The organism is Nonomuraea sp. NPDC050451 (assembly GCF_044458585.1).
Genome location: NZ_JBITHZ010000017.1, coordinates 171,834 through 229,504 on the forward strand (window position 1 = coordinate 171,834; position 57,671 = coordinate 229,504).

Sequence of the window (57,671 nt, forward strand, 5' to 3'; positions counted from 1 at the left end):
AGCGCGGGTCGGTGCCGCGACAGACGCCGTAGTCGGGGTCGCCGAGGTTCTGTGCCCCCTCGCGTGAGGCGGCGGAGCTGGGGGCGGTGGCGGTGAGCAGGAGTGCCGCCGCGCCGGTGAGGGCGGCGATCGACAGTCTGGTACGCATGGGCACCTCGCGCCTCGATCCACTAGATGGATCGGATGGTCCACTGAGAGGTTCGAGCGTAACCACGGCCCGGCACGAGGACAAGCTCTTGCCTTCACGATCGGCCGAGGCTTATGGTGCGTCCGTCATATGGATCAATAGGTCCATTTAGCGGACCACTGAAGGTGTGTGGTGCCAGTGGAACGACGTAACTTCCTCATCGGCGCGGCCGCGGCGCTGACCACCGCCGCAGCCACCGCCGAACCCGCCCAGGCGAGCACGGAGCGACAGCCGGCCTCCCTCGGCGTCGCCGGCAAGGACTTCCCCAAGGTCTGCGGCAACCTGGGCAACCACAACCACTCCCCGCTCAGGCAGATCACCGCCCGGAACCTGAGCCGCCTGGGCGGCGCCTGGCACGTCAACCTCGAGGGCGGCAGCACCGCGGCCCACCAGCAGAGCACCTGCGTCGTCGAGAACGGCGTCCTGTACGTGCAGACCACGCAGCAGAACGTCTTCGCCGTGGACGGCCGGACCGGCGCGATCAAGTGGAAGACCAACCTCGGCACCAGGCAGACCAACATGCGCGGCGTCGCCCTCGGCGAGGGCCTGGTCTTCTCCACCTCGGGCGCCAACATCGTGTACGCGCTGGCCAAGGACACCGGCCAGGTCGTCTGGCAGCGCCGGCTCATCACCGACGACGAGGGCGGCGGCGACACCGGCGGCTGCGACCCGCAGAACGGGCAGTGCGGCGGGCTGACCGGCACCCTGGCCGGCGCCGTCGTCTACCACGACGGCCTGATCTACGTCGGCATGCAGGGCAGCACCGGCGGCGCGCGCGGCCGGGCGTACGCGATCGAGGCCGCCACCGGCGAGGTCGCCTGGACCTTCTGGGCGTGCCCCGGCGAGGGCCAGTTCGGCAACGACACCTGGGAGGGCGAGTCCTGGAAGACCGGCGGCGCGGTGCCGTGGATCCACCCGGCCGTCGACCCGGAGCTGGGCCTGGTCTACTGGACGTTCGGCGGTTCCTACCCGCGCCTGGACGGCTCCGGCCGGGGCGGCGACAACCTGTTCGCCAACTCGATCGTGGCCATCGAGGCCAAGACCGGCAAGCGCAGGTGGCACTTCCAGTCGGTGCACCACGACATCTGGGACCTGGACAACGTCATGGCGCCGGTGCTGGTGGACATCAAGGTCAAGGGCAGGATGCGCAGGGCCGTCGTCTACGGCAGCAAGGTCGGCATGTTCTACATCCTCGACCGGGAGAGCGGCGAGCCGCTGCACGGCATGGAGGAGCGCCCCGTGCCGCAGGACCTCCGGCAGAAGACCGCGCCGACGCAGCCCTTCCCCGGCGGCGAGCCGTTCCTCACGCAGGCGCCGGAGTTCGGCAAGGCGACCAGGCCGGTGCCGTTCTACGCCTGGGGCGGCCTCTACACGCCGCACTGGGACCGGGCCACGATCATCTTCCCCGGCGCGGGAGGCGGCGCGGACTGGGCGCACCTGTCGTACAACCCGCACACGGGCTGGATCTACGTCGGGTACGGGCTGATCAACTCCGGCTTCTCCAACACCCACGACGGCCGGGTCAACACCTCGCGCCCGCTGGGCGAGTACTTCGCGGGCGGCATCGCGGCCGTGGACCCGCGTACCAACAAGCCGGTGTGGACCCTCGACCGCGAGTGGTCGCTGGCGCACGGCAACGGCATCCTGACCACCGGCGGCCGGGTGATGTTCCAGGGCGGGCCCGACGGGCTGCTGCACGCCATGGACGACACCGACGGCCGGATCCTGTGGAGCTTCCAGTGCGGCGCCGGCGTGCACAGCAGCCCGATCAGCTACGAGATCGACGGCGAGCAGTACATCGCGGTCCTGGCCGGCGGCAACGGGCTGCCGTACCCGGACATCCCGCGCGGCGACCACCTGTGGGCGTTCAAGCTGGGCGGCAAGGTGGCCCCGGCGGCCACGCCCACGCCGCCCAGCAAGCGCAACGACATCAGGGCGGCGGCCGTGGCCGGCACCACCGTCACGCTCGGCCGGATCTGGGACGCCGCCAACCAGCGGCCCGGCGCGAGCGAGAACACCGTCGCCCAGAACGCCATGTCACCCCAGCACCTGCGGGTGCCGAAGGGCACGACGGTCACCTTCGTCAACCCGGCCGACAACAAGTTCGCGCACGCCGCCGTGTCGTTCTTCGAGTACGAGTTCGACAGCGGCGTGCTGATGCCCGGCCAGTCCTTCACCCACACGTTCGGCACCGCGGGCGAGTACTTCTACAACGACGCGATCTTCCCGCAGAACACCGGCAAGATCGTCGTCTACTGACGGCGGTCAGGCGAGGGGGTGGTCGAAGCCGCGTTCGGACATGCGCTTGGCCACCTCCCGCAGGTCCGCGGCGAACTCCGCGACGCGCTCGTCGCCGAAGCGCACCGTGGGGCCGCTGAGCGTCAGCGCCGCCACGGTCGCCCCCGAGCCGCTCGTCACGGGCACGGCGACCGCCGACAGGCCGGGCTCGCGTTCGCCGTGGCTGACCGCGTAGCCGTCGCGCGCCGCCTGGTCGATCCACTCCCGCAGGGTGGCCGTGTGGGACTCGCCGTACGGGGAGGAGCGGGCGATCCGGGACAGCAGCCGCTCGGGGGCGTCCTTGAGCAGGATCTTCGAGGAGGCCCCCGCCCACAGCGGCAGCTCGTCGCCGACCCGCACGACGTGGCGCAGCGGCTGCGGGCTCTCCTGCTGGGCGATGCAGACGCGGTGGACGTCGCGCAGCACGTACAGGTTGACGGTCTCCCGCTGCCGCGCGCCCAGCTCGCGCATGAGCTGGACGGTCTCCGGCGGCAGCTCCCACGCCGTGCGGGCCAGGTGCGCCCACCGCCACAGGGCGGGGCCGGCCGCGTAGCCCTTCGGCGTGCTCCACAGCAGGCCCATGTGCTCCAGGGTCTGCAGCAACCGCAGGGCCGTCGTCTTGGCCAGGCCGGTCTCCTCGACGACCTCGCGGATGGTCAGCGTCCGCCGCTCCTCGGTGAGCAGCGACAGGATGTCGAACGCCCGCTGGACGCTGCGCACGCCGCCGCTCTCACCGGACTCTGCGGGAAGGTTCGAAGGCACGGGTCCTCACTTGTGGGTAGAAGGTGAACCTGCTGCCCACCTTCTCATGCGGTCCGCAGGCTAACATCCGGTCCGCTTGATGGTCCATATGATCCGCTATGTGGATCAGGGTCTTGCCAGAACCTGGGCTGTCCTCATACCGTGAGGCCATCCACAGTGCGGTTCATAAGAACCGCTTAGCGGATCCATGGAGCCGCCATGAACGCAATCCACGAGACCGGCTGCTTGGTCGCCGGCCAGTGGCTCACCGAAGGACCGCGGGCCGAGCGCATCGGCCCGTACGTCCGCCAGGTCGTCAGCCGGGCCAGAACGGCGCAGGCCGACGACGTCACCACAGCTCTCGGCTACGCCCGGCGCTCGGCCAAGGCGATCGCGCGGCTGGCCCCGGCCACCCGCGCGGACATCCTGGAGCGCGCCGCCGCGGCGATCGGCGAGCGCGGCGAGGAGTTCGCCCGCCTCCTGGCGCTCGAACTGGGCAAACCACTCAAGGACGGGCGCGGCGAGGTGCTGCGGGTGGCCGACACCCTGTCCGTCGCGGCGGCCGAGGCCAGGCGGATCGGCGGCGAGGTGCTGCCGGTGGCGGGCTGGGCGCGCGGGGTCGGCAACACCGCCCTCACCCAGCGCGCCCCCGCGGGCCCGGTGCTGGCGATCACGCCGTTCAACGCGCCCGCGAACCTGCTGGCCCACAAGCTCGCCGCCTCCTTCGCCGCCGGCAACACCACCATCGTCAAGCCGCCGCCGCAGGCCCCGGCCGTCTCCACGGCGCTGGTCGAGCTGCTGCTGGACGCCGGCATGCCGGTCGAGGCCGTACAGGTCCTGCACGGCGGAGGCGAGGTGGGCGCGCGGCTGTGCGCGGCGCCGGAGATCGCCGTGGTGAGCTTCACCGGCGGCGTCGCGGCCGGGCACGCCGTCGCCCACGCCGCCGGGCCGAAGCGGGTGCTGCTCGAACTCGGCGGCAACGCCGCGACCATCGTCTGCGAGGACGCCGACCTCGCCGAGGCGGCCCGGGTCTGCGCGCGCACCGGCTACAGCAACTCCGGCCAGAGCTGCATCTCGGTGCAGCGCGTCTACGTCCAGCGCTCCCGCTTCGACGACTTCGCCGACGCCCTGACCGGCGAGGTGAAGGCCCTGGCCGTGGGCAACCCCCTCGACCCGGCGACCGACGTGGGCTCGATGGTGGACGACGCCGCGGCCGAGCGCGTGGTCCGCTGGAGCGCCGAGGCCGCCGAGGCGGGCGCCCGGATCACCGCGGGCGGCAGCCGCGACGGGGCTGTGATGGCGCCCACCGTCGTGGTCGCACCGCCCCGCGACGCGCGGGTCGTCAGGGAGGAGGTGTTCGGCGCGCTGGTGGCCGTGCTCCCGTACGACGGCTTCGACGAGGTGATCGAGGAGTGCAACCGCAGCACGTACGGCCTGCAGGCCGGGATCTTCACCCACGACGTGCGCCGCATCGTCACCGCCTGGCGGGAGCTGGAGGTCGGCGGCCTGATCGTCAACGGCTCCTCCAACTTCCGCCTCGACCACGTCCCGTTCGGCGGCGTGAAGGACTCCGGCATCGGCCGCGAGTCGCCCCGCTGGATGATCGAGGACTTCACCGTGACCAAGACGCTCATGCTCAAGGGGCTGACCATCTGGGGAGACCGATGACCACGGCAGCCCACGCGCTCGTCGCGCAGTTGGAGGAGCTCGGCGTCGAGTACGTCTTCGGCACCTGCGGGCACACCAACATCGCGGTGCTCGACGCGCTGGCCGACAGCCCCATCCGCTTCGTCATCGCCCGCCACGAGCAGGCCGCCGCGCACGCCGCCGACGGCTACGCCCGCGCCAGCGGGAAACCCGGCGTGCTGCTGGTCCACGTCGGACCCGGCCTGACCAACGCCGCCACCGGCGTCATGACCGCCGCGCTCGACTCGGTGCCCCTGGTCGTGATCTCCGGCGACATCCCCTCCTACTACCGGGGCCGCCACCCGCACCAGGAGATCAACCTGCACGCCGACGGCGACCAGGCGTCGGTCTTCCGGCCCTTCGTCAAGCGGGCCTGGAACGTGCACCGCGCCCAGGACCTGGGCCGGGCCGTGGAACGGGCCTTCTGGACGGCGCGGTCGGGACGCCCGGGTGCCACGCTCGTCAACGTGCCGATGGACGTCTTCTCCCGGCCCGCGGAGCCGTACCCGCCGATCAGCCACGCGGCGGCGCCCGACCTGCCCGAGGCCACGGCCGAGCTGATCGCCGCGACGCTGGCGGCGGCCGACCGGCCGCTCCTCTACATTGGCGGCGGCCTGCGCGAGGATGCCGACGTGCTGATCGCGCTGGCCGAGCACCTGGACATCCCCATCGCGCACTCGCTCATGGCCAAGGGCACCGTGCCCGACGCCCACCCGCTCGTGCTGGGCATGACCGGCTTCTGGGGGCTGGAGCTGACGAACGCCTACGCCCGCGAAGCCGACGTCGTGCTCGCCCTGGCCACCCGTTTCGCCGAGACCGACGCCAGCTCGTGGGACCCCAAGTTCACCTGGGACTTCTCCGCCGGCAGCACGCTCATCCAGATCGACATCGACCCGGCCGAGCTCGGCCGCAACTACCCGGTGGCGATCGGCGCGGTCGCCGACGTGGGGCTCGCGGTCAAGGCCCTGGCCGACGCCGCCAAGGCCCACCCGCGGGCCGAACGGCCGGAGCTGCGGGAGAAGATCCGCCAGGCCAGGTCCGGGCTGTTCACCGCGAGCAGGGAGCGCGGCCGGAGCGAGGACTTCCCGCTGCGGCCCGAGCGCATCCTGGCGGACCTGCGCGAGGCGATCCCCGCCGACGCGGTGCTGGTCACCGACGTGGGCTGGAACAAGAACGGCGTCGCCCAGTGCTACGAGCTGCCCGCGCAGGGGCGGTTCATCACCCCGGGCGGCGCCTCCACCATGGGGTTCGGCCCGGCCGCGGCTGTCGGCGTGCAGCTGGCCCGGCCGGAGCGGACGGTGGTCGCGCTCATCGGCGACGGCGGCATGAGCGCGCAGCTGCCCGCCGTGCCGCTCGCGGTCGAGCAGGGCGCGCCCGTGATCTTCGTGGTGATGAACAACAGGTCGCACGGGACCATCTCGGACCTGCAGGCGGCCCACTTCGGCCGCAGCCACGGCTGCGACTTCACCGACCCGGCCGGGCGACCCTACAGCCCGGACTTCGCCGCGCTCGCCGTCGCGTGCGGCGCCGACGGCCACACCGTCACCACGCCCGCCGAGTTCGGCGCGGCCCTGCGCGCGGCCGTCGCGAACCGGCGTCCCGCGCTCATCGACGTCCCGATGGTGAATGAACCGGTGCCGACACCCGGCCACTGGAACATCAAGGACATCTATCAGGGGATGTTCTCCGACTGAAACCGTTGTGCGTTCGATATTTCCTCCGCCTCCGTGCGGCGCTATAACGAACGTACTAGTCCGTGAATTAGCTCTCTCACCTACCCCCAGAGGTGAATCGTGAGATTTCCGATCGTCGCGGCCGCGTTCATCCTGCTCGCCGCCTGTGCCCCGCCCGGACAGTCGAACCAGTCAGGCGCCGGCGCCACCGGACCCATCAAGATCGCGAACGTCAACGCCCAGAGCGGGCAGCTCAGCTCGCTCGGCCAGTGGGAGCACAAGGGCGTGAAGCTGGCCGTCGACGAGGCCAACAAGGCCGGCGGCGTCAACGGGCGGCAGATCCAGCTCGACCTGTTCGACAGTCAGGGCGACCCGACCGTCGGCACCAACGTGGCCAGGAAGATCGCCGGCGAGGGCTACATCGCCATGCTCGGCACCGCCGAGAGCGCGGTCACCCTGGCCATGGCGCCCATCCTCAAGGACGCCAAGATCCCGAACATCACCTCGGGCCAGTCGCCCAAGCTCGCCGAGCTGAAGAGCCCGTTCCTCTTCCTCAACGCGCCGACCAGCGTCACCTTCGACGAGACGCTCGCCAAGTACCTGGTCGACGAGAAGGGGCAGAAGAAGATCGCCCTGATCAGCAACAACGGCGCCTACGGCAGCGGCGAGCACGACGCCTTCCTCAACGCCCTCAAGACCAGGAACCTCACCCCGCTGGCCGACGAGGTCGTCACCCCCGACCAGAAGGACTTCAACGCCAACCTCGCCAAGATCCGCGAGAAGGACCCGGAGGTGCTGTTCATCGGCGCCGAGGAGGTCCAGTCGGGCCTGATCGCCAAGCAGGCCCGCGAGCTGGGGCTCAAGGCCGTCTTCGCCGGCGGCGCCCCGATGGGCACCGACGTGTACGCCACGACGGCCGGGCTGAAGAACGCCGAGGGCTCGATCGTCAGCTCGCCCTACCTGAGCAACGACGCCTCCGACGCCATCAAGGAGTTCGCCGCCAAGTACAAGGCCGCCTACAACGAGGAGGCGCGCATGCACGTCGCCAAGGCGTACGACGGCGCGTCGATCCTCATCGAGGCCCTCAAGAAGACCAACGGCGAGGGCGGGCAGAAGCTGGCCGACGCCATCCGCGGCGTCAAGCGCGCCGGGCTGCTGGGCGACTACGACTACGACGCCAACGGCGTCGGCATCCACACCACCAAGATCGGCCTGGTCAAGGACGGCAAGGTCGTGCCCGAGGCCGCGAGCTGACGTGCAGGTCTTCCTCCAGACCCTGATCGGCGGGGTCACGTTCGGAGCGGTGTACGCGCTGGTGGCGATGGGGTTCTCGATCGTCTACCGCACCATGGGGCTGGTCAACTTCGCCCACGGCAGCGTCGTGATGATCGGCGCGTACGCCGCCTCCACCTTCTACCTGGCCAGCCGGCTCCCCTTCGCCGTCGCGATCGTCGTGGCCATCGCGGTCACCGGCCTGATCGGCCTGGTGATCGAGCGCTTCCTGCGCCCCCTGGAGAACAAGGACTTCACGCTGATGCTGATCGGCACGATCGGCTTCGGCGCCGTCCTGGAAGCGGGGGCGGTCCTCGTCTGGGGGGCCACCGGCCACGCCGTGCCCTCCCCCGTCGCCACCGAGCCGATCGACCTGGCCGGCGTCCGCATCCCGACGTACAACGTGCTCGTGATCGCGGTCGCGGCGGCGGCGACCGGGCTGCTGGCGCTGTTCCTGCAGCGCACCAAGCGCGGCGCGGCCATGCAGGCGGTCGCCATGGACCACCAGGCCGCCACCGCGGTCGGCATCCACGTCGGGCGCAGCAACGCCATGGCCTTCGCCATCGGCGCGGGCCTGGCCGCGCTGGCGGGCAGCCTGGTCGGGCCCATGCTGTACGTCAACCCGACCATGGGCGGCACCCTGGGCATCAAGGGCTTCGCGGCCGCCATGCTGGGCGGCTTCGGGAGCATGCCGGGCGCGATCGTCGGCGGGCTGGCCTTCGGGCTGCTCGACTCGTTCGCCGCGGGCAACTTCCAGGAGTACTCGGAGCTGGTGACGTTCCTGGTGTTCGCCGTCGTGGTCATGATCCGCCCGACCGGCATCTTCGGAGAGGCCACGGTGAACCGCGCATGAGACGTCTGGTCTGGCTCGTCCCCGTCGCCGTGGCCGCCTGGCTGCTCCCCTACGGCCTGGGCGGCTACTCGATGCACGTCGCCGACGTGGCGATCATCTTCGCGATCCTGGCCGTCGGCCTCGGCCTGACCATGGGCGTGGCCGGGCAGATCAACCTGGCCCAGGTCGCCTTCTTCGGCGTCGGCGCCTACACCGTGGCCATCCTCACCACGCAGGCCGGCTTCGGCTTCTGGACCGCCGCGGTCCTCGCGGTGGTGGCCGCCGTGGTCTTCGGCGCGCTCGTCGGGGTGCCCGCGCTGCGCATGCAGTCGCACTATCTGGGCATCGTGACGCTCGGCCTGGCCCTGGCCTTCACCAACTGGGTCACCAACGCCACCGTCGCGGGCCGCGCCGAGGGCATCAGCGACCTGCCGGTGCCACCGATGTTCGGCGTCGACCTGTCCAGCGGCTACCTCTTCTACTACGTCGAGCTGATCGTCTTCGCGCTCGTCCTGGCCTTCGCCCTGCTGGTCACCCACTCGCCGCTGGGCCGCAGGCTGCGCGCCATGCGCGACGACGACCTCGCGGCGGGCGCGCTGGGCGCGGAGATCCCGCTGCTGCGCATGACCGCCTTCGTGCTGTCCGGCCTGTACGGCGGCGTCGCGGGCGTCCTGTACGCCGGGCTCATCCGCTTCGTCGCGCCCGAGTCCTTCAACATCGCGAACATGTTCCTCCTGCTCGCCATGGTGATCATCGGCGGCCGGAGCAGCATCCTGGGCTGCGTCGTCGGCGCCGTCGCGCTCTCCCTGGTCAGGGAGGCGCTGCTGGACGCCTCCGCCTACGCCCAGCTCGGCTACGGCCTCGTGGTCGTGCTCGTGGTGGTGTTCGCGCCCAAGGGCCTGGCCGGACTGCCCCGCCAGCTCCTGCGGCGCCGCCGCGACGGCTCGCGGGCCCAGCTCGGCCCCTTCCAGCCGTACGAGGCCGCCGCGTCCGCCGCTCCGGACGGCGACGTGCTGGAGGTCCGGGAGGTGACCAAGCGGTTCAAGGGCCTGGTCGCGCTCGACGGGGTGTCGCTCACCGTGCCCGCCGGGCAGATCCGCGGCGTCGTGGGGCCCAACGGCTCGGGCAAGACCACGCTGTTCAACGTCATCAGCGGCTTCTACACGCCCACCCAGGGGTCGGTGCGGCTGCGCGGGCGCGACGTGACGGGGGCGGCGCCGTACCGGCTGTCGCACCGCGGCGTGGCCAGGACCTTCCAGAACCTGCGCCTGTTCGAGGACCTCAGCGTGCGCGAGAACCTGCTCGTCGGCCTGGACCGCACTCCCACCACGTGGATCTGGCGCTACCCGAGCCTGCCCTGGAAGGTGCTGGGCTACGAGCGGGAGCTGCGCGAGCGGGCCGGAGAGCTCATCGAGCGGTTCGGGCTGGCCGAGGTCGCCGACGCCGAGCCGCGTTCGCTGCCGTACGGGATCCAGCGGCGCATCGAACTGGCCCGCGCCATGGCCATGCGGCCGAGCCTGCTCCTGCTGGACGAGCCCGCCGCCGGAATGAACGGTGAGGAGGTGCGCCGGCTCGGCGAGATCGTCCGCTCCATCAGGGACTCCGGCGTGACCGTCGTGATCATCGAGCACAACATGGGCCTGGTCATGTCGCTGTGCGAGCAGGTCACCGTGCTGTCGGGCGGCCGCGTCATCGCCGACGGCCCGCCGGCCGAGGTCGCCGTCCACCCCGACGTCGTGGCCGCCTATCTCGGCGACTCGATGACCGCCCCCACCGCCGAGGAGGCCACCCGTTGAGCACGCTCACCGTCGAGAACCTCTCCGTCCACTACGGCGGCGTACGGGCCGCCCACGACGTCTCCTTCACCGTCGAACCCGGCCAGTCGCTGGGGATCATCGGCGCCAACGGCGCGGGCAAGACCTCCACCCTCAAGGCCGTCATGGGCCTCGCGCCCCGGCAGGCCGACGCGATCCGCTTCGGCGGCCACGACCTCCTGCGCGCGCCCGCCCACACCTTGGTGCGGCACGGCATCGGCTACGTGCCCGAGGGACGGCACGTCTTCCCCGGCCTCAGCGTCGAGAAGAACCTCCTGCTCGGGGCCTACACGCAGAGCTGGAAGCGGACACCCATCGACGAGGTGTACGAGGTCTTCCCGGTGCTGCGCGAGATGCGCCACCGGCTGGCGGGGGCCCTGTCCGGGGGCCAGCAGCAGATGCTGGCCGTCGGACGGGCGCTGATGTGCCGCCCCAAGGTGATGCTGCTGGACGAGCCCTCCATGGGGCTGTCGCCGATCCTCGTCGCCGAGATCGCCGCCGTGCTCAAGCGGCTCAACGCCGACGGCCTGGCCATCCTGCTCGTCGAGCAGAACGCCAAGCTCACCTTCGACGTCACCACGACCTGCCTGGTGATGGAGAACGGCGAGATCGCCGCCACCGGCACCTCGGCCGACCTCCGCGACGACCCCCAGGTCCGGCGCATCTACCTCGGCCTCTGAACCCCCGGCTGCGGCACCCTGCGGCCAGGGGCGCGTCAGCCGGCGATCTCCGCGATGTCCGGCTCCAGCAGGGGAAAGCGCTCGAGCACCTCCGGGTCGTGGCCGGCGACCACCAGGTGGGGCCCGTCGGCCAGCTCCTTGATCCGGTCGAAGGCGCCGTACATCCCGGTCATGCTGTGCAGGATCGGGAACGGCCGGTCGCCCTCGATGTTCTCGTAGAAGTGGCTCGCGTCGGAGGCCAGCACGACGTGCCCGCGGGCGGTGCGCACGCGTACCACCTGCATGCCCGCGGTGTGCCCGCCCACCAGGTGCGCGCTCAGGCCGGGCACAACGGTCGCGTCGCCGTCGAGCAGGGACACGCGGCCGTCCCGGCGGGCGGCCTGGAGGTGGGCGAGGTCGTCGTCGTTCAGCAGCCAGCGCTCCCCCGTGACGCGCTCGGCCCAGGGCCCCGTCCAGTAGTCCAGCTCGGCCTGCTGCAGGACGTAGCGGGCCGAGGTGAACTCCCTGGCGGTGCCGGTGTGGTCGTAGTGCAGGTGGGTCAGCACCACGTGATCGACGGCGTGCGCCGCCACGTCCAGCCTGGCCAGCGCCTCCACCGGCGAGGCCAGGTAGCGCAGCCCCGCGGCCCGTTCGGCGCGCGCCCGGCCGATGCCGGTGTCGATGACGACCGTGTGCTCGTCGTTGACGGCCAGCCAGACGTAGTAGGCGGTGGGGTGCGGCTCCGCTCCCCGGGTGTCGTAGCCGTGGAAGTGCTCGCCACGCCGGGCGTCGCGCTCGGCGTAGCGCAGGGCGTACACGCGGAACCCGGTCACACCCGCACCGGTTCCTTGAGCCCGAGCTGCTCGGTGGGGACGCGGTAGGTCTCCCGGGCGGTGGCCACGGCGGCCACGTTGACCAGGCACAGGACCGCGGTGATGATCGACACGCCCAGCCAGCTGTCCGGGCCGGTGCCCGCCAGCGCCGTGGCCACGGTCGGCGCGAAGCCGGCGATCGCGAAGCCGATCTGGGTGCCGATCGCCATGCCCGACAGGCGGACCCTGGTGGTGAACATCTCGCCGTAGAACGACGGCCAGACGCCGCTGGTGGCGCTGTGCACGACGCCGAACATCAGGATGCCCACGACGAAGATCAGGGCGTAGCCGCCGGTGGAGATCGACCACAGGTAGGCGAACATCAGCACCGCGCAGCCCAGCGAGCCGCCGATGAAGACGGGCTTGCGGCCGATCCGGTCCGACAGCCGCCCCCACAGCGGGATCGTGATCACCGCGGCGACGTTGGCCAGCACGCCCACCCACAGCATGAGGCCGCGTTCCAGATGCATGGTGTTGACGGCGTACGACAGGGCGTGGACGGTGAAGATCGTGCTGACCGAGGCGATGACCGCGGCCACGACCACGCGCAGCACGTCCCGCCACTGCTCGCGGAAGAGCACGGCCAGCGGCATCTTGGCCACGTTGTCGGTGGCGACTTCCTGCTCGAAGGCGGGCGTCTCCTCCAGGGTGCGGCGGATGACCAGCCCGACCGCGGCCACCACGATGCTCAGCCAGAACGGCACCCGCCAGCCCCAGCTCAGCAGCTGGTCCTCGGGCAGCGCGGCGATCGGCAGGAAGATCGCGGTGGCGATGATCTGCCCGGCCTGGGTGCCGTTGAGCGTGAAGCTGGTGTAGTAGGCCCGGCGGGTCTCGGGGGCGTGTTCGAGCGTCATCGAGTTGGCGCCGGCCTGCTCGCCGGAGACGGAGAAGCCCTGCAGCAGGCGCAGCACCACGAGCAGGACCGGGGCGAGCACGCCGACCTGGTCGTAGGTGGGCAGGCAGCCCACCAGGAACGTCGAGACACCCATCATGACCAGAGTGGTGACCAGCACCTTCTTGCGGCCGAACTTGTCGCCCACGTGCCCCAGCACGAACGCGCCGACCGGCCTGGCCAGGTAACCGACGCCGAAGGTGGCCAGGGCCAGGAGCGTACCCGTGGCGGGAGAGCTGGACGGAAAGAAGATCTTGCTGAAGACCAGCGCGGCCGCGGTGCCGTAGATGAAGAAGTCGTAGTACTCCAAGGCACTACCGATCCAGGCAGCTATAGCCGCTTTGCGAGGTTTGCCCTGCACCGTCACGATTATGCTCCTCACGGGGGGATTGGATAGCGCAGTGGCAGGAAACTAACTCACCGGTTCGTACATTACAAGGGTGTTGCCAATCGGTTACCTGGGAATCGATGGGTCAGGCCTGACCGCGGAGGTAGGCGACGACCATCTCGCCCACCATCCGGCGCAGCCGGTCGCGGTGCTCCGGCGCCGTCATGTCACGCCCGAACAGCGCTCCGAACGTGTGCTGGTTGGCCACCCGGAAGAAGCAGAACGAGCTGATCATCATGTGCACGTCGATCGCGTCGGCTTCGGTCACGAACTCGCCCGAGGCCTGCCCCGCGTCCAGGATGCCCGAGATGACGTCGAGCACCGGCGTGCCGAGGTTGGCCAGCACCTCGGACTTGCGGATGTGCTCGGCCTGGTGGACGTTCTCGATGGCGACGAGCTTGATGAAGTCGCGGTGCAGGTCGTGGTGGTCGAAGGTCAGCTCCGCCAGGGTGCGGATCGCCTCCACCGGGGCCAGGTGCTCGACGTCGATCGTCCGCTCCATCGCCCGGACCTCGGTGTAGGCCTTCTCCAGGACCGCGATGTAGAGGCGCTCCTTGCTGCCGAAGTAGTAGTAGATCATGCGCTTGGTCGTGCGCATCCGCTCGGCGATCTCGTCCACGCGCGCGCCCGCGTACCCGTGCCGGGCGAACTCCTGCTGGGCGACCTTGAGGATCTCCGCCTTGGTGCGCTCGGCGTCCCGCTGGCGTTCGGAGGCGACGGGTTGCGTGGTCATTCGGTCATCTTAGTGAGGTCCGGCGTGCTGTACGGAGAGCCGGATCGGGGCGTTCCCGGCCCCGTACCCCTGGTAATCGCCCGTGCGCTGGACGAGCTCGAAGAAGACGCGGCCCACCGTGATGGTGTACAGGTGCAGGAACTCGCCGTGGGCGTCCCGGTCGTACAGGACGCCCAGCTCCCGCAGCTCGGGGTCGACGTTTTCGTGGTGGGCCTCCAGGTCGTCGTAGTAGTTGGCGGGGATGGGGAGCAGCAGCTCCGGGTGCTCGGCCCGCAGGCGCCGGGCCACGGCCACGACGTCGTCGCAGGCGAGCGCGACGTGCTGCCACGGCAGGTCCCTGGCGCCGACCTGGGCGAGGTTGATGACCATCCGGACGGCGCCCTCGGCGGCCGACATCGCCTTGCTGCGCAGCAGGCCGTACGGGTCGGGCAGCTCCAGGCTCTCCTGCGGCTGGAGGCCGAGCACGGTGCGGTAGAACAGCTCGGCCTCGTCGAAATAGTGGAACGGCTGGGTGAGGGCCACGTGGTCGATGCGGGTGATCTCCCCGGCGACCGGCCCCGAGGGGGCGAAGTCGTCGAGCCAGGCCGTGCCGCAGAAGAAGATCTGGGTGCCGTCGGGGGCGGCGACGGCGTCCAGGCGCGCCTCCCTGGGCGCGCGCTCGCGCGGCAGCACCGGCGACAGCAGCGACTCCGCGTGCTTGACCGCCGCGCCGGGGTCGGGGCTGTCCAGCCCGATGGCGACCAGCGCGGGGTCCCCACCGGTGGCGTTCAGCAGCAGCCGCGCCCCGCCCTGCTCCCACAGCTCGACGGGTTTGGTGGGATGTGTCCCGGTACGTTGGAAGCCGAGCACGGTCAGCACCCCGCCGAGCGCCCCTGCGTCGTTCAGCTCCGGGTCGGCCAGCTCCGCGAAGGCGAACCCGGTGGGGACGGCCGGATGGGCGGCCCCGTACAGGGTGTCCTCCAGGGCGATGAGCGAGCGCATGCCGTCGCGGGCCGTGCGGGCGGTGCCGGCCTGGCGGAAGTGGTCGTTGAACACCTCCAGCGAGAGCGGGCCGGTGTATCCGGCGTCGAGGACGTGCCGGACCAGCCCCGCCACGTCGAAGTTGCCCTGGCCGGGGAAGCAGCGGTAGTGGCGGCTCCACTGCAGCACGTCCATGGCCAGCAGCGGCGCGTCGGCGAGCTGGAGGAAGAAGATCTTCTCTCCGGGGATCGCCTCGATGCCGATCAGGTCGGAGCCGCGCGAGAGGATGTGGAAGCTGTCCAGGCAGGTGCCCAGGTTCGGGTGGTCGGCCAGGCGCACCAGGCGCCAGGCGTGCAGGTACTCGTTGACGTGCCGGCCCCAGGCCAGCGCCTCGTACGCGATGCGGATCCCGTGCTCGGCGGCCCGTTCGGCGAGCAGCCGCAGCTGGGAGGCGGCCAGCTCGTCGTCGCCGATCGCCTCGGGCGAGACGTTGGAGCAGACCAGCAGCAGGTCGGCGCCCAGGCGCTCCATGGTCCGGAACTTGCGCTCGGCGCGGCGCAGGTTGCGGGCCAGCAGGTCGGCGGGCACGGCCTCGAAGTCGCGGAAGGGCTGGTAGAGGTCGATGGAGAGCCCCAGGTCCGCGGCGCGGGCCCGGATCTCCTCGGGCGGCAGCGGGCAGACCAGCAGGTCGTTCTCGAAGATCTCCACGCCGTCGAACCCGGCGGCGGCGATGGCGTCCAGCTTCTCGGTCAGCGTGCCGCTCACCGACACGGTGGCGATGGACTTGCGCATGGCTTCTCCTCAGACGGTCACCAGGTCGGTCAGGTGGGCGAGCATGCGCTCGGTGTCGGGCTCGCGGCCGGTGAACAGGCGGAAGGCGTGCGCGGCCTGGAAGACGACCATGCCGCCGCCGTCCAGCGTCCGGCAGCCCGCCGCCCGTGCCTGCTTGAGCAGCTCCGTCTCCAGCGGCCGGTAGACGATGTCGGCCACCCACAGGGCGGGGCGCAGCAGCGCCGCGGGCAGCGGCAGCCCCGGGTGGTGGGCCATGCCGGTGGGGGTGGCGTGCGCCAGCCCGTCCGCTTCGGCGAGCAGCCCGGGCAGCTCGTCGTGGGTGGCGGCGCGGGCCCGGCCGGCACCGAACCGGGAGCTGAGCTCCGCCGCCAGCCGCACCGCCCGGCCGGGGTCGGCGTCGACGAGGGTGACCCGGTCGGCGCCCAGGGTGAGCAGCGCGTGCCCGACCGCCGCCCCCGCGCCGCCCGCGCCGAGCTGCACGATCCGGCGGGTGGGCGCGTCGGGCAGGCCGCGGGCGAACGACTCGGCGAACCCCGTCCAGTCCGTGTTGTGCCCGATGGCGCGCTCGCCGTCGAACACGACGGTGTTGACGGCGCCGAGCATGCGGGCGTCCGGCGACAGGTCGTCCAGGTGCGGGATGACGCTCTGCTTGCACGGGTGGGTGATGTTGAGCCCGTCGTAGCCGAAACGGCGCGCGGTGCGTACCAGCTCCCCCACGTCGAGCCCGAGCACGTCCGTGTCGAGCAGCCGGTAGACGTAGTGCAGCCCGTGGTGGACGGCCTCCCGCTCGTGCAGCGGCGGGCTGAGCGAGGGGCCGATGCCCGAGCCGACCAGCCCGGTCAGGAACGAGGCCATCAGTTCTTCCTCTCCGGCGGATGGGACAGGTGGTTGGACGCCTCCTAATGTACGTACTAGTGAGTTAGCTGGCTAGACGAGGGCCGGCACCGGCCATTACCCGGCCCGCCGTCAGGCGAACGGCTGGGCCATCTGGTCCAGCACCTCCTCAGTGACCTCCCGCAGCGTCCGGGTCTCGTCGTCTAGCCACTTCTGCGTGGCGATGCGCATCGCGACCAGGAAGGCGGCGGCGATCACCGCGGGGCCGACGCCCCCGGCCTGCTCGCGCCCGGCCACCACCTCGCCCAGCTCCCGCTCCAGGCGCATCCGGCCGGCCAGCTGCCTGGCCAGCAGCGAGGGGTGACGCATGACCAGCCTCGTGCGCACCAGCCACTCCCGGTCGGGGCCGCCGCTCTCGCCCTCGAAGACGTCGAGCGCGCTGCGCAGCGCCTGCCAGGCCGACAACTCGGGTGGCTGCTCGCGCACCTGGCGCACCAGTTCAAGGAGGCGCTGCTCGTCGCCGTAGAGCAGCGCCTCCTCCTTGCCGTCGAAGTAGTTGGAGAAGGTCCGGCGCGAGATGTTGGCGGCGTCGGCGATGGCCTCGACCGTGACGTTGTCCAGGCCGTGCTCGATCGCCAACCGCAGCGTGGCCTCGTGCACCGCCCTGCGGGTCTCGGCCTTCTTGCGCTCGCGCAAGCCCATTGTGCTGTCCATGACGGAGGCAAGCTTACCCGGCGGGAATAGATGCCCAGTGCGCAAAGTTTCCCATTGAGCATGCATGGTGTCCCGGTCCCACGTACTCATTTGGAGGTTCGCGCATGAGCGCACAGACGGCAGCGCCGTCGACGGCGGCCGAGCCGATGGCCCACCGCCAGGTTCTCGAGGCCCTCAGCGGCCTGTTGCTCGTCCTCTTCGTCGCGATGATCAGCGGCACGGTCGTCTCGGTCGCGCTCCCCCAGATCATCGGCGCGCTCGACGGCAGCCAGTCGCAGTACACATGGGTGGTCACGGCCTCCCTGCTGGCTTCGACCGCCTCAACACCCATCTGGGGCAAGCTGGCCGACCTGTTCAACAAGAAGCTGCTCCTGCAGATCTCCATCGTCATCTTCATGGTCAGCTCGCTGGCCTGCGGTTTCGCCCAGAACACCGGGCAGCTCATCGCCTTCCGCGCGATCCAGGGCCTGGGCATGGGCGCCCTGCAGATCCTCACGCAGGTGATCATCGCCGCGATGATCACGCCCAAGGAGCGCGGCCGCTACAACGGCTACCTCGGCGCGGTCATGGCCGTGGCCACCGTCGGCGGCCCGCTGCTCGGCGGCCTCATCGCCGACACCTCCTGGCTGGGCTGGCGCTGGTGCTTCTTCATCGCCGTGCCGTTCACCGTCGTCGCCTTCGCGCTGCTGACCAAGACCCTGCGCGTGCCGACCGTACGGCGCTCGGACGTGAGCATCGACTACTGGGGCGCCACCCTCATCGCCGCCGGCGTCAGCGTCCTGCTCATCTGGGTCACCTTCGTCGGCAACGAGTTCGACTGGCTGTCCTGGCAGACCGCGGCCATGGCGGGCGGCGGCGTGCTCCTGCTCGCCCTGGCCACCTGGGTCGAGTCCCGGGTCAAGGAGCCGGTCGTGCCGCTGCACGTCATCAGCAGGCGCACTCCCGCCCTGGCCATCCTGGCCAGCCTCGCGGTCGGCATGGCGATGTTCGGCGGCTCGGTCTTCCTGGGCCAGTACTTCCAGATCGGGCGCGGGTACGGCCCGACCGCCGCGGGCCTGCTGACCATCCCGATGATGGCCGGCGTGCTGCTCTCCTCGACGATCAGCGGCCGGATGGTCTCCAGGAGCGGCCGCACCAAGCCGTACATCCTGACCGGCCTGGTCGTCCTGACGCTGGGCTTCGCCGGCCTGGCCACGATCGACCACCAGACCTCGCTGGTGCTGATCTCCGCGTACATGCTGGCCGTGGGCATCGGCGTCGGCATGTCCATGCAGAACCTCGTCCTCGTCATCCAGAACACCGTCCCGCTGCGCGAGATCGGCGCGGCCAGCGGCTCGATCACCTTCTTCCGCTCGCTCGGCGGCACCGTCGGCGTGTCGGTGCTCGGCGCCGTACTGGCCAACCGGGTGGCGTCCGACATCGCCGAGGGCCTGGCCAAGGCCGGCATCCCGGCGAGCGGTCAGGCGGCGGGCGGCAGCCTCAACCTCGCCGCGCTGCCCGAGCCGATCAAGCTGATCGTCAGGTCCGCGTACGGCGACGCCACCGGCCACATCTTCCTCATCTCGGCCGCGATCGCCACCGTCGGCCTCGTCGCCGCGGCCTTCCTCAAGCCGGCCAAGCTCCGCGACAGCCTGGACCTGCCCGAACCCGCCAAGGAGGAGGCTCCGGCGAACGCCTGACCTAAGGATTCGCCAGTTCATGGTCATCCGCGGGTTGCTCCGGAGTGGGGCGGATCCAGGCGCGGTATGAGGAGACGGGCAAGGGATCGGAGGGAGGCTTTCGGTGGAGAGAGACAGCGACGGCGGGGCTCCCTCGCCGTCCCGGGCGTAGCGCCATGGAACCGTCCGCAAGCGACGGAGGCGGGCTCGGCCAGGACCTCGCCCGCGTGAGCCGCATACTCGCCCAGATCGTCGCGCCGACCACCTTCCTCGCGTCGGTCCTGATGTATCTCGGGACGATCCGTCTCAACGCCATGTACTCAAAACTCGGGGTCAACACCAGCATGCTGAGCTTCACGTTCCAGGAGAGCGTGATGAGCAGCGTCAAGGTGGCCGACGAGCCACTGGTGCTATTCCTGCTGGCGCTCCTCATGGTGATCCTGCTGGCGCCCTTCGTGCACGAGTGGCTGTTCCGGTCCACCGCCTGGCATCGCACCGCCACAATACGGGCCTTGCGGGTACTCATCGTGCTCGGATCCGCCAGCCTGGTGGTGGCCTTGGCGGCCATGGCCGATTGGCCCGAATGCTGGCATCCGCCAGTCTTCGTCAAGCCCCTCTTCCTGGTCCTTGGCACGATCTTGCTGGTTTCCAGCTTTTACTTGAAAACCACGCTCAAATCTGGTCCGGTGGTTTCCACCACGGCTCGGATCGTCCAGCGCACGGTTCTCGCGGCCCTTCTTCTGGTCCCGGTGCTGTGGTTCGTGGACGAACACGCGAGGGAAGTGGGAGGACGGGAGGCTGAGAAAATCCTCGCACACCCGGAACAAACACTGGTGACCGTGGTGGTCTACGCGGCGCAGCGGCTGAATCTGGACGGCCCGGGAATCAAGGAGAAAGCGCTCACAGACCCGAATGCGGGGTTCCGCTATCAATACACCGGCCTGCGCCTCCTGATCCAGTCCAACCGGCAATATTTCCTCGTGCCCGTCTGCTGGGGCGCCACCACCCCCGGGGCCCGGGCCATCGTTCTGCCGGCCGACGGTTCGATCAGGCTCGAGACCTTGAACGTCAAGACGAAGCCGTCCTGCCCCAAGGGTCACTGAGGGCCGGACCGCCGGAGGGGAACGGTTGCCGTGCGGGTCGGTGTCGAAGAACGTCGGCCGGTAGTCGTGTGGTTGCAGATCGACGAGACCGCGTCCCGCAGCGGCGATGTTTCAGCACGTCGGAAGGGGTGGGGAAGGGTCTGCCGACCGGACAACGGGGCGACGGGTCAGGCCCAGCCGTAGACGGAGCGGACGGCGGCGGCGATCTCGTTGACCAGGCTCATGTTGCTCCCGTTGGCCAGGATCACGTATCCGGCGCCGAGCTCCAGATAGCCCTTGAACGCGGACTTGAAGCCGTTGGAGCCGTCGTGGGTTTGACGTGCTCCTCCCCATGATTGGGGAGGATTCTCATGGCCGCTACGCGGCCACCCCTTGTGGGGCGGTGCGGGTAGTCCCGCCATGAGTTGCTTGACGCTTCACCGGCCCCAGTACGGCAGAGCCTCCACGTCCAGTGACCGCCTGCCCGGCGGCTGAGTTGTACCGATACATCTGGGTGCGGGCGGCGTTGACATCGGCGTTGCCGATCCACCCGCATGCTGTGTTCTTGCACACGAACCGGGACTGACTCTCGCGGGAGCCCTCGATGATCGTGTGGCAGGCGTGGCATTCCTGGCTGGTGCCCGGCGCCGGGATGAAGACGACCTTCCCACCCTTGTCGACGGCCTTGTAGGTGAGGAACTCGGCCGTGCGCCCCCACGCCTGAGTGGCGATGGCGCGGTTCAGGCCGCGTTTTTGGGCGACGTTCCTGCCCGGCGCGTCGATGGTGCCGGAGGCGGAGGCCATCATGTTCTTGACCTTGAGGTCTTCCAGCACGATGAGGGAGAAGCGGTCGGTGAGCTCGGCGGTGGTCTGGTGCTGCCAGTCGCAGGCCCGGCGCTTGGCTTTCGCGCGCAGGCGAGCGATCTGGTCGTAGGTTCTCCTCAGCCGGTTACTGGTGGGCGGGCCGGGTTTCGCCGCTCGTTTCTGGCGGGCGGCTTTGCGCTCCAGACAGAGCAGGCGCCTCAGTTCTCCGTCTGTCAGCCATTGCTTGCGGTGGCGGATTTTCTCCCCGGTGGCCAGGGCGAGCGGGACGGTGATGCCCCGATCGATCGCGGTTTGCGGCCCCTGATGCGGTGCGGGCAACGGTTCGCTGGTCTGGGTACGGAACACAATGTGCCACCCGTTGGCCTCCTTCACCAGCCGTGCACCCGTGATCTTCCCGTCCGGTCCACCCATGGTGACTCCGGGCAGGTCCTTGGTCCACCGGAAGCGGACCCGGCCGAGTTTGGGGATGGTGACCGCGCCCTGCCGCCGGTTGATCCGGGCGATGTTCAGGTCCCGCCCCTGCGGGACGTCCACAGCCATCCGGGAGCGGAAGCGGCTCTTGAACGTGGGGCGCATCGCCGGGTGTTCAGGGTTGAAGAAGTTCTTCCACGCCTGCCGGTAGGTCTTCAGGACCGCTTGCGCGGCCTGGGCGGGCAGGTCCTTCAACCAGTCGATCTCCTTGCGGGCCGCCCGGATCGCCTCGTCGCACGCTGCGAGCGAGGCGAACCGGCCCTGGTGGAAGGTGAAGTACTCATGGAGCAGGTTCCACAACGCGCGCGCGTTGTGCGCCTGCCCGTCCAGCACGGCGCTCTGCCGTGCGTCCAGGTCCAGGCGCGCCACATGAGCGCGGGAACGTTTCTCCAACTCCACGCGGCACACTTTATCGATTGGTGTATGTCACCGCGATGGGAATTCAATCCCGAAATCAGAATAGGTCGGCACTGCGTCCACGAGCTCACCGCACATTTGGTGTTCATCACGAAATATCGGCGGAATATCTTCACCGATCCCATGCTGAAACGCTGCGAAAAGATCATAAAAGAGGTATGCGAGAAGCTCCGCATGCGAGCTGGCCGAGTTCGACGGCGAGGACGACCATATCCACCTCCTCGTACACCACCCGCCCAAGGTCGCCCTGTCCACCCTGGCCACCAGCCTCAAAGGCGTCTCCGCCCGCTATCTACGCCAGGAATCCAGCACCCACGTTCGCACATACCTGCGGGGCGGCCACTTCTGGTCCCGCTCCTACTACGCCGGTTCCACCCGCGGCGCGAACCTGGCCACCGTCCGCACCTACATCCAGCCCCAGGACCGACCCCGGAAATAGGAAAGACCAACCTACGCGTGGTCACGCTGATCTCATGAGTGCGGGTCAGGGCGCTCAGGCCCCAGGGGGCCTTCCCGCGCGGGCCTTCACCTCCCGCCTAAAGACGGGAGCACTGGCCCGCATGTCGGTAGAGGCGGCCGGCGGTGGCCGACTCCGGGTAGCGGTTGCGCTTGCCGGAGATCACCGTGCCGGTGGCGGTGTGGCCGACCGGCGGTGTAGGAGTCGCTGACGCGCTGGTGGCACGCCTCGGGCAGGCCGCGCGCCGCCATCCCCTTGTCACTCGTGATCAACCAGCGGTCGCCGCCCTCCGGCGGGAAGGCCACACAGTGGATCTTCGCCCCGGATTTGAGCAACTTGCCGAGCTCGGCGAAACACGCGTCGGGCACGCCACGGGCGAAATAACGACCGTCCTGGGTGACGATCACCCAGCCGCCGGACGGCGTGAACGCAACCGTGGTGACGCCGTACGGCGCCAGCTCCCCCAGCTTGGCATGCAGCTCATCCGGGACGCCCGCGTCGGCGAACGGGTAGCTCGCCGCCAGCGCCGGCCGGGCGAACTCCACGGCGGCCAGGCCCGCGGCGCCGGTCAGGGTGAGGAAATGTCTGCGGTCCAAGGGGGGAACTCCTCAGGGGGCAATGGTGACGAACTGCGTTTGAATCATGGCAGACCGCAGAGACTCCTCCATTCACCCCACGGTGGGCGGGCCCTGCTCGATACGGCGCAGCACGGGCGCGAGCCGGTCCAGGTCGGCGCCGTCGATCGGCTGGCGCTCGTCCCACCAGGTGGCGCCGGCGTCCATGAGCGGGCCGAGCAGGTCGCGCGCCTGGGCGGCGCCGGTGGGACTGGTGCCGCCGACGACGAGCTCGAAGGGGCCGTCGTCGCGGCGCTGCCCACGTACGTACGCGGCCAGCTCCCGCACCTGGTCGACGGGCGGGCCGTACCCGTGCGAGCCCGGCCCGAACAGCGGGACCGCGCCGTCCCAGCGGGCGGCCCGGCGCATCGGCCTGCGGTTGGGCCAGAACCCGGCGACCCACACCGGCGGGCGGGGGCGCTGCACGGTCGGCGGCAGCAGGGTCACGTCCTCGGCCGTGAAGTGCCGCCCGTGATGGGTGACCGGCTCGCCGCTCCAGTAGCGGGCGAGCAGGTCCAGGCCCTCGTCGAGGCGCTCGGCGAGCACGAGCGGGTCGGTGGGCTCGCCGAAGCTGCCGTACTCGTCCTCGATCGGCCCGCCCAGGCCCGCGCCGAAGATCACCCGCCCGCCGCTGAGCGCGTCGAGCGTGGCGACCTGGCGGGCCAGCTGCTGCGGCCGGCGCCGGGCGACCGGGGTGACCAGGGTGCCGAGCCTGATCCGGGTGGTCGCCAGCGCCGCCGCCGTCAGCAGCATCCAGGGGTCGCCGAACGCCCGGCGCTTGCTCTTGACGTGGACGACGTGATCCCAGACGAACAGCGCGTCCCAGCCCGCCTGTTCGGCGGCGACGGCCACCGAGGCGACGGTCCTGGGATCGGCGAAGTCGCCGAAGTTCGGAATGTTGATCGAGAAGTGCATCCCGCCATGCTGCTGGCCCGCGGCGGAGGACGGCAATCGTTTTACGGCGTGTCGGCGATGTCGTTGGCGGCCACGTACCCGAAGGTCATGGCGGGTCCGATGGTCGAGCCGGAGCCGGCGTAGCTGTGGCCCATGACGGCTCCGCTGGCGTTGCCGGCGGCGTACAGGCCGGGGATGACCGACCCGTCGGCCCGCAGCACGCGCGCGCGGGCGTCGGTGCGCATCCCGCCCTTGGTGCCGAGATCCCCTGGAACGATCTTGAACGCGTAGAAGGGCGGCAGCCACAGCGGCGCGAGGCACGGGTTCGGCCTGACCAGCGGGTCGGCGTAGTAGCGGTCGTAGGCGCTGTCGCCGCGGTGGAAGTCGAGGTCCTTGCCGGTCGCGGCGAACCCGTTGAAGCGGTCGATGGTGCCGCGCAGCGCCGCCTGCGGGACGCCGATCTTCTGGGCCAGCTGCTCGATCGTCCACGCCTTGTACGCGGCGCCGCTGGTGAACCATTCGTCGGGCAGCGGCAGCAGCGGAGCGACGTCCTTGAACAGGTACTTGTTGCGGTAGTTCTGGTCGACGATGAGCCAGGCGGGGATGTGCGGCGCGGACGCGCTGTTGCGGTCGTACATGACGTGGACGACGTCGCTGTAGGGGGCGCCCTCGTTGACGAAGCGCACGCCGTTGCCGTTGACCAGGACGCAGCCCGGCAGGGTGCGCTCGGCCAGGCAGAAGTACGGCTGGCCGGGCAGCGGGATGGCCGGGCCCCACCAGGCGTCGTCCATCAGGTCCAGCGCGGCGCCGACCCGTTCGCCGGCCTCGATGCCGTCGCCGGTGTTCTCCTTGGCGCCGACGGTCCAGCTCGTGCCGATGGGCTGGCGCTGGAACTCCGTGCGCATGGCCGCGCTGTGCTCGAACCCGCCCGAGCCGACGATCACGCCGCGCTTGGCCCTGACCAGGCCGCCGGCCGTGACGACGCCGGTGACGCGGCCGGACTCGACCTTGAGGTCGAGCAGCGGGGTGTTCAGCAGGACCGGCACGCCGGCCGAGAGCAGCCCCGCGCGCAGGCCGGCGGCCAGGGACTGGCCCATGGTCAGCGGCTTCTCGCCGCGCAGCGCGGCCTCGGTGCCGCGCAGCAGGCACGCCGCGCTCACCTCGATGCCCTTGGGGTTGACGGCGGCGAGCGTCAGCCACTTGTAGTCGGCGCTGTAGACCACCAGGCCCGCGGGGGTCTGGATGTACGGGCCGTTCAGGTTGGCCAGCTCGGCGCCGAGGATGTTGCCGTCGAGCTGGGCGGGCTCGATGGAGCGCCCGTTCGGCATGCCGCCCGGGAACTCCGGATAGTAGTCGGAGTAGCCCTCCATGAACCGGAAGCGCAACGGGCTGTTGCGCATCACGAACGAGATCATCGCCGGCCCGGCCGACAGGAAGGCCCGCTGCCGCGCGATCGGCACGGTGTCGCCGACGACGCGGGCCAGGTAGGCGGCGGCCTTGGCCGGGGTGTCCTGGACTCCGGCGGCGAGGATGACCTCGTTGCACGGGATCCAGATGCCCGCGCCCGAACGGGCGGCCGAGCCGCCGAACGTCGGGGCCTTCTCCACCACGACGGTGCGCAGCCCTCGTTTGGCCGCCGTCAGCGCCGCGGTCATCCCGGCGGCTCCGGCGCCGACCACCACGACGTCGTACTCGACCTCGGCACGGGCCGGCGCGCTGCCCAGCGCGGCGCCCGCGACCAGCGCGCCGCCGGTGACGGCGGCTCCGCGGAGCAGGGCGCGACGGCTCGGCCCTTGGGGGGTGAGGCTGGATTCAACCATGTCGGCAAGCATGCGCTTGGTTGTTTTCACTGTCAATGCGGCCGGGTGTTGACGTGACCGCCGAAGCCTGGTCATGATCGGGACGGTCCCGTAGAGGAGATGCGATGCGACGATTAGCCGCCGTGCTCCTGTTCGCCCTGCTGTTCACTGGGGCGCTCGTCGCGCCGGCGACGACGGCGCACGCCGAGACGTGCTCGACCACGCTCCCCCAGCCGAACGGCCATGGCATCACCTGCGTGCGGGTCGAGCGACATCTTCAGAACGACGGCTCCGAGCTGCGCGACGTCGTCATGACCTCGACGGCGATCTTCCAGGCGGCCGGCGGCACCCCGGCGATCGACCCGCTCGCCCGCGAGATCACCGTGCGCGTCTACCTGCCCCCTGGGTACGACCCCGCCAGGAGCACCCGCTACCGCTCCCTCTATCTCATCAACGGCGGGGGCGACGACTACGACGAGTGGACGACCAAGACCGACCTCGTGTCGCTGATCCGCACCACGCCCGGCCGCCCGTACGACGGCATCGTGGTGATGCCGACCGGTGGCATGACCGGCTGGTACAGCGACTGGGTGGGGCGCACGGACGGATATTTCGCGCCGAAGTGGGAGACGTACCACATCTCCCAGCTCATCCCGTGGATCGACGCCAACTTCAACACCATCGCCAACCGGTCGGGGCGGGGCCTCGCGGGGCTCTCCATGGGCGGGTTCGGCACGCTGAAGTACGCCGCCGCGCACCCCGACGTGTTCTCCGTCATCGGCGCCTTCTCGCCGGGCATCGACCTGCGCGGCAAGCCCGCCCAGCGGACGATCTCCGACTCGATGTGGCAGTTCGGGGCCGCGCTCAACGTGCTTGACCTGGGGCCGTACCGGGTCAACAAGTACGACGGCTGGCTGCCCGTGCTCGACCAGCAGCAGCAGCTCGTCTACCGGCTGGACACCCTGTTCGGGCCGCACACCTCCAGCGCCTCCGGAGACCTCGACTGGCCCGCCGCCAACCCGGCGGTGCTCGTGACGCAGGGTAAGTACGCGCCCTTCAGCGGCAGGCTGGGCCTGTACGCGGGCGGCTGCCGGTCACTGCCGCGCGACCCGTCGGGCCAGTACATCCTCGGCGACGGCCACGGCCCGGCGCCCGCGGAGTGCGCCTACAGCACCACGTCCCAGGCGAACACCGAGGCCCTCTCGGTGAACGAGGCCATACTCGGCTCGTACGCGAGCGTCTTCGACCAGACCCTGACCGGCCTGGGCGTCGGCCACCGCTACTGCTACGGCACGGGCGGCCACGACTGGAACTCCTGGCCCGCCATGCTGGTCGACTTCCTCCAGTACGCCTACGGCACGGCCCCGCCCCGCTGCCCCAACGCCTGACGCGCCGGGGACCTGCGGCGCAGGCCCCCGGGGCGTTCGGACGTGCTCACATCTCCAGCCCGGCCGGGTCCATCAGCGGCCGCAGCTCCACGCCGCCGGCCTGACCCCCTGGGATCAGGGCGGCCAGTCCCACGGCGCGCTCGCGGCTCTCGCAGTCGACGACATACTGGACGGCGACATGGTCAGAGGTGCGCGGGTAGGGGCCCTCCGTCGCCGTCACCACGCCGTCGCGCACCCGTACGACGGCGCTGAGGGACGGATCGGCGAACGCGTGAGCGCCGATGAGCTCCCCCGCCTGCCCGGCCGCGGCCAGGAACTCCGCGTGGTCGAGCCCCTCCCCCGGCGAGGCCGGCGCGCCCAGGTAGAGATTCAGCACGAACTTCACCGCGTGCTCAGCCGTCGGCGGTGCCCGCGAAGACCACCGGCCGCACCTCGACGCCGAGACCCTCGACGCCGGCGTCCGGAATGAGCGCGGCCAGCTCCAGGGCGCGTTCCCTGCTGTCGCATTCCACCAGGTAGTAGCCGCCGAGGTACTCCTTGGCCTCGAGGTAGGGCCCGTCCGTCACCGCCGGGACGCCGCCCCGCACCCTGACGACGGCGCTCTGCGACGAGTCGGCCAGCGCGACGGTGCCGATCATCTCTCCCGACTTCTGGATGGTCTCCATGAACGCGCCGTGGCCGCTCATCACCTCGTTGCGCTCCTCCTCGGTCAGCGCGTCCCAGATCCGCGGGTTCATGTGCATGATCAACAGATATTTCACGTCGTCTCCTTCGATGGTCGTGCGGCACCGCCCTCGGCGCCGTTCACCATGGAGTCGGAGCCGGTGCCGCGTTCTTGCGCATCGGACCGAAAATCTCAGTGACCCTTTTCGAGGCGCAGGGACGGGCAGGCGGGGGCGGGCAGTTCGTCGGGCGACGGCCGCAGGCCGGACAGCAGCAGGGCCAGGTAGCGGCGCGGATCTGCGTGCTCGGGGTCGCGCGGGTGCACGGTCGCCAGGGCCATCACGACGATCGCCGCCAGGTCGCGCACCATCAGGTCCGCCCGCACCTGCCCCTCCTGCTGCGCCCCGGCCAGCACGGCGCTCAGCGGCCCCATGAACCGCTCGGCGATGTCGACCGTGAACGCGCCCGACTCCCTGGCCGCCCGCAGCAGCCCGTGGTGGGCGGCCAGCGTGTCCACGGTGGCCGCCAGCGCCTCGGTCAGCGCGCTCCCGGCGTCGTCGGCGTCGCGGGCGGCCAGGACGAGCGGCTCGACCTCCTCGGCGAAGTACGTCTGGAACGCCGCTCTGATCACCCCGTCCCGGTCGCCGAACCTCCGGTAGACGGTCGCGATCCCGATCCCGGCGCGCCGGGCGATCTCGTCGAGGGACAGTGCCGGGCCGCTCTCGCGAAGGACCGCGATCGCGGCCCGGACGATCTTGTCTGAGTTACGCAGCGCGTCGGCCCGCTGTCCCTGCTCGTGCACGATCTTTCACGTTAGCAGCCGGTCACCAGGCCACCGGGAACGAGCGCAGCCCGTACACCACGTTGAAGGCGCGGAACTCGGCGGGCTCCCCGGCCTCGCGCAGGCCGGGGAAGCGCTCGAAGAGGGCGGGGAAGGCGATCTGCATCTCCATCCTGGCCAGCGGCGCGCCCAGGCAGTGGTGCACGCCGTGGCCGAAGGCCACGTGCCCCATGTCGCCGCGGCCGATGTCGAGCCGGTCGGGGTCGGCGATGAAGGCGGGGTCGCGGTTGGCCGCGGGCAGGGCGCACATCACCAGGTCGCCCTCCGCGATCGGCTGCCCGGCCAGCTCGGTGTCGGTGGTGGCGACCTTGAACGTGCCCGTGTGGACGATGCTGAGCCAGCGCAGCAGCTCCTCCACGGCGGCGTTGATCCGCGCGGGTTCGCGTCTGAGGAGCTCCAGCTGTTCGGGGTGGCGCAGCAGGGCCAGGGTGCCGATGCCGAGCATGTTGGAGGTGGTCTCGTGGCCGGCCAGCAGGAGCAGCGAGGCGATGCCGGCCAGCTCGTCGGCGCTCAGGTCGTCGCCGTGCTCGCGTACGAGCATGCCGAGCAGGTCCTCGCCCGGCTCGGCCTGGGTGCGGGCGACCAGCTCGGCCATGTAGGCGCGCGACTCGAGCTGGGCCGCGGCCCGCTCCTGCATGGGCAGCGAGACGTCGAGCATCTTCCCGGTGCGGTGCTGGAAGTCGCCGCGGTCGGCGTACGGGACGCCGAGCAGCTCGCAGATCACCAGTGACGGGACCGGCAGGGCGAAGGCCGAGACCAGGTCGGCGGGCGGCCCGGCGGCCTCCATGGCGTCGAGGTGCTCGGTGACGATGTCCCGGATGCGCGGCTCCAGGCGGCGCATCCGGCGCATGGTGAACTCGGGCGTCAGCATCCGGCGCAGCCGGGTGTGCTCGGGAGGGTCGAAGGCGAGCAGGTTGCCCGCCCGCAGCCGCTTGATCTCCTCGGGGCTCATCTCCGGCAGGCCGGGGGCCCTGAAGACGTTGCGCTGGGCGTTGCTGAAGCGCTCGGAGTCGCCGAGCACCTCCCTGACATCGGCGAAGCGGCTGACCATCCAGACGTCGAGCCCGAACGGGGTCTTCTCCCGCCGGACGCCGTCCTTGTCGCGCGCCACCGCGAGCTCGGGATCCGGGTCGAAGGCGTTCCGGCGCATGTACAGGGGCAGGGTTACAGGCTCGCTCATGCCAGCTCCTCAGGGGATCGACCGTGGCCTGAAAACGATAGAAGTCTATCGCTTTAAGGCCGGGAGCGAGCGGAGCGGGTCGTGGCCGTCGCGGATCATCTCGCCGTGGCTGAGGTCGCTGGTCCAGCCGCGTTCCTGGTTTCAGCGGGCGAGCAGCTCCCGCAGGGCCTTGGCGACGTCGGCGGGCGCCTCCTCGGCCATGAAGTGGCCATGACCGACGGTGACGTGCCGCAACTGCGGCGCCCACGCCCGCCACAGCGCCGCCGCGTCGTAGCCGAGGGCGGCGCCCCAGTCCTGCTGCAGCACCGTCACCGGCATCTCCAGGCGCCTGCCCGCCTCCCGGTCGGCCCGGTCGTGGTCGGCGTCGATGCCGGCCGAGGCGCGGTAGTCGGACACGATCGAGGGGATCGCCTCGCGGCAGGCCTCCAGGTACGCGGCGCGTACATCGGCGGGGATCGCCTGCGCGTCGCCCGTCCAGCCGTCGAGGAAGTGGCCGAAGAACACGTCCGGGCAGGCCGCGATCATCGCCTCCGGCAGCCCGGGCGGCTGCGCCATCAGATAGAGGTGGAAGCCGACCGCCGCCGAGGCCCCGCGCAGCACGTCCCACATGTCCACGGTCGGCAGCACGTCCAGGCAGGCCAGATGGGTGATCGCCGCCGGGTGGTCGAGCCCGGCCCGGAAGGCCACCAGGGCGCCGCGGTCGTGCCCGGCCAGGGCGAACCGCTCGTGCCCGAACGCACGGGCCAGTGCCACGACGTCGGCGGCCATGGTCCGCTTGGCGTAGGTGCCGGGCCCGGTCTCGGCGGGTTTGTCGCTGGCGCCGTAACCCCGCAGGTCGGGGCAGATGACCGTGTGATCGGCGGCCAGGTCGGCGGCGACGTGCCGCCACATGAGGTGCGTCTGCGGGAAGCCGTGCAGCAGCACGATCGGGCTGCCCTCGCCCGCGACGGCCGCATTCAGCGAGACGCCGTCGGCGACGGGGACGCGGTGATAGGTGAAGCCTTCGATGACCACTATGGCGCTCTCTTTCGGTCGGCTCGGTTCGTTGGGGGGCGGGCTCCAGCGTGCCGGGTGTGAATGAGCATCCGATCAGCGCGCTACCGTGACCTGAGGTCTGGTTGCGTGGAGCGACGCCACCGTTGTGCGAGCCTCGCCCACCTGGTACGGCGCCACCGCGTTGCGAGGTCCGCCCGCCAGGCGCGGCGCTGTCGTCGCCCGGGGACGGCCCGCCTTCGGGCGCCCGGGCTGCGGCGCTCGAGGCCGGTTGCCGGGCCACCCGCCTGGCGCGAGGCCGACGCGGCGCGAGCCCCTGCCCCCTCGACACGGGGGGCGCAAGGATCGGCCCGCGATTGCGGGACGCCGGCGGTGGCCTACGGGTCGGTCGGTGGGCATGATCAGGAGAAGGGAGCGATGGACGAAGTGCGGGTGACGTTCGGCGTGCTGGGGCCGGTGGCGGCCTGGGACGGCGCAGGGAACGCGATCGCCTTGAAGGGCCCGCGCCATCGCGCGGTGCTGGCCCGGCTCATCGTCGCCCGGCGGCGCGTCGTCCCGGTCGCCCACCTGGTGACGGACCTGTGGGAGGACCCGCCGCCGAACGCGGTGGGCGCGCTGCGCACGTTCGTGGCGGCGCTGCGCCGGGCCCTGGAGCCGCAGCGCCCGCCCAGGTCCCCGGCCCGGCTGCTGCTCACCGAGGGTCCGGGGTACGCGTTGCGCGCCGAGCCGGACGCGGTGGACGCCTGGCGCTTCGAACGGGCGGTGACCGTTACCGGGCCGCCCGATGCCGTGCTCCCCCGGGTCGAGGAGGCGCTGGGATGGTGGCGCGGGCCCGCCTACGCCGACTTCTCCGACGAGCCCTGGGCCCGTGCCGAACGCTCCCGGCTGGCGGAGCTGCGGCTGCACGCCGTCGAGCGCCAGGCCGAGGCCCGACTGGCCCTGGGACTGACCGGGGAGGCGGTCCCCGACCTGGACGCGCACGTCGCCGAACATCCCTGGCGGGAGGAGGGCTGGCGGCTCCTGGCCCTGGCGCTGTACCGTACCGGCCGCCAGGGAGACGCGCTCGCGGTCCTGCGCCGGGCGCGGGAGCTGCTGGTCGAGCACCTGGGCGTGGACCCCGGTCCCGGGCTGAGCCGCCTGGAGGCGGACATCCTCCACCACGCCCCGCACCTCGACCCCGGCCGTCAGGGCCCGGCGGACACGGTGTGGGCACGGGCGGCCGCCGCCTACGAACGCAGCGTGCCATCGGGTGCGCGGGCGCGGCTGGAGTCGACGGTGGGGCTGATGCGCGACCTCGCCGTGACGGGCGGCGGCGGCTTGCTGGCGGCCCGCGAACACCGGGCGGCGGCCATCGCGGCGGCCGAGGAACTGGGGGACGTGGAGCTGACGGCCCGCGTCATCGGCGCCTACGACGTACCCGCGATCTGGACCCGCCTCGACGACCCCGACCAGGCAGGCCACGTGATCGCAGCCGCCGAACGCACCCTCGCCACCCTCCCCGCAACCGCGGCCTCGCAAGGCACCACTGCCGCCCCCGCCGCGAACGGGACGCATTCCTCGACGGGCTCGATGGGGGCGCGCGACGCGGTGCGAGCCCGTCTCCTGGCCACCATCGCCCTGGAGTCCCGCGGTACGAACACGGCACGCGGCCCCGCCGCCGCCCATGAGGCAGAGCTGCTGGCCCGCCACCTGGACGACCCGGGCCTGCTGGCGTTCGCGCTCAACGGCGTCTTCATGCAGACGTTCCACCGTACGGGCCTGGCACCCCAGCGGGACGCCATCGGCGCCGAGCTGATCGCGCTCTCGGCCCGGCACGGCCTGGCCACCTATGAGGTCCTCGGCCATCTCATCCGCCTCCAAGCCCGCAGCGCGCTCGCGGACTTCGCCGGAGCCGACGCCCACGCGGCCGCAGCCGATCACCTGGCCGCGCGGCACGAGTTGCCGTTGGTGGGCGTGTTCACCCAGTGGTATCGGGCGCTGCGCCTCGACGCGACCGGCCAGGCCCCGCCGCAGGAGGTCGAGACGGCCTACCGATCCGCCGCCGCCCGGCTGGACGGCGCCGGCATGCCCGGCCTGGAGCAGGGTCTCCTGCCGCTCGCCCTTCTGTGCCTGCACCTGCGCCACAGTTCACCCATATCGGCCGACGACAGCACCGACTTCGGCCCCTACGAGCCGTGGACAAGCCCTCTGGTCCTGCTCAGGCTCGGACACCGCCACGAGGCTGCGGCGACGCTGCGTGACGTGCCCGACCCGCCGCGCGACCTGCTCTTGGAGGCCATGTGGTGCTTGATCGCGCGGGCCGCCGCGGCCGTCGGCGACAGGGAGACGATGGCGCGCGCCCGCACCGCACTCGCACCCGCGGCGGCGGAGCTGGCCGGAGCGGGCAGCGGCCTCCTCACCCTGGGCCCGGTCTCCCGGCACCTCGATCTCCTCCGCTGAGGACCCGCCAGGACGTCAGCCCCCGGCGGGTGCGTCGTAGACCAGGGTGTACCGCCAGAACAGACGACGCCGGACCCGGGCGCCGGGCAACTCCTGCGCGGCCGCGGCCCTGATGTCGGCCAGGGTCTCCTGCGCCTCGGCGGTGGGCGCCGTCATGTGCAAGGGCGGCACGTCAGCACGGGCAGGATGCTTGACCAGCCCCATGATCGGGTTGGCGACCATGGCAGGCAGGGCGGCGAGCAGATCGGCGGGCCCGGCCTCGCGGTAGCAGCCGACGACCACCAGGCGCCCGCCCGGAGCGAGACAGCCGCGCAGGTCCCGCAGCGTGGGCACGAGCGGGAGATGGTGCAGAACGGCGACGAGGGTGACGGCGTCCCAGCGCCGCCGCTGATCGCGCCCGGCGAAGTCGGTCTGGACGATGGTGACCGCGGGATCGCCGGCGAAGCGCTCCGCCGCGACGCGAGCGGTCGCGGGGTCGGGCTCGAGCCCCGTGACGGTGGCGGCGCGGCGGAGAAGCAGGGCGGCGAGGTTGCCCGTACCACACCCGACGTCGAGAACGTGGCCGGCCCCGGATGCGGCCACCTGTCCGGCGATCCAGCCGCCGTAGTGGTCGTTGTGGCTCCATGGGTGCCGCTTGTTGAAACGGTCAAGGTGGGACAGCAGCGCCATGACGCCCAACCCTAGCGATCACCATTCGCGATCGCGGCCCTGTTGAGAACCAACGGTGCCGGGGGCGCGCCGCGGGACATGCCCGCCGAACCGCATCTGCCGTTACTGCGACCGGATCTCCAGACCGGCTCGCCGGCTCACGCACTGTCACAGGACATAGCCCACCCCCCTTGGTGAGCAGGCAAAACACCTCGTAAAGTAGATGGCGTGGGCAGGACGATCAGCCCGCACAGGCAGGGCGCACGCAGGCCGGGCACGCCGCAGATCGATTACGTGGCGCTGTTCGCCGCCACGCCGAGCCCGTGCCTGGTCCTGGATCCGCGCCTGATGATCGTCGACGTGAACCGTGCCTACCTCCACGCGACCGGCCGTACCGCCGAGGATCTGATCGGTCGGCACATCTTCGACGCTTTCCCTGACAACCCTGACGATCCCGGTGCAGAGGGGGTGAAGAACTTGCGCGCCTCGCTGCACCGGGTACTGGCCTACCGGGAACCGGACACGATGGTGTTGCAGAAGTACGACATCCCTGTCGCCGACCGCCCTGGAGTGTTCGAGGAACGCTGGTGGTCCCCGATCAATACCCCTGTTCTGGCGGCGGACGGGACGGTGTCGTGGATCCTCCACCGAGTGGAAGACGTGACCGAGTTCGTCCACTCCTGCTCTTCTCAGCAACCTGCCGTCCGCCCTTCATCGGGACGGGAGGAGACGATGGAGGCTGAGCTTTATGCGCGGGCGCAGGAGTTGCAGCGGCTGAACGAGGAGCTGCGCCGCGCTCACGCCCGTGAACGCCAGATCGCGCTCGCCTTGCAGGAGGCCATGCTCTACTCCCCGGACCTGGACCTCCACCCCGAGATCGCGGTGCGCTATCTGCCCGCCGTCGGAACGCTGAACGTCTGCGGTGACTGGTACGACGTCGTCGATCTGCCGGACGGCTGTTTCGCCGTCGCGGTCGGCGACGTCGTGGGCCAGGGTTTGGAGGCCGCAACGGTCATGGGAATGCTTCGTAGCGCGCTCAGCGCGGCGATCCGCGCGGTCAAGGAACCGGGCCCGGCGCTGGAAGTGCTCGGTCTGTACGCCCGTTCGCTCGAGGGTGCGCTGGCCACCACGGCGGTCCAGGCCGTGATCGATACCGCAAGCTGCCGCATCACCTACAGCAGCGCCGGGCATCTGCCACCTGTCCTGCTCCACTCGGACGGCTCCCATGCGCTGCTGGACCAGGCCACCGACCCTCCGCTGGGCGCCCGCCCCGAACACTTCACCCGGCCTCAGACCGTTCTCCCCTACACCGCGGGAGACACCCTCGTCCTGTACACCGACGGCCTCATCGAGCGCCGCGGGGAGGACATCGATGTCGGGTTGGCGCGTTTGACCGGCGCGCTCGCCCGGTGCAGCCGGCTGACCCCCGACTGCCTCGCCGACGTCACCCTGAGCCGCCTGGGCATCAGCAGCGGCTCAGGCGACGACGTCGCCCTGCTGGTCACCCGCCTGTAGGGGCCGTCGAGCCGCGCGCAGTCGGCCGTCTCCGAAAACCTCCTACGGGCGGCTGAAGACGCGCGGCCCACCTCACTTCCCAGCGGCGTCGAGCATGTCCCGCACCCGCGTGACCTCCCACGGAGCGTCCTCCACGGGCCAGCTCGCGCTCAGCTCCTCAAGCATGGCGCGATGGTCCTCGATGACCTCTTCCCACATCAACCCCCACGCCGCGACGGCTTGAACCTCTACCTCGGGGCAGCGCGTCGCCCGGACGAGCGCGTCCACGGAGTTGCTCCCCGGAGACTCGTCCAGCAGCTCCAGCGCCCTGACGCGGTCGTTCAACGGCACGTTCTCCTCGCAGGCCACATTCCCGAGCGCCTCGACGAGCCGTAGGTCAGCCTCCTCCGCGTCCTTGAACACCGCTTCCACCGCGTCGAGAGCCCGCTCGCGAACGTAGTCGCTCGCGGCGGCCTCCACGACCTCGGCCAGCAGGGACGGCTCTTCCGCCGCCACGACGTCCAGCGCCGACAGTGCGGTGAGGTGCTTGGCCTCGGGCCCGTACGTGCGGCCGAGCTCGGCCGGTGCGGGAGGCTGCCGCAGCACCTCCCGGATGCGGTCCAGGACGAGTTCCCTCTCCGGTCCACGTGCTTCCTCGCCGCCCCGCTCCACCGCGCCGTCGGGACTCCACCAGTGGTCGAGGGCGATGCCCACGGCCGCCGGGTCGTCGCTTTCGAGCAGCGTGCGAAGCGCCTGATGATACGACTCGTCCACCGTGGGAGCCCTCAGCCTCTTGTGGGCGCGATACAGGTCCGGGTCCGCCAGCCGGTGTCCTTTCCAGTGGATGCTGTGCGGCCTGCCGAAGATCATCTCGATGGGGTCCTCGCCCCAGGGGCGATGGGGAGGCCGGTCACCCCAGCTCTCTGCGACCTCTTCCAGGATGGCGCGGTGCCGATCCAGGCCTCCCGTCCTGACCAGGTAATAGGACGCGTGGGCCTGCACCTTCGGCTCACCCTCGCGGAGCGCCCGGAGGAGAATGTCGTCCGCGTCCGCGCCGAGGCTGTCGGCCAGGATCCGGATCGCCGTCTCCTTCGTGCCGACGGACGGGTCGAAGATCAGGTCGCCCAGGGCGGCGACGAGCCTCTCGTCCTTCACCTCGGCTTCGTCGAGCACGCCGTAGGCCATCCAGATGGCCTCGTTGCGCACCGCGTCCGAGTCCGTGCGGGTGAGAACGTCCAGCAGGAGGCCGGCGTCGCCGGGCTCGGCGTGCCGCGTCCCGATCATGTTCAGGGCGCTCACCTCGGCGGGAGACATCGGCCGCCGGAGCACCTCACGAGCGCGAGCCAGCACCTCGGGCAGGTAGGCGTCGGCACGTTCCTCGTCTTCCAGGACATGACGCAGCCCCTCCGAGGACTCGTAATGGTCGAGCGCGATGCCCACGGCGACCGGGTCCTCGCTGCGGAGCAGGGTGGCGAAAGCCCGCAGGCATCCCTCGTCGCTGAGCGGGAACATCAACTCGTCATGGGCCTTCCGGAGCACCGGATCGTCCAGCTCGGTGTCTTTCCAGTAGGTGCTGTGGAAGCCTGCGAGCGCTTCGCGACGGATGTGTTCGGCCACCCAACCCGCGTCCTCCGGCCAGGACTTCGCGAGCCGCGTGACGCGGTCGCGGTGGACGCGGAGCCGCAGGGGCGTCGCGAGATAACCCGCTGCGCACACCTGGAGTTCCAGTTCGGACGACTCGCTGACACGGACGATGAGGTCCTCGACCTCCGGGAAATCGAGATCGTCCAGGGCACGCAGGGCGTCCCTGCGATCCTGCACCTCGAGGCCCTCGTCCAGCACCATCGCGGTGATCAGCGCCAGCAGCCGCCGGTTCGGCTCCTCGCCCTTCGCGAGGGCGGCGCCGGCCGCGAGAAGCGCCATCTCCCGCACCTCGGCGTCCGGGGCACCTTCGAGGGCGTCGGCGAGCAGGTCCGCGTCCTCTTCCTCGGCGAGATGCCACATCACGGTCAGAGCGCTCGCGTGGCCACCGCCGGACGGAGGTCGCCTGAGGAGGTCTCGGGCGGCGAAGCGCACCTCGTTGGCCAGCGGCCAGTAGGGGTTGTCCACACCCCACCTGGTGTCCGCCTGCGCTGACTGGTAGTCGTCCAGAGCCCCGCGGACGACGTCGGCGTCGTCGCTCTCCAGCCGGGCACTGAACTCCCCGAGGCGGGACTTCTCATCGTCGCTCACGAGACCTCCTCCGTGATCATCTCTTCAGGCTGGCAGAGCCGTCCGTGCCGTGTCTCGGAGTTTTCCGATCACCCTGACACCACGCGCCGGGCGGCCCCCATCACACGGGACCACGGGGAGCCTGTGGACTGCGTCGGTCGCGCTGAGACGCGGTGAAACCCAGCTCCTCGCGGATGCCGGGCACAACCACGCCCACCATCAGCTGCGGGCCGGCGTCATACGGGCGGCCCACCGGACAAATCTGGGCATACCGGGTGGCGTAGCCGAACCGGTGCTCTATAGGATCCGCCGAAAGCGCTTTCCCGTGCCCGGGATCCCCGGCACGGACGCCGGGTGACGCTCCCCGGGTCAAAGGTCTGGAGTGAAGATGCGAATCGCGTCGTTGAGGGGCACCGATCTGTTCGTAGGCTCCGCGTCCGCGCCACGCCAGGTCGTGCGGGTGACCCTGACGGATGTGCCGGGGCCGGTACTGGTGCGGGTGGAGGGTCCTGCCGTCACCACGCCCGAGCCCGTGACGGTCACCGGTGACGGGGAGGCCGAGGTGGGGGTGCTCATCGCCGCGCCCGCGCCGGAGGGCTCCGTCCACCGGGTCACCGCCGTCGCGGAAGGCGCGGGCGAACGCCGTACTCTCGACGGGAGCGTCGAGGCGGCGGCCACCGGCTGGACGATGTGGATGGTCTCGCACTTCCACTACGACCCGGTCTGGTGGAACACCCAGGCCGGGTTCACCGAGGTGTGGCACCAACTACCCGACCTGCCGTGGGTCGGCAAGCTGCGGCCGCCGTTCGTCCGTACCGCCTTCGACCTGGTACGCGCGCACCTGGACGCGGCCAGGCACGACGACGACTACAAGTTCGTCCTGGCCGAGATCGACTACCTCAAGCCGTTCTGGGACGTCTTTCCTGAGGAGCGGGAGCAACTGCGGCGCTTCCTGGCCGAGGAGCGGGTCGAACTCGTCGGCGGAACCTACAACGAGCCCAACACCAACTTGACGCACCCCGAGTCGACCATCCGCAACGCGGTCTACGGCATCGGCTACCAGCGGGACGTGCTCGGCGGCGACCCGCGTACCGCCTGGATGCTCGACGTCTTCGGCCACGACCCGGCATTCCCGGGACTGATGGCCGACGCGGGGCTGGACTCCGCCTCGTGGGCGCGCGGCCCGTTCCACATGGTCGGCGCCAAGCGGCACACCGGCGACATCACCCGCATGCAGTTCCCCAGCGAGTTCGAGTGGGTCTCGCCGTCCGGGCGCGGGCTGCTCACCAGCTACATGTCCAACCACTACGTCGCCGGCTGGGACGTGGAGCGCAAGGCGACGCTCGAAGAGGCGATGGCTGAGGCGTACCAGCAGTTCAGCGAGCTGAAGAAGGTCGCGGCCACACCCCATGTCCTGCTGCCCGTCGGGCACGACCACAACCTGCCGTCGCGCTGGTGCACCGAGGTGCACCGCGCGTGGGCCGCCCGCTACGTCTGGCCCCGGTTCAGGGTCGGCCTGCCCCGCGAGTTCTTCGCCGCGGTACGCGCCGCCGCCCCGCGGCGCGGGATCACCCCGCAGACCCGGGACATGAACCCGGTCTACACCGGCAAGGACGTCTCGTACATCGACACCAAGCAGGCGCAGCGGGCCGCCGAGGTCGCCGTGCTCGACGCCGAGCGGCTCGCCACCCTGGCCGCGCTGCTGGGCGAGCGCTACCCCAGCGAGGCGCTGGACAAGGCGTGGCGGCTGCTGGCGTACGGCGCCCACCACGACGCGATCACCGGCACCGAGTCCGACCAGGTGTACCTGGACCTTCTCGCGGGCTGGCGCGAGGCGTACGAGCTGGGCGCGGCGGCCCGGGACGGCGCCATCGCCGGCCTCGCCGCCCATGCCGACACCGGCCACGCCGACGCTGGGGGCGCGGGCCGGGCGATCCTCGCCGTCAACACGCTGTCCTGGAACCGCGACGGCGTCACGACCGTGCGGGTCGCGTTCCCCGAACCGGGAACGACCGGCGCGGAGCTGCGCGACGACCGGGGCGAGCCCGTCCCGGCGGTGGCCGAGGGGGTGCTGCGCCACCCGGATGGCACCGTGGCGGAGCTGAGCCTGACGTTCGTCGCCCGTGACGTGCCGTCGCTGGGCTTCCGCGTCTACCACCTGGTCCCCGCGCCCGACCTGCCCGCCGGGTGGGCCGAGGAGCCCGGACGCGCCGCGATCGAGAACGAGACGTTCCTGATCGAGGCCGACGCCACCCGAGGCGGCGCGCTCAGCCGCGTCCTCGACCGGCGTACCGGCCGGGAACTGCTGCGGCCCGGCGGCCTCGGCGGCGAGCTCTACCTGCAGGACGAGTACGAGACGCATCCGGTCTGGCACGAGGGCCCGTGGCACCTGCTGCCGAAGGGGCCCGGCGTCGGCACCCGGGAACAGGCCACGACCGTACACGTACGGAGGTCTCCGGTCGGTCGCCGGATCGTGGCCGTCACCCGCCTCGCCGACCTGCGGGTCACCCAGGAGACGACCCTGTGGGACGGCATCGACCGGATCGACTTCCGCACCCACGTGGACGGCTCGATCGGCCGCGACCACCTGCTGAGGGCGCGGTTCGACCTCGACCTGCCCGGCGCGCTGCCGGTCAGCGAGGTCGGCTTCGCCGCGATCGGCCGGTCGTTCGGCTTCCCGAACTCCGACGCGGGAGAGCACCTGTACACGCTGGACAACCCCGCGCACACCTGGGCGGGCCTGTCGGCCACGGCGCGGATCGCCCTGTCGCTCGCGGACGGCCGCCGCGAGGACCACGCGATCGGGGTCGCCGAGGTGGTGGCGTCCGGAGACGGGGACCGCGTACGCGGCCTGCTCGACCGGCTGGTCGCCTGCGGCGTCACCGCCACGCTCACCCGGCCGGACGGCCCGCGCTACGGCGCGCTCGACGGCGACTCCAACCTGCCCGACGTACGTATCGTGCTCGGCGACGCGGACGCGAACGCCTTCGCCGAGCAGGTCCTCGGCGTCGCGCCGGAGGGCTGCCGGGAGGCACTGGCACGGCACGGGCGCGTGTTCGTACCCGCCGGCCGCACCCGGCGCGAGGCCTGGGTTCCGAGCGCCGACCTGCGCGGCGTACGGGATCTGCCCGTGCTCATCGTGGCCGGGTCCGCCGTCGACGATGTCATCGACGACCTCGCCGACTCGGTGATCGACGTGCCCGTCCCCGCCGGGCTCCCCGGCACCGCGGAGCCGGTCGACGACTACTCGGTCGCCGTGGTCAACCGCGGCACGCCCGGTTTCGTGGCCGAGTCCGACGGCACCTGCTACGTCTCGCTGATGCGCTCCTGCGGGGCGTGGCCGAGCGGCGTCTGGATCGACGGCCCGGCCAGGACGGCCCCCGACGGCAGCAGCTTCTCCCTTCAGCACTGGACGCACACCTTCGAGTACAGCCTGGTGGCCGGGGCCGGTGACTGGCGCGCCGCCGGATTCGTACAGGCCGGGCAGGAGGTCAACCACGCGGTGCTCGCGCGTGAGGTGGCCGCGTCGCCGGGTCCGCTGGGCGCCCGGACGAGCCTCGGCGGGGTCGAGCCGTCCAGCGTCGTGTTGACCGCGTTGAAGCCGCGCGGAAACCCGATGGCGTCGGGGCTGTCCGGCGACATCGACCTTGCCGCCGGTGTCACCGTGCGGCTCTACGAATCGGCCGGGTCACCCGCGGTGGCTCGCGTACGCCTGCATGGCGGCCTGACCGACGTCGAGGTCGCCACGGTGCTCGAGGCGGCGACGCCTGAGGTGGCGACGCTCGCGGGAGCGGGTGAGCGGCCCGGCGACGCGGTGATCCCGCTGCGGCCCGCCGAGATCGTCACGCTGGGCGCGCGCGCCGCCCTGGGACCGGGTCACGCGGCCGCCCACGTCGAGCCCGCCCAGCCGGTCTTCACCCGGTACTGGCTGCACAACAAGGGTCCCGCCCCGGCCGGGTACCTGCCGGTCGCGGTCCACGTGCATCCGGTGGCGCTGCGGGTGGGTCCGGGCGACGAGGAGACCGTGCGGGTCACCGTCGCCTGCTCGGCCCGGTCCGCCGTCGGCCTGGTGGAGCTGGACGTGCCGGACGGCTGGGCGGTGGCTCCTCCCGGCGCTCTGAAGTACGACCTGGAGGCGGGGGAACACGCCGAGTTCGAGACGGTCCTGCGGCCACCCGCCGACGCCGGGGCCGGGACCTACTTCGTCGCCGCCCGCATCCGCGACGAACTGGGCCAGACCCTCGAGGACGTGGTCACCGTGACCGTCGGCGACCCGGAGCCCCACGAGCCGCTCACCGTGACGTTGGGTCCGGCCGGGCTGGAGGTCGTGCCGGGCGGGCGGGCGACGCTCACGGTCGAGCTTGTCAATGACGCGCGCACCGAGGTACGCGGAGAGACGCAACTGCTCAGCCCGTTCGGCACGTGGGGCGCCGGGGCCGGGGAGGTGCTCTCCGGCCCGTGGACGCAGGGCTTCGCCGTTCCCGCCGGAGGCCGCGTCCCGTTGCACTTCACCGTACGGGCACCGGGCGACGCCCGGCCGGGGGCGCACTGGTGGGCGGCGGTGAAGGTCGGCGCCTTCGGCCGGGTCCACTACACCCTGACGCTTCCCATCGAGGTGCGGCATTTGTCAGGACAATATGTGTAGAAAAGTCAGGACAACATATTGACGCAGCTCTTTCCGGGGCGTTTGGATGGGTGACCTGCAGGACCCTGGTCCGGCGAGCCGATCGACCGCGGAAACAAGCGTGACAATGAGCCTATTTGTCAGATAGTCCTGTCATAATGACAACCATGCCCTCCCAGATCCCCCAGGTGGAGTCGCTCGCCGCCCTCGTCAACCTCGACAAGAACAGCGCCGTTCCGCTCTACTTCCAGGTGGCCCAGCAGTTGGAGGCCGCCATCGCGGGCGGCGTGCTGCCACCGGGCACCCGGCTCGACAGCGAGATCGAGCTGGCCGACCAGCTCGCGGTGTCGCGCCCCACCATGCGCAAGGCGATGGAGTTCCTCGTCGACAAGGGCCTGATCGTGCGGCGACGGGGGGTGGGCACCCGGGTCGTCCAGTCCCAGGTCCGGCGACCGCTGGAGCTGAGCAGCCTGTACGACGACCTCAAGAGCACCGGCCAGGAGCCGGCCACGACGGTGCTGTCCAACACCGTCGAGCCGGCCTCCGCGGCGGTCGCGGAAGCCCTCGGGCTGGCCGAGGGGACGCCGGTGATCGCGTTAGCGCGGCTCCGGAAGGCCCGCGACCAGCCGCTCGCCAAGATGCGCAACTACCTGCCCGCCTTACTGCTCGAGGTCAGGACCGACGCGCTGGAGAAGCAAGGGCTTTACGAGCTGATCCGGGCGGCCGGCATCCGGCTGCACGCGGCGACCCAGACGGTCGGCGCCCGCAATGCCACGGCGGCGGAGGCGCGGCTGCTCGGGGAGACCCGGGGCGCCGCCGTCCTGACCATGGAGCGTGTCGCCTACGACGACAGCGGCGCGCCCGTGGAGTACGGCACCCACATCTACGCCGCGACCCGCTACAGCTTCCAGATGAACCTGCTCATGGGCTGATCGATGAAGAGATGAACGACGAACATGTTGACGCCGCGTTCACCGCGGCTGTCCAGGTTGCCCTGACCGGGCAGGTCAAGGCGATACTCGACGAGGACGACGGCTGGGGTGACCTGCAACACCGCTCGCTGGCCGAGCGGATCCTGGCCCTCGTCGCGTACGGGCGGGACGGCCGGCTGCTCGATCACGCGGCCCGGCTCGCCGCCCGGCTGCGCGAGCTACAGGGCCCCGGCGGGTTGTTCACCGGCGGTGACAACGTCGACTCCCCGCCGGACTCCGCGTTCAGCGTCAACGATCTCGCCGACGCCCTGTGGCTGCTGCGGCGCGACCCTCCCGGTGCTGCCGGGCACGGGCTGGCTGACCTGCTCGACGACCTGCTGACGGCGGCCACCCCGGCCCTGGCGCGGGGCGGGGTGCACACCCCCAACCACCGCTGGGAGATCTCGGCCGCCCTGGCCAGGCTGCACCGGCTCGCACCCGACCGGGCGGTGGCGGAACGGGTCGGCCAGTGGCTGGCCGAGGGAGTCGACATCGACGACGACGGGCTCTACTCCGAACGCAGCGCCAACTACGCCGCGTACGTGTCGAACCCGTCTCTGCTCACCATCGCCGAGGTGTTCGACCGTCCCGATCTGATCGACGCCGTCGAACGCAACCTGGACGCCACGCTCGACCTGCTGCTGCCGGACGGGTCGGTCGAGACGGTGCTGTCGCGCCGCCAGGACCAACGGCAGCCGCTGCCTCTGGCGCCCTACCTGCTCCCGCTGCGCCGGGTCGCGCTGCTGCGCGGCCGGGGCGACCTCGCCTGGGCGGCCGGGCTCGCGCTGTCCCAGGGGGTCGTCTCACCGGCGCGCGCGGCCACGGAACTGATCCTCGGCCCCGGCATCGGGCGGGAGCTGCCGGAACCCGTCCCGCCCCGGAGACCGCGACAACGCGTCTTCGGCGCCGCGGGACTGCTCGTCGACCATCGGCCCGCGACGACGACCGTGGTCTTCGGCGGTTCCGACTATGCGCGCCACAGGCGCATCCGTTCCGGGCTGGCGAACTCCCCGACGTTTCTACGCCTGTTCGCCGGGGCGGCCGTCCTGGGGGACGTGCGTCTCTCGCGCGTCTTCTTCGGCCTGGGACCGTTCCGCGCCGCCCGATTGCTGGTCGAACGCGATCAGGGGGACACGACCGCGACGCTCACGGAATCCGTGTCGGCCTCCTACTACCAGCCGATGACGGATCAGAACCGCGACGCGCGCGGCCACTACGGGCTGGTGGACGATGGCCGGTTCAGCGCGGCGATGGACTTCGGCCGTCGTACGCGGGACGAGGTCACGCTGACCACCGCCGTCCACGTGGCCATCACGGACACCGGGGCCGAGCTGACCGTCGACCTGGCGGGCCCGGCCGTGGACTGGGCGCTGGAGCTGGCCTTCCGGCCCGGCGGTCGGATGACGGGCGCCACGGCCCTGGACGAGCACGCCTGGCAGCTCGACCCGGGCGAACCCGCGGTCTACCGCGTCGGTGACGACTCCATCACCGTCACGGTGCCCGCCACGTCGATGGCCGCTTCCCATGCGGTCCCCGCCTACGAGCCCGGCGAGGAGTACCGGTTCCTCGGAGGCACCGACGCCGTGTCGGGAGAGCGGCTGTACGTCGCCGGACGAGTGCCGGGTAGGTTGCGTTTGCGCCTCACAGCCGCCCATCACGTGGGATGAAACCGCAGTTCACCGGCCCGCCAAGTATTTCATCTTGACGTACATATGTCCTGACTATTGACCTAGTAAGCGCTTTCCCGTTAGCGTCCCACGCCACAGGCAGATGACCCCCCGAGGAGACGCCATGACGACTTCCGTGACAACCAGGAAACGACTCACGCGCTGGCGCTGGGTGCCAGTGACCGTCGCCGTGGTGCTCGCCCTCACCGCGTGCGGTTCGAGCTCCGGCGGCGACTCGGGCGGGGACTCGGGCGGGGGCTCCGGCGCCAAGAGCATCAGCTTCTGGCTCTCGGCGAGCGCGGCCCAGGCGCAGGGCTACCACGACCTGGCCAAGGAGTTCGAGGCCAAGGAGGGCGTCAAGGTCGAGATCGTCAACGTTCCCTACGACGGCTACCAGGACAAGCTCCGCCAGGCCGCGCAGGCCAACTCCCTGCCCGACGCGGCCAGCGTGCCCTCGCTCGACACCATCTGGATCAACCAGCTCCAGGACCTCGCCGCGACGGCGAACGCCCCGGCCAACAAGATCAACAAAGACCTGCTCACCGTCCAGGACGGCAAGGTCCTCTGCATTCCCTCCGACCTGACGGCGGCCGGGCTGTTCGTCAACAAGAGCCTGTTCGAGAAGGCCAAGGTCGACATTCCCGCCGACCCGAACAAGGCCTGGACCTGGGACGAGTTCCTGGCCGCCGCCACGAAGGTCCGCACCGCCACGAACGCCAAGTACGACCTGGTCTACGACCAGTCCCCCGCCCGCATCAGGGCCTTCATCTACGGCCACGGCGGCAAGGGCTTCCAGCTCGGCCCGGACAACAAGTACACCACTCCCGACGACGCCACCGTGCAGGCGCTGTCGAAGTTCGCCTCGCTGAACGACGACAAGGTCATGCCGAAGTCGGTCTGGGGCGCGGGCGCCGACCCGAACGCCCTGTTCAAGAGCGGTCAGGTCGTCGCGTACTTCTCCGGCGTCTGGCAGGTGGCCGACTTCGCGGAAAGCATCACGGACTTCGACTGGGCCAGCGCGCCGACGCCGGTGGGAAGCATCCACGCCACCGACATCAACCTCGGCGGCAAGGTGGTCGCCTTCAACAACGGTGACAAGGCCGACCCCGCCAAGAAGTGGGTGGACTACGTCTTCCAGCCCGCGAACTACACGAAGCTCGCGCAGGTCAACGGCTACCTGCCGGTGGAGTCCGGTCTCACGCTGAACTACCCGTTCAAGAACAAGGCGGCCCTGGACGCGTTCCAGCTCTACCTCAAGGAGATCGAACTGGCGGACCCGATCTCGTCCTATGGACACCAGAGCGGGGCGAAGCTCCTGCTCGCCGGTAAGTCCATCCAGGAGGACCCGACCAAGGTCGAGATGGCCAAGCTGATCAACGGTCAGCAGGACGTCAAGAAGACCGTCGACAACATCGTGTCGGGACTCAACCAGCAGATCGGCTGATCATACGGGCCCGCCGGCGCTTTCCCGCGCCGGCGGGCCGAGCCCTGCAGAACGCGGAAGAAGGAGGAGAGCGCAATGGCGGAGAGTGTGCCGCAATCGGCGGGGCGCGCCGACGAGACGCCGGCCCGGACCGCATCGCGGTGGTGGTCCCGCCTACGGACCCGGCGGCATGACCGCTACACTCTGGCACCCCTGTTGCTCATCTCGTCCAACCTCGCCCTGTTCCTGCTCTTCTTCGTCTGGCCGGCCGTCATCGGCGTGGGATACTCCTTCACCAGCTACACGGGCGTCGGCTCGGCGCCGTTCGTGGGCCTGGACAACTACGAGCGGCTGCTGAACGACGAAGCGTTCTACGCGGCGACGGTCCGTACCCTGATCTTCACGGCGGCCGTCGTCCCGCTGACGTTCGTCGCCGCGCTGAGCGCGGCCGTGCTGATCGTCAGCCCGTACAGCCGTGGCAAGCCGGTCGCGCGGGTGATCTTCTTCGTGCCCTGGCTCATCTCCCCGATCATCGCCGGCGTCATCTGGCGCTGGATCTTCGGTGAGAACTTCGGGCTCGTCAACTACATCATCATCTCGCTCGGCGGCGAGGCGGTGCCGTGGCAGTCCAACGGGAACCTGTCCCTGGTCATCGTGATCATCGCCTCGGCCTGGGGTAACACCGCGATCAACATGCTGATGTTCGTCCCGGCCCTCAAGAACGTGCCGCGTGCGTACTACGAGGCCGCGTCCCTGGACGGCGCGGGCTCGTGGGCCAAGTTCCGCCACATCACCCTGCCCTCGATCGCGCCCACGTCCTTCATCGTGATCCTGCTCAGCACCCTGCACTCGATGAAGGAGTACGCACTCATCCAAGCGGTCAACGCCGGAGGTCCGGGCACCGAGAACAACCTGCTGATCCAGTACATCTTCACGACCGGCTTCCGCCGCGCCCAGATCGGTTACGCGAGCGCGGCGTCCTTCGTGCTCATGCTGCTCCTGATGGTCATCGCTGTCGTGCAGTTGGTCATCAACCGCCGGAAGGACTCCTGAGATGGACAACCTGCTGCCGAAGAAGGTCTGGGCGACGGCGGCCCTGTGGTTCATGGTCGCCCTGTACGGCGTTCCCGTCCTGTGGTTCCTGCTCAGCTCCTTCAAACCGGCGGGAGAGCTGTTCTCCTATCCGCTGACCCTCTTCCCGACGCAGCCGACCATCTCCGGCTACACCGAGGCCTGGACGAGCTTCGACTTCAGCCGCTACTTCGGCAACACCCTCATCGTGGCCGTGTCCGCGACCCTCATCACCATCCTGACGAGCGCGACCTGCGGCTACGCCCTGGCGAAGTACACCAACTGGTGGCTGCGGGCGTTCACCATCTGCGTCCTGGCCACCACGATGCTGCCGGGCGAGGTCATCCTCTCCCCCCTGTTCCTCATCGTCCGCGACCTGGGCCTGTACAACAGTCTCGCTGGCGTCGTGGCCCCCTCGGTGATCACGGCGACGGGCACCTTCATGTTCCGCCAGTTCTTCCTGAGCGTGCCACGCGACCTGCTGGACGCGGCCCGCATCGACGGCAGCGGGGAACTGTCGACCTTCGTCCGGATCATGCTCCCGCTCTCCCGGCCGATCATCATGACCCTCGCCATCATGTCGTTCCAGTGGCGGTGGAACGACTACATCTGGCCCCTCGTGATCCTCAACGACCCGAAGGAGTTCACCCTGCAGATCGGCGTCGCGAGCATCGTGGGCGCGGAGAACGTCAACTGGTCGGTCCTGCTCGGGGCGTCGGTCCTGTCCATGATCCCCCTTGTCGTGATCTACCTGATCTTCCAGAAGTACGTGATGAACGCCGACCTCAGCGCCGGCCTGAAGGATTAGCTCGTCGTTCGCGAATGCCGCATCCGACAGCCCGGGCGGTGTATCACCGCACAGGTGATTGCGACTGCTGGGACTCCGTGTGTCGCCGCGACATGGGACGGTCACCGTCCCATCTTTCGGGCTCGCGCAAAGACCAGCCTTCCCGGTTTTTCGGCAGCGAGCGCCAAGATGATCGCCTGGATTCTCGGCGACCTCCGGGACTACCGCAAGCCCATCCTCGATGCGGCGAACCCACGGCCAGAGCGTCAGGTCATGCCGCGGACCGCGGCGTGGGATCGATCACATCGGCGGCCAGCAGCGCCTGATCGAGCACGGCATAGGTGTGCAGGATCTGATCGACGCCCGTGAGCTCCAGGATGCGCTTCACCCGTTCGTGCGGGGCGGCCAGGTACAGGCCGGTGCCATGCTCATCGTGACGGTGGCACTGCTGGACGAGCACGTGCAGGCCGGAGCTGTCCATGAAACTCACCCCGGACAGGTCCAGCACCAGCGGCAGGCCGGCATCCGGATGCTCACGCTCGATGTAGGCGGTCAACTGGGCGGCGGTGGCGGCGTCCACCTCGCCCGCCACCTCGACGAGGGTGCCGCCGATCAGGGCTCGGCTGGTCAGGCGTAGCGGGGTCACGTCAGTCATCCACGCGGCCAGGTCATCGGCATGGCGGCCGTCCGCCTGTTCAGACATCGCGTATCCGCCTCCTCGATCGATACGGGACTTCAGTGCTCTCTCGACCGTAAACCCTGAAGAGGGTTACATGAAAGCTCTTTCACTATAAACTTGGAAGATAGTCACTAAATCAACACCGCCCGTCACCATGGACTGAAAGTGTGAGCGCCATGCAGCCCGGTCACGAGACCCCGGCCTGGACCTTCCTGACCCACCACGCCCGCGTGCTGCTGGAGATCGCCCGCAACCCCGAAGTACGCCTGCGCGAGATCGCCTCCTGGATCGGCATCACCGAACGCACCGTGCAGAGCATCGTCAACGACCTGCACGACGCCGGATACCTCACCCGCGAACGGGTCGGCCGCCACAACCGCTACACCCTCAACACCGACCTGGACTTCCGCTACCCCACCGAGGCCGGCATGCCGGTGCGCCGCCTGATCGCCATGTTCGCCGACCGCGACCTGCCCGACGGCCCGCCACCGCAGCAGCCCTGACGCTGGAGTCGGCGTTTGTCTGACTGGTCGCGGGGATCAAAGAGGCGCACTGTGGGTGGATGGCCGATGGTCTCCGGCGGAATCGGGCTGGTCGACCAGCACCTTGAGCGCGCCGTCTGGCACCCTCCACTCACCCTCAAAATCACCTAACACAAGGTGGACATCATGGCTCGAATCATCGCTGACATCTCACTCTCCCTCGACGGCTTCGTCACCGGGCCTGACCCCGACCTCGACAACGGTCTGGGCACCGGCGGCGAGGCCCTGCACACCTGGGCGTTCTCCGACGACCCCGGCGACCGCCAGGTCCTGCGCGAGTCGACCGCCCGCTCGGGCGCCGTCATCCTCGGTCGCCGGCTCTTCGACGTGGTCGACGGGCCGAAAGGCTGGAACGACGACGTCGGCTACGGCGCCGGCGAGGTCGGCAAGCCCGCGTTCGTCGTCGTGACGAGCTCGCCGCCGGAGTCTGTGCGGCTCACCGGCCTCGATTGGACGTTCGTCACCACCGGTCTGCGCGATGCCGTCGCCGCCGCGCGTGAGCGTGCGCAGGCGGCGTCGTCCGACCGCGGCGAGGACCTCGATGTCGTTCTCATGGGCGGCGGCGCCACGATCGGCTCGGCGCTGGCCGCCGGGCTGGTCGACGTGCTGTCGTTGCACCTCGCGCCCGTCGTGCTGGGCGCCGGGACGCCGCTGTTCACCGGCGGAGCACCGCGCACGCTGGTGCAGCGGAGCGTGATCTCGACCTCGACCGCGACGCACCTGACCTACGACGTCGTCTGATGTCCACGTACCGATGAATGCGTGCAACCGCGTACGGGGGCGCCGGCGTCCCACTGGTGCGGGGTTCTCATCCCCTTGGGCCGTAGGCCGTCATGAGGATGAGGACGACGATCAGAGCCTCTGCGCAGCAGGGGGATGCTTCCTGGCAACCGGTGACACCCTTCAGCATCCCACCGTGCCTCAGGCGGGCGTGTGATGCCGGGCCGCATCGACGAGGCGGGTGCCGAGCGCGCGGATGTGCTGGATGAGTTCGGGCGGTTCGTGAACCTCGAACGGGACGCCGAGTTGCGCCATCCACATGGCCAGTTCGTCGAGGGAGTGCGATCCTGCGCTGAGAATGCATGCGCCGTCGTCGGTCGGCTCGACCACCGCCATCGTCGGCGGCATCCGGGCGGCGATGACGTCGGCCGGGGCATGCACCGTGAACCGGCCGCGGTAGCGGTAGGGGTCGACGGAGATCCGCTCGGAGACGTAGCGGACGAGATCGGCGCTGGGCAGCTCGCGGGGTGTGAAACGTGGCCCGTTGGGGGTGTGCAGGCGCAGCCGGTCGACGCGGAAGGTGCGCCAGTCGTCTCGGCCGGTGTCCCACGCCACCAGGTACCAGCGGCGTCCCGAGTTCACCAGCCGGTACGGCTCAGCGGTCCGGCGGGCCTCGGTGCCGCTGTGGGAGCGGTAGTCGAAACGCAGGCTTTCCCGGTGGCGGACGGCCGCGGCGATCCCAGTGAGCACGGCGGGGTCCACGGCCGTGGCGGGGCCCGCCAGCGGGACCGTGACCGACCGCAGGTCGCCGACGCGGTTCCGGAGCCGGGGCGGGAGGACCTGCTCGAGCTTGGCGAGAGCGCGGACCGAGGTCTTCTGGATGCCCGTCACGCCGGAGACGGCGGCGGTGCCGAGCCCGATGGCGACCGCGACCGCCTCGTCGTCTTCGAGCAGCAGTGGCGGGAGTCCCGCGCCGGCGCCGAGCCGGTAGCCGGGTGTGCCCGCGGTGGCATGTACGACGTATCCGAGTTCGCGCAGCCGGTCGATGTCGCGGCGGATCGTACGGGCCGAGACACCGAGCCGTTCGGCCAGCTCGGCGCCAGACCAGTCCTTGGGGGTCTGCAGCAGCGACAGCAGCCGCAGCAGCCGCGCCGAGGTCTCCAACATGGCGATAATCCTAGGACGGGAGTTGTCCTAACCGGTATCTACCGTGACAGACATGAACGACGACCTGCGCATTACCCCTTTCCGAATTGACATCCCGCAGGCGCAGCTGGACGACCTGTACGGCCGGCTGGCGGCGACCCGCTGGCCGGACGAGCTGCCCGGTGTGGGCTGGTCCTACGGGGTCCCCGTCGGCTACGCGAAGAACCTGGCCGAGTACTGGCGCACCGGGTTCGACTGGCGTGCCGCCGAGGCACGGCTGAACGCCTTCCCCCAGTTCACGACCCGGATCGACGGGCAGAACCTTCACTTCCTGCACGTCCGCTCGCCCGAAACCGACGCGCTGCCACTGATCATCACGCATGGCTGGCCGGGTTCGGTCGCCGAGTTCATGAAGGTCATCGGCCCGCTCACCGACCCGGCTTCGCACGGCGGCGACCGGTCCGACGCGTTCCACGTCGTCGCCCCGTCGATTCCCGGGTTCGGCTTCTCCGGTCCGACCGCCGAAACCGGCTGGGACCTGCAGCGGGTCGCCCGGGCGTGGGCGGAGCTGATGGACAGGCTGGGCTACCGGCGATACGGCGCACAGGGCGGCGACAGCGGCTCGGTCATCTCACCGATGCTCGGCCGCGCCGCGCCGCAGAACGTCGCCGGGGTCCACGTCAACGGCGCGCTCGGGTTCCCGACCGGTGACCCGGCCGAGTTCGAGGGGCTCACCCATGCGGAGCTCGCCCGCCTGGGCCAGTACCAGGACCAGGACCGAGCCGGTTATGCGATCATCCAGGCGACCCGGCCGCAGACCCTCGCGTTCGGGCTGCACGACTCGCCCGCGGGGCAACTGGCGTGGATCGTGGAGAAGTTCAAGGAGTGGACCGACCCGGCCCGCGAGCTGCCCGAGACCGCGGTGGACCTCGACCAGCTGCTCACCGACGTGAGCATCTACTGGTTCACCCAGACCGCCGCCTCGGCCGCCCGTCTCTACAAGGAAGGGCAGAAGGGCTGGGGGGCGGTGGCCGAGTACTCGGCACTGCCGCACGGCGTCGCCGTCTTCCCCGGCGACGCCGGGGTCCGGCGGATCGCCGAGCGCGAGCACAACGTCGTGCACTGGTCGGAGTTCGACCGCGGCGGCCACTTCGCCGCGATGGAGGCACCCGACCTGCTCGTCGAGGACATCAGAGCCTTCTTCCGCCCCCTCCGGTGAACTCCTGGCCCTGACGGCCAGAGCGGTGACGCGCTGACGACGCTGAACCGGCTCAACATCCGGCGCCCGCGCGGTGACACGGTCCCGATGGGTGATTCCATCTGACGTGCATGGGAGGGGTCGCCGTAGTGCCCACGGCCGGCGTCCTGGCACTGGGCATGCAGACTGCCGACGACAGTCGAAGCCCGCGCCTGGTACGGCTCACTGCACCTGGCGGGCAGTTCAGCGTCGGCTGGGTTGGGTGGTGCGGCGCGTAGCCGAAGGTGCCGACGCTGTTCGGCACCCCAGCTTGGCGCAGGCGGGCGGCGAATGCCGGAGTTCGGGCAACGTGATCTGCCAGCGGGCGCCGCCTTGCTCATGCCTTGCTCGCACTCAGCCGGCCAGGCCGCCCGGCTGGCCGAGTGGGGGCGGCCGTTGCGGCTGCTGGAATTCGATCGAAGTCGGCACCGACGACCGGCGAGAGCGGCGCCAACCATCCTTCTTCGCCGTACCCGGTGGAAGAGCTACCGGTGGGCCGCGCTGCGGTCGACGGCGGGCATCAGGCCCACATCCGGCGTGCTGGTGACGGGGACGGGGTCGGCGAGTTCGCCGACGAAGCGGCCGTCGACGAGGTCGCGGAACGCCATCAGGTGCCAGCGGCCGTCGTGCTGGACGAGGCGACCGGCGTAGAGCGAGGTGTCGGGGAACAGGCGGGCGGTGGAGATGTCGAAGGGGCCGTGGAGGCTGGGCCCGGTGACGCTGAAGATCCCGCCGGTGCCGTAACGGCGGCGCGCGTCGTCGTCGAGTTGGGCGCTCGCACACGAGAAGATCAGCGTGGGAGTGCCGTCGACGACTTCGGCCTGGACGACCTCGATGTGGCCGAAACCGGCGCCGGGCTCGGTCAGCGGCGGCTGGATGTGCCACTGCTCCAGATCGGTGGAGGTGCAGTGCCCGACGACGCCACGGCTTCGCCAATCGCCGTGGCCGGCGCGGGCGGTGACGTACATGTGCCATTGGCCGTCCTCGCCCCGGAAGACGAATGGGTCCCGCCAGGCTTCTTCCGGCCATTCGGACTGGCCGTGCTTCTCGTACCAGCGGGAGTCGGCTTCCAGGACGGTGCGCGGCGGGTGCTTGTGCCAGACGAGCAGGTCCGTCGAGGTGGCGACGCCGACGCGCTGGATGTCGCCGCCGTCCTGCCGGGTGGTGCCGGTGTAGAACATCCGCCACAGCCCGGCGTCGTCGCGTACGACGCTGCCGGTCCAGGTGGTCCAGTCGTCGAACGCCGGGGAGTCCGAGACCGTCAGCGCGTCGGGGAGCACCGTCCAGTCCCGCAGGTCGGCGGAGACGGCGTGGCCGACGCTCGGGTGGCGGTGGCGGCGGTCGGGGTCCCCGAGGCCGCGGGAGGCCCGGAGGTAGAACACGTGGTGGAGCGCGCCGTCGTAGGCGTACCACGAGTCCCAGATCCAGCTGTCCGCGAGTCGCAACAATTGATTACCCCTTGATTCCGCTGTTGGCCACACTGGCCACGAAGCTGCGTTGGAAGATGACGAAAAGCACCATGATCGGGAGGGTGACCAGGGTGGTGTAGCCCATGATCTGGCCCCATGGCACGCCCTCGGCGGTGTTGGACTGGAAGAAGTAGTCCAGGCCGACGGGGAGGGGCCGCAGGCTCTCCTCCTGGACGACCATCGTGGGCCACAGGTAGGAGTTCCAGATGGGCAGGAAGGTGAGGATGGCGCTGGTGGCGAAGGCCGGTCCGCTCAGCGGGACGACGATGCGCCGGTAGACGGTCAGGAAGCCCGCTCCGTCGATGAAGGCGGCCTCGTCTATGTCGCGGGGGATGGACTTGAAGAACTGTACGAACAGGAAGATCGAGAACGCGTTGGCGATGAACGGGACGATCTGCACGGCGTAGGTGTTGATCCAGCCGGTGGTCAGCTCGGGCGTCCCGGTGGCGAAGGAGAGATAGGGCAGCTCGTTCACCCAGTACAGCAGCGGGAGCGCGAGCGTCTCGAACGGCACGATGAGGGTCGCGATGAGCACCCCCATGACGATCCCCTGCCCGCGCCAGCGCATCCGGGCGATGCCGAAGGCGGCCAGGCTGTTGATCACCAGCCCGAGCCCGACGACGAGGAACGAGACGAGCACGGAGTTGGCGTAGAAGCGGGCGAGCGGGACCCGGCTGAACAGTCCTTGGTAGTTGTCGGGGCCGACGTCACCCACGGGCAGGAACGCCCGGACGGATTCGAGGTCTTCGAAGATCTGCAGCTTGCCTTTGAAGCTGGACACGATCATGAAGATCATGGGCAGCAGGAAGGCGAGCGAGAACAGCGCGCAGGCGGCGTAGAAGGCGGCGCGCGCGAGGGTCCGGCGGGCCTTGACGGTGGTGGTCATGCGTCCCTCTCCCTGGTGAGCCGGCGCTGGATGAGCGCGACGCAGAGCACGAGTACGAAGAACACGAAGGAGATGGCCGAGGCGTACCCGATGCGCTGTTTGCCGTAGCCCTCGGTGAAGGCCTGGTAGACGAGCGTGGAGGTGGAGTCCAGCGGGCCGCCCTTGGTCATGACGTTGATCTGGGTGAACAACCCAAGAGCGGCGATGGTGATGGTGACCAGGACGAACACGAAGGTGTGCCGCAGACCTGGCCAGGTGACGGAGGTGAAGGTGCGCCAGGGGCCCGCGCCGTCCATCTTGGCGGCCTCGTACAGCTCGGCCGGGATGGTCTGCAGCCCCGCCAGCCAGATGATCATGTGGAAGCCGACGGCCTGCCAGATCGACATGACGATGATGGCGGGAAGCGCGGTGGACGGGTCGGCGAGGAAGGCGATCGGGTCCCAGGACGGGTACACCGCCTTGATCGCGTTGTTGATCAGGCCGTCCTTGTCGTAGATGAAGGCCCACAGGATCGACACCACGACCATCGACATCACGACGGGCAGGAAGAACACCGTACGGAAGAACACCCGCCCCCGGAACTTGCTGTTGACCAGCAGCGCCAACAGTAGGCCCAGCCCTCCTTGGACGGGGACGATGACGAGGGCGAACACGGCGGTGTTACGCAGCGACTTCCAGAACAGCGGGTCGCCGGCGAGCCAGAAGCTGCCGCTCTTGCCGTCGGCGGCGGCGGAGTCCGACAGCACCGACATCCCCTCGTAGGGAGTGCCGCTGCCGTTCTTGGTCAGGCTGCGCAGGGCGGTGCGGACGGTGCCGTCGGCTCCGGCGAGCTCGCGGACGCGGGCCTCGTCGAGGGTGACGTGCTTGATGCTCAGGAGTTCTTCGAAGTTGGACAGGCCGACCCAGCGGGTGGGTTGCGGCGAGGAGAGCTTGGCGTCGGTGAAGCCGAGGCTGAGGGCCAGGGCTATCGGGATGATGAGGAAGATCAGCAGCAGGAACATCGCCGGCGCGGTGAACAGCCGTCCCACCCTCGCCTCGGTCTTGCGGCGGTCGGCGGGTCGGCCCGGCCATCGCCTGGGCCGGTCCCGCATGTAGGTGACGGATCGCTTGGGTCTGCCGCGGGCATGCGTCAGGGACACGTGGACCTCACAGGTGGGGGCGGTCCGGGGTGGGTGGCGGCACGCCCCGGACCGGGGCCGATCACTGGTAGTTGTTGTTCTCGGCCAGGTTCTTGTCGATGGCGTCGACGGCGGCGTTCAGCGTGTCCTGCACGTTGGCGCCGGCGATGATGTCGGCCGCCGCCTTCTCGAAGGTCTTGGCGATGAACGGGTAGGCGGGTGTCGGCGGGCGGATGAGCGCGTACTTGCGGGCGAGCTCGAGGTAGGTGCTCTCCTTGGTGCCTTCCTTGAACTTCTTGCCCAGCGCCTGCGCGCCGGCGGAGGCGGGCAGGTTGCCGAGCTGCTCACTGAAGGCCGACAGGTACTTGTCCTGCAGCGCGAAGCTGATCCAGCCGTTGACCGCCTCGGGGGTCTGGCAGGTCGCGGACATTCCCCACTGCCAGGAGCCCGCGCCGATGTAGGGCTGCTTGCCCAGGTTGGGCGGCGGCAGGATGAGGGTGTCGTCGCCGTACTTCTTGATCGCGTCGCCGACGCTCCAGGAGCCGGCCCACTGCATCGCGGCCTTGCCCTGCACGAAGTCCGTGCCGTCGACGGATTCCTTGGGGTTGGCCAGCTTGTTCTTGAACAGGCCCTGGAACCACTGGCCCCACTTGATCGCCTGCGGGCCGTTCAGGACGCCTTCGGCGGTGGAGAGGTCGGTGCGGTTGATGAGGTCGCCGCCGAAGGACTGCAGGAGCGGCGAGTAGGCGTAGGGGTACCACTCGCCGGTCCAGCCGGTGGCGAGGGAAAGGGGGTAGTCGTACTTGCCCGAGGCCTTGATCTTGGCGAGGGCCGCGTCGAGCTCCTCCAAAGTCCACGGCTGGTCAACGGTGGGGATCCGGATGTCGTTGTCCTCGAGGACGGACTTGCGCGCCAGAATGCCGAGGGCGGCGTCGTAGAAGCCGACCGAGTACAGCTTGTCGTCGTAGATCCCCTTGACTCCCGGCAGCAGCGGGTCGGTCAGCTTGGCGTCCACGGTCAGCGGCTGAAGATATTTGGCGTACGCCCAGCTCGGCATGATCGGAGCGTCGACGTCGAGGAGACACGGCAGGTTCTTGGACGCCGCGGCCGACACGACGGCGTCGTTGTAGGACGCCTGCGGGAACGCCTGGACAGTGATCTCGTACTTGTCCTGCGAGGCGTTGTAATCGTTGGTGACCTGCTGGACCAGCTTGAGCTCGACCTCGTTGCCGGCGTTGTGCGTCCACATGGTGACCTTGGTCTTGCCACCCGACGTGGTCGCGGCGGAACCGGTCGGCCCCGCGCTCGTCCCGCCGCCGCCGCAGGCGGCGAGCGCCAGCGCACCGGCGACGCCCAGGGCGGCCACGGGGAGGTTCCGGGCTAGTATCGACATGATGCCCTCCAAGCGAGGCAACGGCTGCGCCGTTGCGTGGGTATTGCTCACCTCCGCGTACTGGTCCTGACCCGACCAGTGCGCGGAGCGGCGACCGAGTCTCGGACGACGAGGCCGCCATTGATGTGGACCTGGCTGACCGCCAGGTCGTCCGCCGACTCGATGCGCTCGATGAGTCGGCCCACCGCCCACTTGCCCATCTGGCGATGGGGCAGCGCCACGGTGGTGAGTCCGGGACGGAGCGCTTCCGACACCAGGACCTGGTCGTCGAATCCGACGATCGACAGGTCCTGGGGTATGCGGATGCCCCGTTCGAAGCAGGCCATGTAGACGCCCATGGCCATGCGGTCGGTGAAGGCGGCGACCGCCGTCACCTTCGGGAACTGCTCGAGCAGCCGCAGCATGGCCGCGTAGCCGTCCGCGGCATTGGTGCCCTCGGTCAGGACGACGCGTCGCGGGTCGTCGTCCCATCCGTGGCGCGCGGCGACGTCCTCGAACGCCTTGGTTCGCAGCGTGGTCGCGGGGTAGCTCGGGGTGT

General features: G+C 70.3%; 48 protein-coding genes and 1 pseudogene (2 of these 49 cut by a window edge). 22 read left to right on the forward strand and 27 right to left on the reverse strand.

Features of this window, described 5'->3' with window-relative positions:
* Window positions 1-148, reverse strand: the 5' end (the start) of a protein-coding gene (locus ACIBI9_RS39615) for a ThuA domain-containing protein (protein ID WP_397230167.1). Its footprint begins 794 nt before the window's first position; 148 of the gene's 942 nt are visible here — the first part of the coding sequence; its start codon is at window positions 146-148; its stop codon lies off the left edge, out of view.
* Window positions 149-325: 177 nt separating this feature from the next.
* Here ACIBI9_RS39615 and ACIBI9_RS39620 point away from each other — a divergent pair, with 177 nt between their 5' ends.
* Window positions 326-2,446 carry a PQQ-binding-like beta-propeller repeat protein gene (locus tag ACIBI9_RS39620; protein WP_397230169.1) on the forward strand — a complete coding sequence of 707 codons (2,121 nt, stop codon included), beginning with the start codon at window positions 326-328 and terminating at the stop codon, window positions 2,444-2,446.
* 6 nt (window positions 2,447-2,452) lie between these two features.
* Here the strand turns inward: ACIBI9_RS39620 and ACIBI9_RS39625 are convergent, their stop codons facing one another.
* Entirely contained in the window at window positions 2,453-3,226 is a 774-nt protein-coding gene (locus ACIBI9_RS39625; RefSeq protein ID WP_397230171.1) for an IclR family transcriptional regulator, read from the reverse strand.
* A gap of 198 nt (window positions 3,227-3,424) precedes the next feature.
* Between ACIBI9_RS39625 and ACIBI9_RS39630 the strand changes: the two genes are divergently transcribed.
* The 6 genes from ACIBI9_RS39630 to ACIBI9_RS39655 all read left to right on the forward strand — a co-directional run bounded on the left by ACIBI9_RS39630 (window position 3,425) and on the right by ACIBI9_RS39655 (window position 11,162).
* A complete protein-coding gene (locus ACIBI9_RS39630; RefSeq protein ID WP_397230173.1) occupies window positions 3,425-4,873 on the forward strand; it encodes an aldehyde dehydrogenase family protein in 1,449 nt (482 codons plus the stop codon).
* Window positions 4,870-6,585: a thiamine pyrophosphate-binding protein gene (locus ACIBI9_RS39635; protein ID WP_397230175.1), complete on the forward strand. Its 1,716-nt coding sequence runs from the start codon at window positions 4,870-4,872 to the stop codon at window positions 6,583-6,585. The genes ACIBI9_RS39630 and ACIBI9_RS39635 overlap by 4 nt, the downstream gene beginning before the upstream one ends.
* A 99-nt stretch (window positions 6,586-6,684) precedes the next feature.
* Entirely contained in the window at window positions 6,685-7,818 is a 1,134-nt protein-coding gene (locus ACIBI9_RS39640; RefSeq protein WP_397230177.1) for an ABC transporter substrate-binding protein, read from the forward strand.
* A gap of 1 nt (window position 7,819) precedes the next feature.
* A complete protein-coding gene (locus ACIBI9_RS39645) occupies window positions 7,820-8,689 on the forward strand; it encodes a branched-chain amino acid ABC transporter permease (protein ID WP_355372104.1) in 870 nt (289 codons plus the stop codon).
* Window positions 8,686-10,464: an ATP-binding cassette domain-containing protein gene (locus ACIBI9_RS39650; protein WP_397230180.1), complete on the forward strand. Its 1,779-nt coding sequence runs from the start codon at window positions 8,686-8,688 to the stop codon at window positions 10,462-10,464. Before ACIBI9_RS39645 ends, ACIBI9_RS39650 begins: the two co-directional genes overlap by 4 nt.
* Window positions 10,461-11,162, forward strand: a complete 702-nt coding sequence (locus ACIBI9_RS39655; RefSeq protein ID WP_397230182.1) for an ABC transporter ATP-binding protein — start codon at window positions 10,461-10,463, stop codon at window positions 11,160-11,162. Before ACIBI9_RS39650 ends, ACIBI9_RS39655 begins: the two co-directional genes overlap by 4 nt.
* 35 nt (window positions 11,163-11,197) lie before the next feature.
* On the opposite strand, the gene ACIBI9_RS39660 is transcribed toward ACIBI9_RS39655, so the two are convergent.
* The 6 genes from ACIBI9_RS39660 to ACIBI9_RS39685 all read right to left on the reverse strand — a co-directional run bounded on the left by ACIBI9_RS39660 (window position 11,198) and on the right by ACIBI9_RS39685 (window position 17,326).
* Complete coding sequence (locus ACIBI9_RS39660) at window positions 11,198-11,974, reverse strand: N-acyl homoserine lactonase family protein (RefSeq protein ID WP_397230184.1); 777 nt, start codon at window positions 11,972-11,974, stop codon at window positions 11,198-11,200.
* Window positions 11,971-13,287, reverse strand: a complete 1,317-nt coding sequence (locus tag ACIBI9_RS39665) for an MFS transporter (protein ID WP_397230186.1) — start codon at window positions 13,285-13,287, stop codon at window positions 11,971-11,973. The genes ACIBI9_RS39660 and ACIBI9_RS39665 overlap by 4 nt, the downstream gene beginning before the upstream one ends.
* A 91-nt stretch (window positions 13,288-13,378) precedes the next feature.
* Window positions 13,379-14,026: a TetR family transcriptional regulator gene (locus ACIBI9_RS39670; protein WP_397230188.1), complete on the reverse strand. Its 648-nt coding sequence runs from the start codon at window positions 14,024-14,026 to the stop codon at window positions 13,379-13,381.
* A gap of 9 nt (window positions 14,027-14,035) precedes the next feature.
* Window positions 14,036-15,778 (reverse strand): bifunctional sugar phosphate isomerase/epimerase/4-hydroxyphenylpyruvate dioxygenase family protein, encoded by a 1,743-nt coding sequence (locus ACIBI9_RS39675; protein WP_397230190.1) that lies wholly within the window; start codon window positions 15,776-15,778, stop codon window positions 14,036-14,038.
* A 9-nt stretch (window positions 15,779-15,787) separates the two neighbouring features.
* Window positions 15,788-16,633 (reverse strand): shikimate dehydrogenase, encoded by an 846-nt coding sequence (locus tag ACIBI9_RS39680; protein ID WP_397230192.1) that lies wholly within the window; start codon window positions 16,631-16,633, stop codon window positions 15,788-15,790.
* A gap of 111 nt (window positions 16,634-16,744) precedes the next feature.
* Window positions 16,745-17,326, reverse strand: a complete 582-nt coding sequence (locus tag ACIBI9_RS39685; RefSeq protein WP_397230194.1) for a TetR/AcrR family transcriptional regulator — start codon at window positions 17,324-17,326, stop codon at window positions 16,745-16,747.
* A 146-nt stretch (window positions 17,327-17,472) separates the two neighbouring features.
* Here ACIBI9_RS39685 and ACIBI9_RS39690 point away from each other — a divergent pair, with 146 nt between their 5' ends.
* Window positions 17,473-19,005, forward strand: coding sequence for an MDR family MFS transporter (locus ACIBI9_RS39690; protein ID WP_397230275.1), 1,533 nt, complete (start codon window positions 17,473-17,475; stop codon window positions 19,003-19,005).
* A 206-nt stretch (window positions 19,006-19,211) separates the two neighbouring features.
* Complete coding sequence (locus ACIBI9_RS39695) at window positions 19,212-20,087, forward strand: hypothetical protein (protein ID WP_397230196.1); 876 nt, start codon at window positions 19,212-19,214, stop codon at window positions 20,085-20,087.
* 167 nt (window positions 20,088-20,254) lie between these two features.
* Here ACIBI9_RS39695 and ACIBI9_RS39700 read toward each other — a convergent pair whose 3' ends face one another.
* On the reverse strand, window positions 20,255-20,488 hold the full coding sequence (locus tag ACIBI9_RS39700; protein ID WP_397230198.1) for a hypothetical protein: 234 nt from the start codon (window positions 20,486-20,488) through the stop codon (window positions 20,255-20,257).
* The gene (locus tag ACIBI9_RS39705) at window positions 20,445-21,761 is read right to left on the reverse strand and encodes an RNA-guided endonuclease InsQ/TnpB family protein (protein WP_397230200.1); all 1,317 of its coding nucleotides are present in this window, start codon (window positions 21,759-21,761) and stop codon (window positions 20,445-20,447) included. Before ACIBI9_RS39705 ends, ACIBI9_RS39700 begins: the two co-directional genes overlap by 44 nt.
* A gap of 24 nt (window positions 21,762-21,785) precedes the next feature.
* Here ACIBI9_RS39705 and tnpA point away from each other — a divergent pair.
* Window positions 21,786-22,218: pseudogene (gene tnpA, locus ACIBI9_RS39710) on the forward strand (IS200/IS605 family transposase).
* Between the two features lie 86 nt (window positions 22,219-22,304).
* Here tnpA and ACIBI9_RS39715 read toward each other — a convergent pair.
* The 3 genes from ACIBI9_RS39715 to kstD all read right to left on the reverse strand — a co-directional run bounded on the left by ACIBI9_RS39715 (window position 22,305) and on the right by kstD (window position 25,564).
* Entirely contained in the window at window positions 22,305-22,832 is a 528-nt protein-coding gene (locus ACIBI9_RS39715) for a hypothetical protein (RefSeq protein ID WP_397230203.1), read from the reverse strand.
* A 72-nt stretch (window positions 22,833-22,904) separates the two neighbouring features.
* Complete coding sequence (locus ACIBI9_RS39720; RefSeq protein ID WP_397230206.1) at window positions 22,905-23,765, reverse strand: LLM class flavin-dependent oxidoreductase; 861 nt, start codon at window positions 23,763-23,765, stop codon at window positions 22,905-22,907.
* Window positions 23,766-23,806: 41 nt separating this feature from the next.
* Window positions 23,807-25,564: a 3-oxosteroid 1-dehydrogenase gene (kstD, locus tag ACIBI9_RS39725; protein WP_397230209.1), complete on the reverse strand. Its 1,758-nt coding sequence runs from the start codon at window positions 25,562-25,564 to the stop codon at window positions 23,807-23,809.
* Between the two features lie 104 nt (window positions 25,565-25,668).
* Between kstD and ACIBI9_RS39730 the strand changes: the two genes are divergently transcribed.
* The gene (locus tag ACIBI9_RS39730; RefSeq protein WP_397230211.1) at window positions 25,669-26,931 is read left to right on the forward strand and encodes an alpha/beta hydrolase; all 1,263 of its coding nucleotides are present in this window, start codon (window positions 25,669-25,671) and stop codon (window positions 26,929-26,931) included.
* A gap of 46 nt (window positions 26,932-26,977) precedes the next feature.
* On the opposite strand, the gene ACIBI9_RS39735 is transcribed toward ACIBI9_RS39730, so the two are convergent.
* The 5 genes from ACIBI9_RS39735 to ACIBI9_RS39755 form a co-directional block, all read right to left on the reverse strand.
* Window positions 26,978-27,316, reverse strand: a complete 339-nt coding sequence (locus ACIBI9_RS39735) for a YciI family protein (protein WP_397230214.1) — start codon at window positions 27,314-27,316, stop codon at window positions 26,978-26,980.
* A 7-nt stretch (window positions 27,317-27,323) separates the two neighbouring features.
* Window positions 27,324-27,692 (reverse strand): YciI family protein, encoded by a 369-nt coding sequence (locus ACIBI9_RS39740; RefSeq protein ID WP_397230216.1) that lies wholly within the window; start codon window positions 27,690-27,692, stop codon window positions 27,324-27,326.
* A gap of 95 nt (window positions 27,693-27,787) precedes the next feature.
* Entirely contained in the window at window positions 27,788-28,396 is a 609-nt protein-coding gene (locus ACIBI9_RS39745) for a TetR/AcrR family transcriptional regulator (protein ID WP_397230218.1), read from the reverse strand.
* Between the two features lie 22 nt (window positions 28,397-28,418).
* Window positions 28,419-29,615 carry a cytochrome P450 gene (locus tag ACIBI9_RS39750; RefSeq protein ID WP_397230220.1) on the reverse strand — a complete coding sequence of 399 codons (1,197 nt, stop codon included), beginning with the start codon at window positions 29,613-29,615 and terminating at the stop codon, window positions 28,419-28,421.
* A 141-nt stretch (window positions 29,616-29,756) separates the two neighbouring features.
* Entirely contained in the window at window positions 29,757-30,629 is an 873-nt protein-coding gene (locus ACIBI9_RS39755) for an alpha/beta fold hydrolase (RefSeq protein ID WP_397230223.1), read from the reverse strand.
* Between the two features lie 396 nt (window positions 30,630-31,025).
* On the opposite strand from ACIBI9_RS39755, the gene ACIBI9_RS39760 reads away from it, so the two are divergent.
* Window positions 31,026-33,047, forward strand: a complete 2,022-nt coding sequence (locus ACIBI9_RS39760; protein WP_397230225.1) for a BTAD domain-containing putative transcriptional regulator — start codon at window positions 31,026-31,028, stop codon at window positions 33,045-33,047.
* A gap of 15 nt (window positions 33,048-33,062) precedes the next feature.
* Here the strand turns inward: ACIBI9_RS39760 and ACIBI9_RS39765 are convergent, their stop codons facing one another.
* The gene (locus tag ACIBI9_RS39765; protein ID WP_397230227.1) at window positions 33,063-33,716 is read right to left on the reverse strand and encodes a class I SAM-dependent methyltransferase; all 654 of its coding nucleotides are present in this window, start codon (window positions 33,714-33,716) and stop codon (window positions 33,063-33,065) included.
* A 207-nt stretch (window positions 33,717-33,923) separates the two neighbouring features.
* On the opposite strand from ACIBI9_RS39765, the gene ACIBI9_RS39770 reads away from it, so the two are divergent.
* On the forward strand, window positions 33,924-35,210 hold the full coding sequence (locus ACIBI9_RS39770; RefSeq protein ID WP_397230229.1) for a PP2C family protein-serine/threonine phosphatase: 1,287 nt from the start codon (window positions 33,924-33,926) through the stop codon (window positions 35,208-35,210).
* 72 nt (window positions 35,211-35,282) lie between these two features.
* Here the strand turns inward: ACIBI9_RS39770 and ACIBI9_RS39775 are convergent, their stop codons facing one another.
* Window positions 35,283-37,421 (reverse strand): HEAT repeat domain-containing protein, encoded by a 2,139-nt coding sequence (locus ACIBI9_RS39775; RefSeq protein ID WP_397230231.1) that lies wholly within the window; start codon window positions 37,419-37,421, stop codon window positions 35,283-35,285.
* Window positions 37,422-37,860: 439 nt separating this feature from the next.
* Between ACIBI9_RS39775 and ACIBI9_RS39780 the strand changes: the two genes are divergently transcribed.
* From ACIBI9_RS39780 to ACIBI9_RS39805, 6 genes are all read left to right on the forward strand, one after another.
* Window positions 37,861-42,045, forward strand: coding sequence for an NEW3 domain-containing protein (locus ACIBI9_RS39780; RefSeq protein ID WP_397230233.1), 4,185 nt, complete (start codon window positions 37,861-37,863; stop codon window positions 42,043-42,045).
* Window positions 42,046-42,191: 146 nt separating this feature from the next.
* Entirely contained in the window at window positions 42,192-42,956 is a 765-nt protein-coding gene (locus tag ACIBI9_RS39785) for a GntR family transcriptional regulator (protein WP_397230235.1), read from the forward strand.
* Between the two features lie 11 nt (window positions 42,957-42,967).
* Window positions 42,968-44,662 carry a hypothetical protein gene (locus tag ACIBI9_RS39790; RefSeq protein ID WP_397230237.1) on the forward strand — a complete coding sequence of 565 codons (1,695 nt, stop codon included), beginning with the start codon at window positions 42,968-42,970 and terminating at the stop codon, window positions 44,660-44,662.
* Between the two features lie 124 nt (window positions 44,663-44,786).
* Window positions 44,787-46,106, forward strand: a complete 1,320-nt coding sequence (locus tag ACIBI9_RS39795) for an ABC transporter substrate-binding protein (RefSeq protein WP_397230239.1) — start codon at window positions 44,787-44,789, stop codon at window positions 46,104-46,106.
* A gap of 75 nt (window positions 46,107-46,181) precedes the next feature.
* A complete protein-coding gene (locus ACIBI9_RS39800) occupies window positions 46,182-47,138 on the forward strand; it encodes a carbohydrate ABC transporter permease (RefSeq protein WP_397230241.1) in 957 nt (318 codons plus the stop codon).
* Window position 47,139: 1 nt separating this feature from the next.
* On the forward strand, window positions 47,140-47,964 hold the full coding sequence (locus ACIBI9_RS39805) for a carbohydrate ABC transporter permease (protein WP_397230243.1): 825 nt from the start codon (window positions 47,140-47,142) through the stop codon (window positions 47,962-47,964).
* A gap of 250 nt (window positions 47,965-48,214) precedes the next feature.
* On the opposite strand, the gene ACIBI9_RS39810 is transcribed toward ACIBI9_RS39805, so the two are convergent.
* Complete coding sequence (locus ACIBI9_RS39810; RefSeq protein WP_397230245.1) at window positions 48,215-48,646, reverse strand: STAS domain-containing protein; 432 nt, start codon at window positions 48,644-48,646, stop codon at window positions 48,215-48,217.
* A gap of 152 nt (window positions 48,647-48,798) precedes the next feature.
* Here ACIBI9_RS39810 and ACIBI9_RS39815 point away from each other — a divergent pair, with 152 nt between their 5' ends.
* Together ACIBI9_RS39815 and ACIBI9_RS39820 are read left to right on the forward strand one after the other, a co-directional pair.
* Window positions 48,799-49,125, forward strand: coding sequence for a helix-turn-helix transcriptional regulator (locus ACIBI9_RS39815; RefSeq protein ID WP_397230276.1), 327 nt, complete (start codon window positions 48,799-48,801; stop codon window positions 49,123-49,125).
* A 165-nt stretch (window positions 49,126-49,290) separates the two neighbouring features.
* Window positions 49,291-49,905 carry a dihydrofolate reductase family protein gene (locus tag ACIBI9_RS39820; protein WP_397230246.1) on the forward strand — a complete coding sequence of 205 codons (615 nt, stop codon included), beginning with the start codon at window positions 49,291-49,293 and terminating at the stop codon, window positions 49,903-49,905.
* Window positions 49,906-50,085: 180 nt separating this feature from the next.
* Here the strand turns inward: ACIBI9_RS39820 and ACIBI9_RS39825 are convergent, their stop codons facing one another.
* Entirely contained in the window at window positions 50,086-51,051 is a 966-nt protein-coding gene (locus tag ACIBI9_RS39825; protein WP_397230247.1) for a helix-turn-helix transcriptional regulator, read from the reverse strand.
* Window positions 51,052-51,103: 52 nt separating this feature from the next.
* On the opposite strand from ACIBI9_RS39825, the gene ACIBI9_RS39830 reads away from it, so the two are divergent.
* A complete protein-coding gene (locus ACIBI9_RS39830) occupies window positions 51,104-52,249 on the forward strand; it encodes an epoxide hydrolase family protein (RefSeq protein WP_397230249.1) in 1,146 nt (381 codons plus the stop codon).
* Window positions 52,250-52,752: 503 nt separating this feature from the next.
* Here the strand turns inward: ACIBI9_RS39830 and ACIBI9_RS39835 are convergent.
* From ACIBI9_RS39835 to ACIBI9_RS39855, 5 genes are all read right to left on the reverse strand, one after another.
* Window positions 52,753-53,715, reverse strand: coding sequence for a hypothetical protein (locus ACIBI9_RS39835; RefSeq protein WP_397230251.1), 963 nt, complete (start codon window positions 53,713-53,715; stop codon window positions 52,753-52,755).
* A gap of 4 nt (window positions 53,716-53,719) precedes the next feature.
* The gene (locus ACIBI9_RS39840; protein ID WP_397230253.1) at window positions 53,720-54,622 is read right to left on the reverse strand and encodes a carbohydrate ABC transporter permease; all 903 of its coding nucleotides are present in this window, start codon (window positions 54,620-54,622) and stop codon (window positions 53,720-53,722) included.
* Window positions 54,619-55,761: a carbohydrate ABC transporter permease gene (locus ACIBI9_RS39845; protein WP_397230255.1), complete on the reverse strand. Its 1,143-nt coding sequence runs from the start codon at window positions 55,759-55,761 to the stop codon at window positions 54,619-54,621. The genes ACIBI9_RS39840 and ACIBI9_RS39845 overlap by 4 nt, the downstream gene beginning before the upstream one ends.
* 61 nt (window positions 55,762-55,822) lie before the next feature.
* A complete protein-coding gene (locus ACIBI9_RS39850) occupies window positions 55,823-57,133 on the reverse strand; it encodes an ABC transporter substrate-binding protein (protein WP_397230257.1) in 1,311 nt (436 codons plus the stop codon).
* A 47-nt stretch (window positions 57,134-57,180) separates the two neighbouring features.
* Window positions 57,181-57,671: the 3' end of a LacI family DNA-binding transcriptional regulator gene (locus ACIBI9_RS39855; protein WP_397230259.1), read on the reverse strand. It continues 553 nt past the right edge of the window; only the last 491 of its 1,044 coding nucleotides appear in the window; the start codon falls outside the window, past its right edge; its stop codon occupies window positions 57,181-57,183.

Excerpts from the sequence above, each read along its gene's own strand:
- ACIBI9_RS39630 (WP_397230173.1), top strand. The coding sequence starts at position 3,425 with ATGAACGCAATCCACGAGACCGGCTGCTTGGTCGCCGGCCAGTGGCTC.
- ACIBI9_RS39635 (WP_397230175.1), top strand. The coding sequence starts at position 4,870 with ATGACCACGGCAGCCCACGCGCTCGTCGCGCAGTTGGAGGAGCTCGGC.
- ACIBI9_RS39650 (WP_397230180.1), top strand. The coding sequence starts at position 8,686 with ATGAGACGTCTGGTCTGGCTCGTCCCCGTCGCCGTGGCCGCCTGGCTG.
- ACIBI9_RS39670 (WP_397230188.1), bottom strand. The coding sequence starts at position 14,026 with ATGACCACGCAACCCGTCGCCTCCGAACGCCAGCGGGACGCCGAGCGC.
- ACIBI9_RS39675 (WP_397230190.1), bottom strand. The coding sequence starts at position 15,778 with ATGCGCAAGTCCATCGCCACCGTGTCGGTGAGCGGCACGCTGACCGAG.
- ACIBI9_RS39680 (WP_397230192.1), bottom strand. The coding sequence starts at position 16,633 with ATGGCCTCGTTCCTGACCGGGCTGGTCGGCTCGGGCATCGGCCCCTCG.
- ACIBI9_RS39685 (WP_397230194.1), bottom strand. The coding sequence starts at position 17,326 with ATGGACAGCACAATGGGCTTGCGCGAGCGCAAGAAGGCCGAGACCCGC.
- ACIBI9_RS39690 (WP_397230275.1), top strand. The coding sequence starts at position 17,473 with ATGGCCCACCGCCAGGTTCTCGAGGCCCTCAGCGGCCTGTTGCTCGTC.
- ACIBI9_RS39700 (WP_397230198.1), bottom strand. The coding sequence starts at position 20,488 with ATGGCGGGACTACCCGCACCGCCCCACAAGGGGTGGCCGCGTAGCGGC.
- ACIBI9_RS39720 (WP_397230206.1), bottom strand. The coding sequence starts at position 23,765 with ATGCACTTCTCGATCAACATTCCGAACTTCGGCGACTTCGCCGATCCC.
- kstD (WP_397230209.1), bottom strand. The coding sequence starts at position 25,564 with ATGGTTGAATCCAGCCTCACCCCCCAAGGGCCGAGCCGTCGCGCCCTG.
- ACIBI9_RS39730 (WP_397230211.1), top strand. The coding sequence starts at position 25,669 with ATGCGACGATTAGCCGCCGTGCTCCTGTTCGCCCTGCTGTTCACTGGG.
- ACIBI9_RS39750 (WP_397230220.1), bottom strand. The coding sequence starts at position 29,615 with ATGAGCGAGCCTGTAACCCTGCCCCTGTACATGCGCCGGAACGCCTTC.
- ACIBI9_RS39760 (WP_397230225.1), top strand. The coding sequence starts at position 31,026 with ATGGACGAAGTGCGGGTGACGTTCGGCGTGCTGGGGCCGGTGGCGGCC.
- ACIBI9_RS39765 (WP_397230227.1), bottom strand. The coding sequence starts at position 33,716 with ATGGCGCTGCTGTCCCACCTTGACCGTTTCAACAAGCGGCACCCATGG.
- ACIBI9_RS39785 (WP_397230235.1), top strand. The coding sequence starts at position 42,192 with ATGCCCTCCCAGATCCCCCAGGTGGAGTCGCTCGCCGCCCTCGTCAAC.
- ACIBI9_RS39790 (WP_397230237.1), top strand. The coding sequence starts at position 42,968 with ATGAACGACGAACATGTTGACGCCGCGTTCACCGCGGCTGTCCAGGTT.
- ACIBI9_RS39795 (WP_397230239.1), top strand. The coding sequence starts at position 44,787 with ATGACGACTTCCGTGACAACCAGGAAACGACTCACGCGCTGGCGCTGG.
- ACIBI9_RS39800 (WP_397230241.1), top strand. The coding sequence starts at position 46,182 with ATGGCGGAGAGTGTGCCGCAATCGGCGGGGCGCGCCGACGAGACGCCG.
- ACIBI9_RS39805 (WP_397230243.1), top strand. The coding sequence starts at position 47,140 with ATGGACAACCTGCTGCCGAAGAAGGTCTGGGCGACGGCGGCCCTGTGG.
- ACIBI9_RS39810 (WP_397230245.1), bottom strand. The coding sequence starts at position 48,646 with ATGTCTGAACAGGCGGACGGCCGCCATGCCGATGACCTGGCCGCGTGG.
- ACIBI9_RS39815 (WP_397230276.1), top strand. The coding sequence starts at position 48,799 with ATGCAGCCCGGTCACGAGACCCCGGCCTGGACCTTCCTGACCCACCAC.
- ACIBI9_RS39820 (WP_397230246.1), top strand. The coding sequence starts at position 49,291 with ATGGCTCGAATCATCGCTGACATCTCACTCTCCCTCGACGGCTTCGTC.
- ACIBI9_RS39825 (WP_397230247.1), bottom strand. The coding sequence starts at position 51,051 with ATGTTGGAGACCTCGGCGCGGCTGCTGCGGCTGCTGTCGCTGCTGCAG.
- ACIBI9_RS39830 (WP_397230249.1), top strand. The coding sequence starts at position 51,104 with ATGAACGACGACCTGCGCATTACCCCTTTCCGAATTGACATCCCGCAG.
- ACIBI9_RS39840 (WP_397230253.1), bottom strand. The coding sequence starts at position 54,622 with ATGACCACCACCGTCAAGGCCCGCCGGACCCTCGCGCGCGCCGCCTTC.
- ACIBI9_RS39850 (WP_397230257.1), bottom strand. The coding sequence starts at position 57,133 with ATGTCGATACTAGCCCGGAACCTCCCCGTGGCCGCCCTGGGCGTCGCC.